This window comes from Pedobacter sp. CAN_A7 (assembly GCF_015752175.1).
In the GTDB taxonomy this organism is placed as follows: domain Bacteria; phylum Bacteroidota; class Bacteroidia; order Sphingobacteriales; family Sphingobacteriaceae; genus Pedobacter.
This window is the reverse complement of the sequence record NZ_JADOUW010000003.1, coordinates 403701-461371: the sequence shown is the minus strand read 5'-3', so window position 1 is coordinate 461371 and position 57671 is coordinate 403701. Positions and strand designations below refer to the sequence as shown.

Annotated in this window: 47 protein-coding genes (2 of these 47 cut by a window edge); 29 read left to right on the top strand and 18 right to left on the bottom strand. The window is 42.1% G+C overall.

The features are described 5' to 3' along the window. From IWX76_RS13440 to IWX76_RS13390, 11 genes are all read left to right on the top strand, one after another. On the top strand, positions 1-1361 hold the 3' portion of the coding sequence (locus IWX76_RS13440) for a carboxylesterase/lipase family protein (RefSeq protein WP_196860477.1). It extends 244 nt beyond the left edge of the window; the window shows 1361 of its 1605 coding nt (coding positions 245-1605); its start codon lies off the left edge, out of view; its stop codon occupies positions 1359-1361. A gap of 66 nt (positions 1362-1427) precedes the next feature. After that, positions 1428-3548 carry a glycogen debranching protein GlgX gene (glgX, locus tag IWX76_RS13435; protein WP_196860475.1) on the top strand — a complete coding sequence of 707 codons (2121 nt, stop codon included), beginning with the start codon at positions 1428-1430 and terminating at the stop codon, positions 3546-3548. Continuing rightward, positions 3549-5390: a malto-oligosyltrehalose trehalohydrolase gene (gene treZ, locus IWX76_RS13430; RefSeq protein ID WP_196860473.1), complete on the top strand. Its 1842-nt coding sequence runs from the start codon at positions 3549-3551 to the stop codon at positions 5388-5390. It abuts the gene before it with no gap. Then, positions 5383-9366, top strand: a complete 3984-nt coding sequence (treY, locus tag IWX76_RS13425) for a malto-oligosyltrehalose synthase (RefSeq protein ID WP_196860471.1) — start codon at positions 5383-5385, stop codon at positions 9364-9366. Before treZ ends, treY begins: the two co-directional genes overlap by 8 nt. An 86-nt stretch (positions 9367-9452) precedes the next feature. After that, the gene (locus IWX76_RS13420) at positions 9453-9617 is read left to right on the top strand and encodes a hypothetical protein (protein WP_196860469.1); all 165 of its coding nucleotides are present in this window, start codon (positions 9453-9455) and stop codon (positions 9615-9617) included. A gap of 92 nt (positions 9618-9709) precedes the next feature. Then, complete coding sequence (locus IWX76_RS13415; protein WP_196860467.1) at positions 9710-11191, top strand: gluconokinase; 1482 nt, start codon at positions 9710-9712, stop codon at positions 11189-11191. A 2-nt stretch (positions 11192-11193) separates the two neighbouring features. Beyond that, positions 11194-12483: a GntT/GntP/DsdX family permease gene (locus IWX76_RS13410; protein WP_196860465.1), complete on the top strand. Its 1290-nt coding sequence runs from the start codon at positions 11194-11196 to the stop codon at positions 12481-12483. Between the two features lie 78 nt (positions 12484-12561). Next, the gene (locus IWX76_RS13405; RefSeq protein ID WP_196860462.1) at positions 12562-13683 is read left to right on the top strand and encodes a Gfo/Idh/MocA family protein; all 1122 of its coding nucleotides are present in this window, start codon (positions 12562-12564) and stop codon (positions 13681-13683) included. 3 nt (positions 13684-13686) lie between these two features. Then, a complete protein-coding gene (locus IWX76_RS13400) occupies positions 13687-14151 on the top strand; it encodes a VOC family protein (protein WP_196860461.1) in 465 nt (154 codons plus the stop codon). 168 nt (positions 14152-14319) lie between these two features. Continuing rightward, positions 14320-16782, top strand: coding sequence for a TonB-dependent receptor domain-containing protein (locus IWX76_RS13395; protein WP_196860460.1), 2463 nt, complete (start codon positions 14320-14322; stop codon positions 16780-16782). Between the two features lie 41 nt (positions 16783-16823). Beyond that, positions 16824-17015 carry a hypothetical protein gene (locus IWX76_RS13390; RefSeq protein ID WP_196860459.1) on the top strand — a complete coding sequence of 64 codons (192 nt, stop codon included), beginning with the start codon at positions 16824-16826 and terminating at the stop codon, positions 17013-17015. Positions 17016-17032: 17 nt separating this feature from the next. Here IWX76_RS13390 and IWX76_RS13385 read toward each other — a convergent pair whose 3' ends face one another. Beyond that, positions 17033-18568 carry an alpha-L-fucosidase gene (locus IWX76_RS13385; protein WP_334641923.1) on the bottom strand — a complete coding sequence of 512 codons (1536 nt, stop codon included), beginning with the start codon at positions 18566-18568 and terminating at the stop codon, positions 17033-17035. A gap of 199 nt (positions 18569-18767) precedes the next feature. Between IWX76_RS13385 and IWX76_RS13380 the strand changes: the two genes are divergently transcribed. From IWX76_RS13380 to IWX76_RS13360, 5 genes are read left to right on the top strand one after another with little or no spacing between them, the layout of a single operon-like run. Next, positions 18768-21212 carry a glycoside hydrolase family 95 protein gene (locus tag IWX76_RS13380; RefSeq protein WP_196860458.1) on the top strand — a complete coding sequence of 815 codons (2445 nt, stop codon included), beginning with the start codon at positions 18768-18770 and terminating at the stop codon, positions 21210-21212. A 36-nt stretch (positions 21213-21248) separates the two neighbouring features. Next, complete coding sequence (locus IWX76_RS13375) at positions 21249-22580, top strand: voltage-gated chloride channel family protein (protein ID WP_334641921.1); 1332 nt, start codon at positions 21249-21251, stop codon at positions 22578-22580. Between the two features lie 38 nt (positions 22581-22618). Further along, the gene (locus IWX76_RS13370; RefSeq protein WP_196860457.1) at positions 22619-24355 is read left to right on the top strand and encodes an ABC transporter ATP-binding protein; all 1737 of its coding nucleotides are present in this window, start codon (positions 22619-22621) and stop codon (positions 24353-24355) included. Beyond that, positions 24339-26099 carry an ABC transporter ATP-binding protein gene (locus IWX76_RS13365; protein ID WP_196860456.1) on the top strand — a complete coding sequence of 587 codons (1761 nt, stop codon included), beginning with the start codon at positions 24339-24341 and terminating at the stop codon, positions 26097-26099. Before IWX76_RS13370 ends, IWX76_RS13365 begins: the two co-directional genes overlap by 17 nt. Further along, positions 26099-27013 (top strand): EamA family transporter, encoded by a 915-nt coding sequence (locus tag IWX76_RS13360; RefSeq protein ID WP_334641919.1) that lies wholly within the window; start codon positions 26099-26101, stop codon positions 27011-27013. The genes IWX76_RS13365 and IWX76_RS13360 overlap by 1 nt, the downstream gene beginning before the upstream one ends. Before the next feature lie 182 nt (positions 27014-27195). Here IWX76_RS13360 and IWX76_RS13355 read toward each other — a convergent pair whose 3' ends face one another. Together IWX76_RS13355 and IWX76_RS13350 are read right to left on the bottom strand one after the other, a co-directional pair. Then, complete coding sequence (locus IWX76_RS13355; RefSeq protein ID WP_196860454.1) at positions 27196-27483, bottom strand: hypothetical protein; 288 nt, start codon at positions 27481-27483, stop codon at positions 27196-27198. 1 nt (position 27484) lies between these two features. Next, a complete protein-coding gene (locus tag IWX76_RS13350; RefSeq protein ID WP_196860453.1) occupies positions 27485-27721 on the bottom strand; it encodes a hypothetical protein in 237 nt (78 codons plus the stop codon). 158 nt (positions 27722-27879) lie between these two features. On the opposite strand from IWX76_RS13350, the gene IWX76_RS13345 reads away from it, so the two are divergent. After that, a complete protein-coding gene (locus tag IWX76_RS13345) occupies positions 27880-28089 on the top strand; it encodes a zinc ribbon domain-containing protein YjdM (protein ID WP_196860451.1) in 210 nt (69 codons plus the stop codon). Between the two features lie 23 nt (positions 28090-28112). Here IWX76_RS13345 and IWX76_RS13340 read toward each other — a convergent pair whose 3' ends face one another. Genes IWX76_RS13340 through IWX76_RS13310 form a run of 7 tightly spaced genes read right to left on the bottom strand, consistent with a single transcriptional unit; the run spans position 28113 to position 33484 of the window. Beyond that, the gene (locus IWX76_RS13340; protein WP_196860449.1) at positions 28113-28790 is read right to left on the bottom strand and encodes a lycopene cyclase domain-containing protein; all 678 of its coding nucleotides are present in this window, start codon (positions 28788-28790) and stop codon (positions 28113-28115) included. Continuing rightward, positions 28787-29239 (bottom strand): sterol desaturase family protein, encoded by a 453-nt coding sequence (locus tag IWX76_RS13335; protein WP_196860447.1) that lies wholly within the window; start codon positions 29237-29239, stop codon positions 28787-28789. The genes IWX76_RS13340 and IWX76_RS13335 overlap by 4 nt, the downstream gene beginning before the upstream one ends. Beyond that, positions 29221-29757 carry an isopentenyl-diphosphate Delta-isomerase gene (gene idi, locus IWX76_RS13330; protein WP_196860445.1) on the bottom strand — a complete coding sequence of 179 codons (537 nt, stop codon included), beginning with the start codon at positions 29755-29757 and terminating at the stop codon, positions 29221-29223. Before idi ends, IWX76_RS13335 begins: the two co-directional genes overlap by 19 nt. Beyond that, positions 29742-30257: a hypothetical protein gene (locus tag IWX76_RS13325; RefSeq protein WP_196860443.1), complete on the bottom strand. Its 516-nt coding sequence runs from the start codon at positions 30255-30257 to the stop codon at positions 29742-29744. The genes idi and IWX76_RS13325 overlap by 16 nt, the downstream gene beginning before the upstream one ends. Then, entirely contained in the window at positions 30254-31090 is an 837-nt protein-coding gene (locus IWX76_RS13320; protein WP_196860441.1) for a phytoene/squalene synthase family protein, read from the bottom strand. The genes IWX76_RS13325 and IWX76_RS13320 overlap by 4 nt, the downstream gene beginning before the upstream one ends. After that, positions 31087-32586 carry a phytoene desaturase family protein gene (locus IWX76_RS13315; protein ID WP_196860439.1) on the bottom strand — a complete coding sequence of 500 codons (1500 nt, stop codon included), beginning with the start codon at positions 32584-32586 and terminating at the stop codon, positions 31087-31089. Before IWX76_RS13315 ends, IWX76_RS13320 begins: the two co-directional genes overlap by 4 nt. A 7-nt stretch (positions 32587-32593) precedes the next feature. Continuing rightward, positions 32594-33484 carry a MerR family transcriptional regulator gene (locus tag IWX76_RS13310; protein ID WP_196860437.1) on the bottom strand — a complete coding sequence of 297 codons (891 nt, stop codon included), beginning with the start codon at positions 33482-33484 and terminating at the stop codon, positions 32594-32596. Between the two features lie 158 nt (positions 33485-33642). On the opposite strand from IWX76_RS13310, the gene IWX76_RS13305 reads away from it, so the two are divergent. Further along, the gene (locus tag IWX76_RS13305) at positions 33643-35499 is read left to right on the top strand and encodes a PAS domain-containing sensor histidine kinase (protein ID WP_196860435.1); all 1857 of its coding nucleotides are present in this window, start codon (positions 33643-33645) and stop codon (positions 35497-35499) included. Between the two features lie 37 nt (positions 35500-35536). Then, positions 35537-37708 (top strand): S46 family peptidase, encoded by a 2172-nt coding sequence (locus IWX76_RS13300; protein WP_196860433.1) that lies wholly within the window; start codon positions 35537-35539, stop codon positions 37706-37708. A gap of 468 nt (positions 37709-38176) precedes the next feature. Here the strand turns inward: IWX76_RS13300 and IWX76_RS13295 are convergent, their stop codons facing one another. The 5 genes from IWX76_RS13295 to IWX76_RS13275 form a co-directional block, all read right to left on the bottom strand. Further along, the gene (locus IWX76_RS13295) at positions 38177-39178 is read right to left on the bottom strand and encodes an MlaD family protein (protein WP_196860431.1); all 1002 of its coding nucleotides are present in this window, start codon (positions 39176-39178) and stop codon (positions 38177-38179) included. 5 nt (positions 39179-39183) lie between these two features. After that, positions 39184-39957 carry an ABC transporter ATP-binding protein gene (locus IWX76_RS13290; protein WP_196860429.1) on the bottom strand — a complete coding sequence of 258 codons (774 nt, stop codon included), beginning with the start codon at positions 39955-39957 and terminating at the stop codon, positions 39184-39186. A gap of 5 nt (positions 39958-39962) precedes the next feature. After that, the gene (locus IWX76_RS13285; RefSeq protein ID WP_196860425.1) at positions 39963-40769 is read right to left on the bottom strand and encodes an MlaE family ABC transporter permease; all 807 of its coding nucleotides are present in this window, start codon (positions 40767-40769) and stop codon (positions 39963-39965) included. Between the two features lie 69 nt (positions 40770-40838). After that, the gene (gene glgP / locus IWX76_RS13280) at positions 40839-42485 is read right to left on the bottom strand and encodes an alpha-glucan family phosphorylase (RefSeq protein ID WP_196860423.1); all 1647 of its coding nucleotides are present in this window, start codon (positions 42483-42485) and stop codon (positions 40839-40841) included. 29 nt (positions 42486-42514) lie between these two features. After that, entirely contained in the window at positions 42515-43279 is a 765-nt protein-coding gene (locus tag IWX76_RS13275; protein WP_196860421.1) for a DUF1269 domain-containing protein, read from the bottom strand. A gap of 140 nt (positions 43280-43419) precedes the next feature. On the opposite strand from IWX76_RS13275, the gene IWX76_RS13270 reads away from it, so the two are divergent. Genes IWX76_RS13270 through IWX76_RS13260 form a run of 3 tightly spaced genes read left to right on the top strand, consistent with a single transcriptional unit; the run spans position 43420 to position 45662 of the window. Then, the gene (locus IWX76_RS13270) at positions 43420-43935 is read left to right on the top strand and encodes an RNA polymerase sigma factor (protein WP_196860420.1); all 516 of its coding nucleotides are present in this window, start codon (positions 43420-43422) and stop codon (positions 43933-43935) included. Then, positions 43919-44539: a hypothetical protein gene (locus tag IWX76_RS13265; RefSeq protein ID WP_196860418.1), complete on the top strand. Its 621-nt coding sequence runs from the start codon at positions 43919-43921 to the stop codon at positions 44537-44539. The genes IWX76_RS13270 and IWX76_RS13265 overlap by 17 nt, the downstream gene beginning before the upstream one ends. Before the next feature lie 40 nt (positions 44540-44579). Beyond that, positions 44580-45662: a glycoside hydrolase family 43 protein gene (locus IWX76_RS13260; RefSeq protein ID WP_334641916.1), complete on the top strand. Its 1083-nt coding sequence runs from the start codon at positions 44580-44582 to the stop codon at positions 45660-45662. Here the strand turns inward: IWX76_RS13260 and IWX76_RS13255 are convergent. Further along, a complete protein-coding gene (locus IWX76_RS13255; RefSeq protein WP_196860417.1) occupies positions 45659-45892 on the bottom strand; it encodes a hypothetical protein in 234 nt (77 codons plus the stop codon). The genes IWX76_RS13260 and IWX76_RS13255 overlap by 4 nt on opposite strands. A 167-nt stretch (positions 45893-46059) precedes the next feature. On the opposite strand from IWX76_RS13255, the gene lspA reads away from it, so the two are divergent. The 6 genes from lspA to IWX76_RS13225 all read left to right on the top strand — a co-directional run bounded on the left by lspA (position 46060) and on the right by IWX76_RS13225 (position 54852). Beyond that, entirely contained in the window at positions 46060-46596 is a 537-nt protein-coding gene (lspA, locus tag IWX76_RS13250; protein WP_334641915.1) for a signal peptidase II, read from the top strand. A gap of 29 nt (positions 46597-46625) precedes the next feature. Then, positions 46626-47939 carry a serine/threonine protein kinase gene (locus IWX76_RS13245; protein WP_196860413.1) on the top strand — a complete coding sequence of 438 codons (1314 nt, stop codon included), beginning with the start codon at positions 46626-46628 and terminating at the stop codon, positions 47937-47939. Positions 47940-47950: 11 nt separating this feature from the next. Next, positions 47951-48904, top strand: a complete 954-nt coding sequence (locus IWX76_RS13240) for a hypothetical protein (protein ID WP_196860411.1) — start codon at positions 47951-47953, stop codon at positions 48902-48904. Between the two features lie 90 nt (positions 48905-48994). Then, a complete protein-coding gene (locus tag IWX76_RS13235) occupies positions 48995-50107 on the top strand; it encodes a PP2C family protein-serine/threonine phosphatase (RefSeq protein WP_196860409.1) in 1113 nt (370 codons plus the stop codon). Beyond that, complete coding sequence (locus IWX76_RS13230; protein WP_196860407.1) at positions 50085-54080, top strand: FtsW/RodA/SpoVE family cell cycle protein; 3996 nt, start codon at positions 50085-50087, stop codon at positions 54078-54080. The genes IWX76_RS13235 and IWX76_RS13230 overlap by 23 nt, the downstream gene beginning before the upstream one ends. Continuing rightward, positions 54061-54852, top strand: a complete 792-nt coding sequence (locus tag IWX76_RS13225; RefSeq protein ID WP_196860405.1) for an FHA domain-containing protein — start codon at positions 54061-54063, stop codon at positions 54850-54852. Before IWX76_RS13230 ends, IWX76_RS13225 begins: the two co-directional genes overlap by 20 nt. Here IWX76_RS13225 and IWX76_RS13220 read toward each other — a convergent pair. Continuing rightward, positions 54840-56213 carry an NAD-dependent succinate-semialdehyde dehydrogenase gene (locus tag IWX76_RS13220; RefSeq protein WP_196860403.1) on the bottom strand — a complete coding sequence of 458 codons (1374 nt, stop codon included), beginning with the start codon at positions 56211-56213 and terminating at the stop codon, positions 54840-54842. The genes IWX76_RS13225 and IWX76_RS13220 overlap by 13 nt on opposite strands. A gap of 47 nt (positions 56214-56260) precedes the next feature. On the opposite strand from IWX76_RS13220, the gene IWX76_RS13215 reads away from it, so the two are divergent. After that, the gene (locus tag IWX76_RS13215; protein ID WP_196860401.1) at positions 56261-57127 is read left to right on the top strand and encodes an aldose 1-epimerase family protein; all 867 of its coding nucleotides are present in this window, start codon (positions 56261-56263) and stop codon (positions 57125-57127) included. Between the two features lie 57 nt (positions 57128-57184). Here the strand turns inward: IWX76_RS13215 and IWX76_RS13210 are convergent, their stop codons facing one another. Continuing rightward, positions 57185-57671, bottom strand: partial view of a malate:quinone oxidoreductase gene (locus tag IWX76_RS13210; RefSeq protein WP_334641914.1) — the 3' portion only. It continues 1058 nt past the right edge of the window; 487 of the gene's 1545 nt are visible here — the last part of the coding sequence; its start codon lies beyond the right edge, outside the window; the stop codon is at positions 57185-57187.

Here is a 57671-nt window from a genome sequence, read left to right as displayed (position 1 = left end):
GTCACAACCCTATGCAAGGGAAACCATTTGGGGATATGCGTTTTCGTTCCAGTGACATGAGTGAAGATTGTCTTTATTTGAATGTCTGGAGTCCAGCTAATTCTTCAGAAAAGCTGTTGCCAGTTTTAGTTTATTTCTATGGTGGAGGTTACGTTGCTGGCGATGGCTCTGAGGGCAGGTATGATGGCGAAAATATGGCCAGGAAAGGCATAGTTACTTTAACGGTAAATTATAGATTGGGTGTGTTCGGCTTTTTCGCGCACCCCGATCTAACTAAGGCTAGTAAACATGGTGGATCAGGGAATTATGGCTTATTAGATCAGCATGCGGCGCTAAAATGGGTACAGGAAAATATTGCGGCATTTGGTGGTGATCCTTCCAGAGTAACCATCGCGGGAGAGTCCGCCGGGTCCATCTCTGTGTCGGCACAAATGGCATCGCCATTGTCTAAAAACTTAATTGCTGCAGCTATAGGTGAAAGCGGAGCAATGATACATCCAACGCTTGCACCCCTAAGTCAACAGCAAGCAGAACAAAACGGAGAAAGATTTGCCGCCAAAGTAAAGGCAAACTCCTTGTCGGCTTTAAGAGAAATCCCTGCGAATGATTTACTTCGTTTGTCTTCAGAAGCTGGTGCTTTTAAAACTTCCGCTAATGTAGATGGTTATTTTTTTCCTAAAACTCCTGCTGCAATTTTTGCGGCAGGCGAGCAAGCACAGGTTCCTTTACTGGCAGGATGGAATTCTGCAGAAGTCCCGTACGGAGCTTTCCTGTGGGCGGAAAATCCTAACCCCGAAAACTATAAGAAGAGGGTGACACAGGAGTATCCAGAACAGTGGCAACAGGTTTTAAAACTTTACCCCGGAAACAATGTAGCGGAGGTTGTTGAATCGGCTACAGCATTAGCTAGTGACAGATTCATTAATTACAGTACCTGGAAATGGCTCGACCTTCACCGCAAAACAAGTAAACAACCTGTTTATCGTTATCTTTTCTCTAAAGAACAACCTCCATTCAAGCCTGGCTTTGAGAAAAAACAACCCGTTGGAACCGAACAGCCTGCACCCTTTAAAGGTGCGCCACATGCTTTTGAAATTGAATATGCCATGGGTAATCTCCATAGCAATCCAGAATATGCATGGACTCCAGAAGATAAAAAGGTATCGTCGGTGATGTTGAATTATTTTGCGAATTTCATTAAAACAGGTAATCCCAATGGTAAGGATTTACCCACCTGGGATGCTGTTGGTATTGCTGGTCAAATGATGCTGATGAACCTTGGTGTACCGACAAAACAAGAGAAGGAAACAAATTTAACACATCAACGCTATCTTTTTTTAGATAAGCAGTATTTGAATTAAGTACATACCTAGATTTTTTAAACATTTCCGGCCGTCTGGGGTTATTTTCTCAAATACTTTAGATTAATGGACAAAATAGAGGTACACCCGGGGAGCCCTTATCCTCTTGGTGCTCACTGGGATGGAAAAGGTGTCAATTTTGCGTTATTTGCGGGGCAGGCTATAGCTGTAGAGTTGTGTCTGTTTAATCAGGACTGTATTACAGAGGAAGTTAGAATAAACCTTATTGAACGTACCAGTTACGTTTGGCACGCTTATTTGCCAGACCTAAAACCTGGTCAATGTTATGGCTATCGTGTGTATGGACCATTTAATCCAGAGCATGGCTTACGTTACAACCCAAATAAGCTGCTTATTGATCCTTATGCGAAAGCCATATCTGGCGCAGTAGAATGGCATGATTCACTTTTTGGTTACCGTATGGGTGAGGATGACCTTACTTACGATGAAACTGATAGTGCGCCATTTGTACCTAAGAGTGTGGTTATAGATCAAAGCTATGATTGGGAGGGTGTGCAGGCTCCGGAAACCAGCTATCTATCCAGTATTATATACGAAGCTCATGTACGTGGAATAAGTATGACGCATCCAGACATCCCCGAATCTATAAGGGGAAGTTATGCAGCGCTGGGTCATCCAGTAATGATTGATTACCTTAAAAATCTAGGTATTACTGCTGTGGAATTAATGCCCGTTCATCAATTTATTAATGACCGCTCCCTGATCGAAAAGGGATTGAGCAATTACTGGGGTTACAATACTATTGGTTTTTTTGCGCCCGATACTAAATACTCTTCCAATGGGGTATTGGGGGGGCAGGTGAAAGAATTTAAAGACATGGTAAAGGCCATGCACAAAGCAGGCATCGAGGTGATTTTAGATGTGGTCTATAACCATACGGCTGAAGGCAATCACCTTGGTCCAACCTTGTCATTTAAAGGAATTGATAACGTAGAATATTATCGCTTAACAAAAGATAAGCGCTATTACATGGATTATACGGGCACTGGGAACACCTTAAATGCATATTTCCCTAGCGTGTTGCGTTTGATGATGGATAGCCTGCGCTATTGGGTGCAGGAAATGCATGTTGATGGATTCCGTTTTGACCTGGCATCAGCCCTGGCCCGCGGATTAAATGAAGTGAATAGGCTGAGTTCTTTTTTTAGTATCATTCATCAGGATCCTGTATTATCGCAGGTTAAATTAATCGCAGAGCCCTGGGACGTTGGTGAAGGTGGTTATCAGGTAGGAAATTTTCCTCCAGGATGGACTGAATGGAACGGTAAATACCGGGATTGCATTCGCGATTTCTGGCGCGGTGAAGACAGTATGCTTGCGGAGTTTGCTTTAAGGATTACGGGCAGCCCTGATTTGTATCGTGATGATAATCGACGCCCTACCGCTAGTATCAATTTTATCACCGCCCATGATGGCTTTACCCTCCAGGATCTGGTCAGTTACAATGAAAAACATAATTATGCCAATGGCGAAGACAACCGCGATGGAGAGGATCATAACCGCTCCTGGAATTATGGCGTGGAAGGTGATACTGATGATTTGGAAATACTAGCGTTACGGGCCAGGCAAAAGCGTAATTTTCTGACCACTTTATTCCTCTCCCAAGGGGTGCCGATGTTATTGGCGGGCGATGAATTAGGCCGCACACAACGCGGCAATAACAATGCATACTGTCAGGATAATGACCTTTCCTGGATTAACTGGGCAGCTGTGGATAATGAGATGCTCGACTTTACGCGCAGGTTGATTAAACTCAGGAAAGATCACCCCGTTTTTCGCCGTAGAACCTGGTTTCAGGGAGAGCCCGTAAAGGAGTCTGGAGCTCAGGATATTGCCTGGATGCTTCCCGATGGGACAGAAATGCAGGATCATAATTGGCAGGAAGATTTCGCTAAATCCCTTGGTATATTTTTAAATGGCCATGGTATAAAAGGTCGTGATAACCTGGGAAGAAAGATCATTGACAACAGTTTTTATTTGATGCTTAATGCGCATCATGGTGTCATTCAATTTAAACTTCCGGAAATTCGATTTGGAAGAACCTGGACTAAAGTGTTGGATACTGCAGATCCATGTTTAAAAGCAGAAGTGCTGAATTTTAAATATGAGCAAACCGTAGCCGTTGAGGGCCGGTCTTTAATGGTTTTAATGACGAAAACAATATAAATGCAAGTAAATGAAAGAAACATAGGCTTAAACTTTAACTTAAATCAAGACGCTGTTGTTAAAGTTTGGGCCCCATTAGCAGAAAAGGTTGCCCTGCAAGTAGAAGGTCGGGAACCAATTCTCCTTCAAAAGGACTGCTATGGCTATTTTTCCCTGATTACTAATGGAATCAGCGCTGGTGAACGGTATTGGTTTTTGCTTGACGACGATAAACAACTCCCTGATCCGACATCTTTGGCGCAGCCAGACGGTGTTCATGGTGCCTCCATGGCCATAAATTTACACTATGATTGGACTGATTCTTCCTGGTTGAATCCGCCATTAAATGATTACCTGATTTATGAATTACATGTCGGTACCTTTTCCACGGAAAGTGATTTTTCTGGAATAGAAAGACATTTGGATCATTTAGTAGATTTGGGGATAACCGCTATAGAACTGATGCCATTAGGCTCGTTTCCTGGAAACAGAAACTGGGGATATGATGGCGTATTTCCTTATGCTGTTCAGCATAGCTATGGTGGCCCCAAAGGTCTGCAACAATTAGTGGATGCTTGCCATAAAAGGGGCTTAGCTGTTATTTTGGATGTGGTTTATAATCACCTCGGACCAGAAGGTAATTACCTATCGGAATACGGACCTTATTTCACCGATAAATACCACACGCCATGGGGAAAGGCTGTAAATTTTGATGATCAGGATTGCGACGGGGTAAGGGAATTTGTAATCGAAAATGTACTCATGTGGTTTAGGGATTTCCATATCGATGCCTTACGACTTGATGCAGTACATGCGATTAAAGATTTTAGTGCCGTACATGTGCTTCAGGAAATTAGGCAGCAAACAGATCGCCTGATGGAACTCACCGGGCGCAGGCATTACCTCATTGCAGAATCAGATTTAAACGACCCAAGGTATATTACCTCGGTAGCTCAACAGGGAATGGGGATGGATGCCCAATGGGTAGACGAGTTTCATCACGCCCTGAGGGTAAGTGCCGGCGAAGCGAGGAAGGGCTATTACCTGGATTTTAACGGACTGCCTGATCTTGCAAAATCTTACCGGGATGCCTACGTTTACACGGGTAATTATTCACTGGAACGTCGGCGAAAATTTGGGAAAGATGCTTCAACACATCCAGCACAACAATTTATTGTATTTTCTCAAAACCATGATCAGATAGGGAACCGCCTATTAGGGGAACGCTCGTCTACATTGTATAGCTATGAAATGCAAAAGCTCTTGGCTGCAGCAGTTCTGTTTTCGCCATACATCCCTATGTTGTTTATGGGAGAGGAATGGGGAGAGACTAATCCCTTTTATTATTTCGTTAGCCACACGGATAAAGGGCTCATTGAAATGGTGCGGGAAGGACGAAAACAAGAGTTTGCCGCCATGCATGCCGCAGGTGAGGCTATAGATCCTCAGGCTGAAGATACCTTCAATGCTTCAAGGCTGAACTGGGATTTACTCACTGATCCTAATCATCAGGTTTTATATCAGTTTTACAAGAAACTGATCTCGCTCCGTAAAAGCAATTCTGTATTGGCAGCAAATGACCGAAGTGCTGTAAAGGCACAGGTATTAGGCTCCCAGCAGGTACTTGTTTTAACCCGCGGACTGCAAAATGATACAGGCCAGGTTATTTGTTTGATGAATTTTTCTGAACAACCACAGCAGGTTTCTTATCCCACCGGCAAGACGACTGATCTCTATTTAATGGTGGATTCTGCTTCCCCACAATGGCATGGGCCGCAAGCATCACCCGAAATTTGGAAACAAACTCAGGGAATTACTTTACAATCAGCTTCATTTGTCGCTTATTCAACTTCACATGATTAATCCAATCTCTACCTACCGCATACAATTTAACAAAGACTTTAACTTTAAAGACTTTGAAGACATCATACCCTATCTACATACTTTAGGTGTAAAAACCATTTATGCATCTCCAATATTTGCAGCAGTACCAGGAAGCAATCATGGATACGACGGCATCGACCCCAATCGCATTAATCCTGAGATCGGAACAATAGAGGAATTGCGTCGTATTTCTGCACGCTTAAAAACTTTAAAAATGTATTGGATACAAGATATCGTTCCCAACCATATGGGTTATCACCAGGAAAACCCCTGGCTGATGGATCTTTTGAAATTTGGGGAACAGTCTGTATACCGCAATTTTTTTGATATCAATTCAGAGGATTTAGCTGTCGAGCCCGTCATGGCGCCTTTCATTGGAGCTACACTGGAGGAAGTAATTGAAAATGGAGAACTCACACTGTCCGAATTCAAGGGAGAGCAGGTACTGAAATATTTCGATACGATATGGCCTTTAAATCCAGAAACAGATTTGCAAAAGCCTTTGTTAGACATTGCGAATTCACAGTATTATCGGCTCTGCTCTTTTCAGGAGAGCAATGAGCGCATTAATTTTCGCCGGTTTTTTACGGTAAACAGCCTGATCTGTTTGAATATGCAGCACCAGGAAACCTTTGATGCTTATCATCGTTTAACCAAAGACCTGTTGGAAGAGGGGGTTTTTCAAGGTTTAAGAATTGACCATGTGGATGGTTTATATGACCCTGCGGGGTACCTGACTAACCTTAGAGAACTGTGTGGGCCCGAAGCCTTTCTGGTGGTAGAAAAAATCCTAGAACCTGGTGAATCTCTTCCCACGTCATGGCCTATACAAGGTACCACCGGATATGATTTCCTGGGCTTAGTTAATCAGGTATTTATTAATGAAAAAGCAGAAAAGCGATTTGATCAGTTTTATAAGCAAGTAGAAGAATATCCAAGCCCTGTGCAGACCCAAATTAGGCGGAAAAAAACGGATTTTCTCTTTAAATTTATGAACGGGGAATTAGAAAATCTCTTTCAGCTTTTTTTAAGCTTGAACCTGGTTAAATCCCATCAGACTGCTCTATGTGAATCTGAAGTTTTCAAAAAATCAATTGCTGAAATTCTTGTGCGTTGTCCGGTTTACCGCTTTTATGGTAATCAATACCCGTTACCTGTTGAAGAACAAGAAGCACTGAAGGCTATTTTTTTAACCTTGAAAAATAAACCTGAATATGAAGGATCCGTAGCTTTGTTGACGGCGGTGTTATTTGAAAATAGCCATGCTGATAAGGCCTATGGGGAACGTGTGTTAAAGTTTTATCAGCGATTAATGCAGTTTACAGGTCCTTTAATGGCAAAAGGTGTGGAGGACACCTTGATGTATACCTACAACAGATTTATTGGGAGTAATGAAGTTGGTGATTCTCCGGATGTATTTGGTATTTCGGTGGCCGATTTCCATGATGCCATGATCGAACGACAGGCAAAGTGGCCATTAACCATGAACACCTCTAGCACACACGATACCAAAAGAGGGGAGGATGCTCGGGCGAGGTTACAGGTGTTAACTGATTTAAGAAAAGAATGGCTGGAAGAAGTTAAGATCTGGCAGGAACTAAATCTAGATTTAAAACAGGCTGATCATCCGGATACTAATGATGAATACTTTATTTATCAGACGCTGCTGGCCACATATCCGGAAACAGCGTCTCAAAGACAGGAATACCCCGATCGCATACAACAGTATATGGAGAAAGCACTAAGGGAATCTAAGCGAAACTCCAGCTGGGACAATCCTGATATGAATTATGAAACCATAACTAAAGAATTTATTATTGGTCTATTGGATCAAAATAGAGCTTTTTGGCTAAGGTTTCAGAACTTCCTACAGCAGGTTTCCCATTTCGGGAAATTAAATTCTTTATCTGCGCTGCTTTTGAAATTTGGTTGTCCTGGACTACCTGATACTTATCAGGGTGATGGTTTCTGGAACTTAAATTTAGTAGACCCAGATAATCGGCGCGCAGTAGATTATAAACTACGGGAAAAATATTTAGCACGTTTAAAAAAGGAAAATCCTGATTTAAAGGAGCTGTGGGAGCAAAGTACCAATGGACTTATTAAATTGGCCTTTATTCAACGTTTAATGCACTTGCGTAAACAGCTGCCACAATTGTTCTCAGAGGGATCGTATCTTCCGCTTGCTGTGGCTGGAAAATATAGTAAACACCTAATTGCATTTGCCAGGCGATATCAACGTGATACGGTGGTTTTCATCTCACCAGTAAATCATACGGGTATTAAAGAATGGGGCGATACCCATGTGATTTTACCAGAGGAAACCCCAGATGATTTTAGAGATATACTGCGCAATGAAAAATCATCAACTGGTAATCAACTGTTTATTAGTAAAGTTTTTACGGATGTGCCACTTGCGGTGTTGCATTTTAAAGCGGTAGCCAGTAATCGGTCTGCAGGAATTCTGATGCCTGTTTTTTCCTTGCCATCCGCTTTTGGGATAGGTGATTTCGGCCCCGAGGCACGCGCTTTTATGGATTTTCTACATGCTAGTGGTCAAAAATTCTGGCAATTACTTCCGTTAAATCCGGTGTCGGCCTCTCAATCGTACTCTCCTTATAGTGCAACCTCCGTTATGGCTGGAAACATTAATTTGATTAGTCCTGAATCATTAGCAACAGCAGGTTTGCTACAACCTGAGGATTTGGAAAAATACACAATGCCATTAAAAAAAAATATAAAGTATAAAAAGGCCCAAAAGAACAAATTAAATGTAATTCGTCATGCCTATCAGAATTTTATGGCATTAGGCGAAAATGCTCCCTATTATGTCGCTTTTCAGGAATTTTGCAAAAATGAAAAATACTGGCTGGATGATTTTGCTTTATTCACTGCCATTAAAGAATTACAACATGATAAACCCTGGTTTCAATGGCCAGAAGGTTTACGTAATCGAAACGAACAGGCACTGAGTGAATTGAGACATAGCCAGCATGCCATATTACAGGAAATCAAGTGGCAACAATTCATATTTCAGCAGCAATGGGATGAACTTAGGCGTTATGCAGGCAGCTGTAATATTAAATTTATTGGAGATTTACCTTTTTACGCCGCATGGGATTCAGCGGATGTATGGGCCAATCGCAGTTTATTTAGCCTTAAAGAAACAGGGGAGTGCAATGGTGTTGCTGGTGTGCCCCCAGATTATTTTAACGATGAAGGCCAATTATGGGGAATGCCTGTCTATCGTTGGGAGGTGATGAAAGAAAATAACTTCGACTGGTGGATGACCCGGCTGCAAAAAAATATGCAATGGTATGACTTACTCCGGCTTGATCATTTTCGTGCATTTTCGGCTTATTGGGAAGTGCAGGCAGATAGCGATACAGCTAAAAATGGAGAATGGAAGCCCGGCCCAGGTAAAGCCTTTTTCGAGGTACTGCAAAGTAAATTTAGACAGATGCCATTTATAGCTGAAGACCTTGGTGAAATTGATGCAGCTGTTTATCAGTTACGTGACCAGTTCAAATTACCGGGCATGAAAGTCTTACAATTCGCTTTTGCTGAGGAGAGCGCTACATCGGTTCATTTGCCGTCTCAATATTTAAATCCGCATGCAGTTGTATATACGGGTACGCATGATAATGACACATGTGTAGGTTGGTATGATAAGGAAATGCAAAAAAAAGATCGGAAACGTTTGCAAGATTACTTAGGCTACAAGGTTGACAAAAAGAACATTCATTTAGCCCTAATCAGGCTTGCTTACGCTTCGGTAGCAAATATTGCTATAATTCCTATGCAAGATGTATTAGGTAAAGGTTCATCGGCAAGGATGAATACACCTGCAGCAACTAAAAATAATTGGAAATGGCGCTTAAAAACAGTTTCACAACTTCAAGCGATGGGTATACAGAAATTGCTAAAAAACTGTGTAGTAGTGTATGGACGATGATGCCTATTTTTGCTGGCACAATTTAAATTATTGCAAAACATAAAATTAAATAAACTGTTTATGCAATTACATAAACGCCTTAACTTATGATCACAGAAGAAAAAAAATCTAAATCAGTAAAGCAACCAGTTCGTTTTTTAGCCGATTCATCTGAGAAAGATGAAATTCGTGTATCGACCATAGAATTAAGAAGGAAGTCTGCCGTCATGAGAAAAGCGGAAAGACCAAATTATCGGTTAAGGTTATTGTAACTGATATTGGCTGTATGAGTCACCACCTGGACCAAGTGTTCGGGTGGTGCTGTTTACAGCAAAAATGTTATCTTGTTCCATAAATGAATAATATGGAATACATTGTTGGTGTCGATATTGGTACAGGAAGTGTTAAAGCAGTAGCCGTAGATTTATCCGGTAATTCGTTTGAAGTTGATCAACAACATTATTCCTATCAATCACAACAACCCGATTACCACGAGCAGGATGCTGAAGAAATATGGCTGTCTTTTCAAAAAAGTCTCCAGGCCATCGTTCAAAAAATCGGCTACCAACCTAAAGCCATAAGTTTAAGTGCAGCTATGCATAGTGTGATTGCTGTTGATGAGTCAGGTAATGCATTGTCGCCAATGATCACCTGGGCCGACAGCCGGAGTGCTGCGGTCGCTAAGAAACTAAAAAACTCCTCTACAGGTTTAGCCATTTACCAAGCTACCGGAACACCCATCCATGCCATGTCGCCCTTATGCAAACTGATCTGGCTTAAAGAAAATGATCAGGAACTTTTCAAGACAACCCACAAATTCATCTCTATTAAGGAATATATTTGGTTCAAGCTTTTTAAAGAGTTTGTCATCGATTATTCCATCGCTTCCTGTACCGGCATGTTCGATATTGAAGCGCTCACCTGGCATTTGCCAGCACTCACTTTGGCTGGAATAGCATCCTCCAAATTGTCCCTTCCCGTACCCACCAATTATTGCAGCAAAACGCCAGCCCTTAACATGTCTTTTTTAAACGAAGATATTCCCTTTATCATTGGAGCAAGTGATGGTTGCTTGGCAAACTTAGGCTGCATGGCCTACCATCCTGGACAGGCAGTAATGACCATTGGAACCAGTGGGGCCATTAGAATCGCTAGCAATAAACCCCTGCCAAATACAGAAGCTATGACTTTCAGTTATATCCTGGATAAGGATACTTATATCTGTGGAGGACCGATAAACAATGGCGGTATTACCTTACAATGGTGGTTAAAGAACCATGAAGATCAAGAGCTGGATGATGATGATTTTGATTCTTATTTTAAACAAATTCAAGAAATACCTGCCGGAAGCAACGGTTTGTTGTTTTTGCCCTATCTCACCGGCGAAAGAGCACCTATTTGGGATAGTGAAAGCTGTGGAACGTTCTTCGGTGTCAAACTCGCACATCAAAAAACACATTTCTCGAGGGCTGTTTTAGAAGGGGTATGTTATGCCATGAAAGATGTATTGGAAGCGGTGCAAGTCAATGCAGCACCCATTAAGCAGATTTACATCAGCGGTGGATTTGTGAAATCAGAAGTATGGGTACAATTGTTGGCCAATATAACCGGTAAAGAGCTGGTCATTGTTCAAACAGAAGACGCTTCCGCCATTGGTGCAGCTTTCCTTGCCATGAAAACGCTTAACCTGATCCAGGTTTATCCTGAAGTGATGGCAAGCGATTTTGAAATCATTAAACCAGACCTTTCACTTACTGCTTTTTATTTAAAGAATTTTACCATCTTTAAGAAAGTTTATTTCGATTTGAAAGAAACGATGCACGAATTTCATCTCCTGAACCACTAACCATGTCCTTACTGATTGTCTTATTTGGCGTTATCCTGCTCTTTGTTTTAATCCTTAAAAAGCTGAGCCCGATGATTGCCTTGCTCATTGTGGCTATCATAACCGGATTATTATTAGGAATGCCAGTCGCTAAAGTAATGACATCTGTTGCCGGTGGCATCGGAAGTACCTTAGGCAGTATGGTTATGGTACTGGCACTCGGAGCCATGATGGGTAAACTGATTGAAGACAGTGGTGCTGCTAAAAAGATTGTGGCCATTTTGATGCGCGCTTTCGGACAAAAAAATATCCAATGGGCCGTATTACTCACAGGCCTTCTGGTAGGTATTCCATTATTTTATAATGCGGGTTTTGTGGTCTTAATTCCCTTGGTTTTCGCCATTTCATCGGCCACAGGCTTGCCTAAACTTTATATCGGTATTCCGATGGCGGCGGCATTGTCCATCACTCATGGTTTCTTACCTCCACATCCCGGACCAGTAGCCTTATCCGCTTTATTTCAGGCAGATATCGGTAAAACCTTATTATATGGACTACTCTTGTCATTTCCTATAGCCGTACTAGCAGGAATTTACTTTCCCAGATTGATCATCAAAAAAACAACCTTATCGTCAATTAATACTTTGGCCTTCTCGGCTGACGACCACATGCCAACAGGTTTCCAAAGCTTTTTCGTGGCTTTATTACCGGTATTCATCATCGCTGCGGGCACCCTGGGTGTCGCATTCCTGCCTGAATCTGCGCTGAAAACCTTTTTTATCTTTATTGCAGATCCTACCGTAGCTTTATTGGTGTCAGTTTTATTAACCGTTTTACTCCAGGATATTCCTATTGCCAAAGCCATGGATTCCTGCACGGAGGGTGTGAAAAGCATTGCCATGATTATATTAATCATTGCAGCAGGTGGTGCGTTTAAACAAATATTGGTCGACAGTGGGGTAGGTGCTACTGTAGCTGCATTAGCAGCACCCTTACAACTTTCCCCCTTACTGTTAGCCTGGTTAATTACTGCTTTATTAAGGGTTACACTAGGTTCAGCAACTGTTGCGGCATTAACTGCTTCAGGTATGGTTATTCCGCTTATTGGCCCCGGTGTATCTCCCGAATTAATGGTGTTATCGGTTGGTGCCGGTAGTTTGTTTTTTTCGCACGTCAATGATACCGGCTTTTGGATGTTCAAGGAGTACTTCAGTCTCACCTTAAAACAAACTTTTCTAACCTGGACAGTGATGGAAACCATTGTTTCTGTGCTGGGCTTAGTGGGGGTATTACTTTTAAGTGTGCTACGCTAGTAAGCTGTTGTCACAGGTTTGTGTAAAACTTATTTTTTTATAAATTGTTCCTGTCTTAAGCCAAATAATAATCAATATATGGATTCACGTCGCAAATTTCTTCAAAAGCTGGCCTTACCGGCTTTAGCACTTCCTTTTCTGCCATTACCAAGTTGGGCAAATCTCCAAAAGCCAACGCTTATTCCATACCAGGGGCCAGTACTCAGGGTGGCTATCATGGGTTTAGGTGGTTATGGAACCCGCGTAGCCGAAGCCATGAAAGATTGTAAGAAAGCTAAGCTGGTCGGTGTAATTAGTGGTACTCCAGCCAAGATAAAAACCTGGCAATCCAAATATGGCATACCTGCTAAAAATTGTTATAACTACGAAAATTTTGATGAGGTAAAAAACAACCCGGATATTGATGCCATTTATGTAATCACACCTAATGCACTCCATCACAACCAAGTGATCCGTTCAGCAAAAGCCGGAAAACATGTTATTTGTGAGAAACCGATGGCCGTGAATGCTAAGGAAGGACAGGAGATGGTTGACGCCTGTAAAAAGGCTAACGTGAAATTGCTGGTAGGTTACCGAATGCATTTTGAACCAAAAACATTAGAAATTATCCGCATGCGCAAAGCTGGGGAATTGGGTAAAATAACCTTTTTTCAGGGGCTAGTGGGTTTCAAAGTAGGAGATCCTAACCAGTGGCGTTTAAGTAAAGAACTAGCTGGAGGCGGATCACTCATGGATATTGGCATATATGCCATCAATGGTGCCCGTTATATGGTAGGTGAGGAGCCAATGTGGGTTACCGCGCAGGAAACCAAGACTGATCCCGCAATGTTTAAAAAAGATGTTGATGAGACCATTCAATTTCAGTTCGGCTTTCCTGGTGGCGCTGTGGCATCATGTCTGTCTACTTACAACATGAATAACCTTGATAAATTCTTCTTAAATGGAAATGATGGATTCGCTGAAATGCAGCCTTCCACCAATTACGGGCCTATTAAAGCGCGTACCCATCAAGGAGAACTCAGCCACCCCCACGTAACCCACCAAACGGTACAAATGGATGAAATGGCAGAAATCATTCTTAACGGCAAACAACCAATAGTCCCTGTTGATGGGGAAGAAGGTTTAAAAGACCTTAAGATCATCGATGCCATATATGAAGCGGTGCAAACCGGTAATAAAGTTTCCCTTAAATTATCATAACCTATGAAAGTTACTTTAGCAGCATTCCTTTTATTTACGTTTTCCTTCCTATCCATGAACAAAGCCCATGCACAGGCAGATGCGCCTGTAAGTGCCAAACTTAATCACATTGCTGTTTATGTATCTGATCTGGCCAAAAGCAAATCTTTTTACCACTCCTTATTAAATCTGCCAATAATAGATGAACCTTTTAAAGATGGTAAACATGTTTGGTTCACCCTTGGTGCTGCTGGTCAGCTACACCTGATCCAGGGTGAGTTCGAAAAGCAGAAATTTAATAAAAATGAGCATTTGTGTTTTAGTGTCAATTCCATTGACCAGTTTATTGCCAAATTAGACAAACAAAAAATTGAGTACAGCAATTGGCCTGGCACGGCTAAAGAACCAACTTTAAGGGTAGATGGTGTAAAACAAATCTACTTTCAGGATCCTGACGGCCATTGGCTGGAAATCAACGACGACTACTAGTTTTTAGGTATAAGTTTAATGGGTGTAAATTTTTTTAAATTTCTGTGTAACGAAATGCCGTTTAAAGGCATCTTATAAACAGAAAATAGCTCGTAAAAAATCACCCATTAATTCACGTATTCTCAGAATACGCTACCAGGCGTGTGTGGAATACCTATGCTTAAAAAAATGAAAAAGTATACGATTTTACTATTCGCCCTATACAGTTTCTGTAGCTTGAGATTAGTCCACGCTCAAACCAGCGTGAAATCAGGGGCCATATCCGGTAAAGTACTGGATGAAAAGAAACAAGCCTTTCCTTACGCCACCATCGGCTTATTAAATGCTAAAGACTCAACTGCGGTTCAGGGTACCTTAACCAAAGAAAATGGACAATATGAGTTCAAGGACATTGCTCTTGGAAATTACCTGGTTTCCATCTATGTAGTGGGCTATAAAAAAGTGTTTAAAGGTCCTTTCGCATTAAATTCAGCAAAATCTGCTTATCTGGTGGAGGCTGTGCAGCTGATTCCTGATGCCAAACAGTTGCAAGGTGTGGAAATTGTTAAACAAAAGCCTTTGGTGGAAAGGCAACTGGATAAAACCGTGCTTAATGTAGAAAACAGTACACTGGCGGTAGGAAATACAGCACTGGATATTCTGGAAAAATCGCCAGGTGTAAGTGTCGATAAAGATGGCAACATTAGCCTGAGAGGTAAACAAGGGGTAACGGTCATGCTTGATGGAAAACCGACATATCTATCGTCAGAGCAATTAGCCAATTTACTGCGCTCCATGGAGGGCAGTGCCATAAAATCCATTGAGTTGATTACCAACCCCTCCGCCAAATACGATGCGGCCGGAAATTCAGGAATTATTAACATTAAGCTGAAAAAAAACAGTAATTACGGCACCAACGGTACAATTTTCGCCGGTAGTGGTTATGGCACTTATTACAAAGCCAACGGTGGTTTTACCTTAAATCATCGCAAAGAAAAGTTTAATGTTTTTGGCAATGTTGATTATGGACGCAATAAGCGATTTAATGACCTTGACATCTATCGGGTGAATAATACCTTACAAGATCAAACGATCTTTGACCAAACCAGTAATAACATCAGAAACCGTAACAACAGTAATTATAAAGCTGGTGTCGATTACTTTCTCAACGATAAAAATACCATCGGGTTTGTGTTTACGGGCTACAACAGCAATGGGGATAGCAATGCCGATGTGTTAACTTTAATTGGCAGCACTCCCGCTGTGGGCGACTCCTCAGTGGTGGCTAAAAATCTGTCTAATTCAAAGTATACTGGCATGACGTTTAACGTGAATTATAAAAGCGTTATAGATACCCTCGGACAAGAACTTACCATTGATGCAGACTTTGCGCAGTATGATGGTATCGAAGAAAATGCATTTGATAACCTTTATCTTAATTCGGGAGGGCAACAAAGCAGGGCGCCTTATTTATTCCAGAACGGAACGCCTTCCATAGTTAAAATCTGGTCTGGAAAAGTAGATTACACCTATCCTTTAAACAAGGATATGAAACTAGAAACAGGTGTAAAAACAAGCTTTGTTTCTACTGACAATAACTATAAGTTTTTAAATTTCAATCACAACAATAACCTCTGGGAAAATGATCCCACCAGAAGCAATCAGTTTATTTACGATGAAAATATTAATGCAGCTTACATTAATATAAACCGGAAGTTTAAAAGCACCAGTGTTCAAGTAGGACTAAGGGCAGAGCAAACTAATTCAAAAGGAAATTCGGTCACTGAAAGCCGCATTGTGAAACGCGATTACCTGAATTTTTTCCCAAGTATATTCCTAAACCAGGACATTTCTAAAAACCATTCCATGGGCTTGTCCTATAGCCGAAGAATTGATCGTCCCGATTATGGTTCCCTAAATCCATTTGTTTATTATGTTGATTTATATTCTTACCAATTTGGAAACCCTTTTTTAAAGCCTCAATACACCAATTCATTTGAGCTGTCTTATTCCTTTAAAAAGACTTTAAATGCCACTTTAGGTTACAGTCATACCAGCGATGTCATTACAGAAGTATTGTTATCTGATACTGCTAAAAAGACAATTTTTATTTCTAATGAAAATCTGGCTACCCAGGATTCATATAATTTAAACATCAGTTCTCCCTTACCTATTACCAAGTGGTGGAGTACCAATAATAACTTAACTGTGTTTTACAACCGGTTTGAATCACCCAACTTAGCAAATGCACCTTATAAAAGCGGACGGCTGGCTTTTAATTTTAACACGAACCAAACCATCACCATTAACCCAACTACAAACTTCGAGTTATCAGGTTTTTTTGTTTCCAAACAAGTTTATGGAACCTTATTAATAGACCCCATGTATGCCATAGATATGGGGCTGAGCAAAAACTTTATGGATAAAAAATTGAACATTAAGTTAGCCGCCAACGATGTTTTTAATATCCGCAAAAATAAAATCACCAGTGCTTTACCATCCCAAAATTATTTGGTCAGGATAAAATGGGAAAGCCAGGTTTTTCGTGCCACCGTTACTTACCGTTTTGGGAGCACCAATATCAAGGGTGCCCGAGAAAGGTCTAGCAGCGCAGATGCAGAAGCAAGACGTGTAAAATCAGGAGCGCAGTAAAATAATCAACTGCGTTCCTGTTAAATGCTTACTTTTGTAACATGGAAGTGAGACTAGATAAAAGCAGCCTGCCTGAAGACAGACAAGAGGTTAAATTTCAAACCACGATCGATGAAGATTATGGCACCTGGCAGGAAGGTACCTACCTGGCTAAAGAAGAATACATCGTGGTATCGAGAACGGAAATCTATGACATGTGGGGTGATGTAGTGCGCTGGGAGCCCAGAAACTAAAATTAGGCTCCCAAGCTTTATTCTACCAATTTATAAATTCCCATCTCTGCGATTGTGGGATTTAATCGCGAGGAGGTGATCCGCAAACGAAGTTTTTCCGCCTGTACTACTGGAAAACGTAATAGTCTTTTAAAACCAACGGTGGTTCCTTCTGTAATTTTCTTCCATTCCTGTCCATCCTGATACTCCAATACAAAAGCCTCGATTCGTTGACCTACCGTAATGTTTTCCTGGATGGAGAACACATCAAATGTCTGTGGTCCCTGCAAATGGATCTCTATGCTGGCGGTCGTATCTGTACCTTTGGTTATCCAGTGGCTGTCAAATTTAGCATCATTTAAAGCCCTGGTGTTTTTACCATTCACACTTTTAAAGGTTGCGCCTTTCATTAGGTTTGTTTTGAACGTGCTTTCAATTAACCTATTCCATTCCTGCAGATTTTTCTCGTCATTTTCATGAATCAAGCCTCTTTGATCCGGTGGAATATTCAAAAGTAAAACCCCATTGCGGCCAACAGAATTAAAATAAATGTCCAGCAACTTCTCGGGCGTTTTTACCTGTTTATCCTCTTCCGGATGGTAAAACCAGCCCGGTCTAATGGATACATCTGTTTCTGCAGGGTACCATACCAGTCCCGTGGCGCCTTTAATCTTCTCGCGGCTGCCAATATCGGCTGCCATCTGATCAATTTCCGGCTTGATGATCTCATTAGTCTGCGATCCTGCGGCAATCTGCTCCTGCGAAGTGTTAGTTGTAGGCACCACACTCCATTCCGTGGCACGACCATAACCACTTTCCGTACCTACCCAACGCACATCAGGCCCCATCACGGCAATTACTGCCTCAGGTTGCAAATCTCTGATGACCTTGTACCAGCGTGGAAAATCATATACTTGTTTCTTTCCGTTCGGGCCTTCACCATTTGCCCCGTCAAACCATACCTCATCAATTTTTCCGTATTGTGTTAATAACTCTGTGAGTTGCTTAACAAACAAATCGTTATAAGCAGCGGTGCCATAGCTAGGCGAGTTTCTGTCCCATGGCGAAACATATACGCCGAAACCTAAACCATATGCTGCACAGGCAGCAGCCAGTTCTTTAACCACATCGCCCTGGCCATTTTTCCAGGGACTACTTTTTACAGAGTGATCGGTTGTTTTTGTTGGCCAAAGGCAAAAGCCATCATGATGTTTTGCTGTTAAAATGATTTGTTTAATGCCTGCTTCTTTACAAACCCTTGCCCATTGCCTGGCGTCTAAGGCCGTAGGATTAAATGATTTAGGGTCTTCCTTTCCATCGCCCCATTCCCGGTTGGTAAAGGTGTTGATCCCGAAATGAATAAAGGCTGTAAGTTCCAGTTTCTGCCACCGCAACTGGGCATTAGTAGGAGTAACCTGCGCTGCTTTACGAATAATATCAGCTTCAGTATCATTTGGCGAAATGGTGATGGATGGGTTGTTTTTCTTTAAACGTTGTGCATCTGCGCAAAGCGGACTGCCCACTATAATCAGGCTGGCCATGGCCATCATGCATCGGTATCTGGTTTTAATCATCTTGGTTGTTTATATCTGCAAAATGCAGCAAGGTTCATGTTGGTTGAATGCTTAGGCTAACATAATCAATTAGGAACAATTTTCTAAAATAAGCCTGTAATTCTTTAACATAGTTATTGGAATACAGCATTAAAATATTTATCATTACCTGAAGGGGAGACTGCAGCCAGACTTATCCTTCTATTTATAGACGACAACCATGGAATTTAAGCGTTATACCGTATTTGCCCTTCTTACATTATTTTCTTTAACTCCCCTTTTTGCACAGCAAGGCGCTCAGGAGATCACCTTTAAAAAACCTGCTGCTCATTATTTGGAAGCCTTGCCATTAGGTAATGGCCACATTGGGGCGATGGACTTTGGTGGTACCAACCGCAATAGAATATTGCTTAACGAAAAAACACTTTGGTCAGGTGGTATTCAGGATGCAGATAGCGATAGCGCCCATCGTTACCTGCCTGCCATTCAAAACTTCCTTTTAAAAGGCGATAATAAAGCTGCACAAGAGTTATTACAGCAGAAATTTGTGAGTAAAGGCAATGGTAGTGGTTACGGTCAGGGTGCCAATGATAATTATGGAAGTTACCAGACCCTGGGTGATCTGTTTATAGAATGGAAAGATACCACTACAAACGTAAGCGATTATCACCGGAAATTGCAATTAGACAAGGCCCTGGCAACTACTACCTGGAAACGTAATGGCACCACTTTTACCCAGGAAACTTTTGTCAGCCTGTCTGGCAATTACATGGCCATCAAAATCACTGCATCCAAAAAAAACAAGATTAACTTGTCTTTACAGTTAAATAGAAAGGAACATGCGAAGTTAAGTCAGGCCCAGGGTTTACTATTTATGCAAGGACAACTGCCGCATAAGGATAAACCAGGGATGCGCTTTGCTGCGGCCATGCGCCCGGTGGTTAAGGGTGGACGGATACAATTGTCTCCAGATAAAGCAGACATCATCAATGCAAACGAATTGGTGATTTATTTCTCGGCAGCTACTGATTATAACCTGCAGGATCCGGCTAAACCATTGGCCAATCCGCTGGAGAAAGTGATCCGTAACCTGCCAAAACAAATTGATCAGGACTATGCAAAAGCCAAAACCCAACATGTAAAAGCTTTTCAAAGTTTTTATAACCGCAATAGCTTTTCCTTAAATCAGGTGGAGCCACAAATAGCTAAACTGAGTACGCCAGAACGCCTCATTGCCTTTTCAAAAGGGGATGCCGATGCGCAGTTGCCCGTATTATACTATAACTTCGGAAAATACCTATTGATTTCCAGCTCACAGCCGGGCACCTTGCCCTCCAATTTACAAGGCATTTGGGCTCCTGAATACCAGGCCCCCTGGAATGGTGATTACCATTTGAACATTAACCTGCAAATGAACTACTGGTTGGCTGAACCTATGGGTTTGGGAGATCTCGCCGAACCTTTGTTTGAATTTACCGCTGGATTAGTAGAGCCAGGAATGAAAACTGCAAAAGCTTATTACAATGCTCCGGGATGGGTTGCGCATGTATTAGCCAATCCCTGGAAATTTACGTCACCTGGTGAAGGTGCTGATTGGGGATCAACCTTAACTGGTGGCGCCTGGTTATGCGAACACATCTGGGAACATTACCGCTATACTAAAGATGAAAACTTTTTAAGAAAATACTACCCTGTATTAAAGGGGTCTGCACAGTTTTTATCGTCTATTTTAATAAAAGAGCCTAAAAACGGCTGGCTGGTTACCGCACCTTCCAATTCACCAGAACATGCTTACATCATGCCTAATGGCTTTAAAGGAAACACCGCCATGGGACCGACGATGGACATGCAGATATGTCGTGAAACGTTTGACTACGTGATCGCTGCGGCCGACATCTTAAATGTTGATCAGGCCTGGTCAGACTCCTTGAAAGTGACCCGGTCTAAATTGGCGCCCTTACAGATCGGCGCCGCCGGTGATATCAATGAATGGTTAGAAGATTGGAAAGATGGCGAGCCTACCCACCGCCATGTTTCGCATTTATATGGATTACATCCCTATGATGAAATTACGCCTTGGGACAACCCAGAAATGGCCGCTGCAGCCAGGGTAACGCTTGCTCAACGTGGTGATGGGGGTACAGGTTGGTCTAAAGCCTGGAAAATTAACTTCTGGAGCCGCTTAGGCGATGGCGACCATGCTTTACTGTTGCTTAAACAGTTGTTAACTCCGGTTGGTAAAATTGATGGTGTTGATTACGGTAATGGAGGTGGTACATACCCCAACCTTTTCTGTGGCCATCCGCCTTTTCAAATTGATGGAAACTTTGGCGGTGCCGCAGGCATTGCCGAAATGCTGGTGCAAAGTCACGGCAAAGACGAGGTAATCCGTTTATTGCCAGCCTTACCATCGGCAGCAGCCTGGCAACAGGGAAGTTTAAAAGGGTTTAAAACCCGTGGAGCTTTTCATGTCGACATCGACTGGAAAGACGGAAAAGTAGAAAAAGCGATGTTAAGGGCTACCCATGCCGGAACAGCCAAATTATACCTGCCGGCAGGAAAAGCAGTAGCAGATGCGGCAGGAAAAGTATTAATCGGCAAAAAAGATAATGCGGCAGTGGTTAGTTTTGAAGTGGCTAAAGGTGCAACTTATCATATCAGCTAAAATGTATATGTTGTTAACAATCGAATACATCGGAAGGTGAAAAAAACAGTACTGCTTATTATTCCGCTTGCTATAGCTATTGGCAGTGTGGTCGCGCTGTTTTTGGTCTTACTTCACCTGGCTATACGATGGCGCTTTGATCACCCCTGGTTGTTATACCTGCTGCCCATTGCCGGATTGGCCATTCACTACCTTTACCAAGGTGTAGGGCGCTCGTCTGAAAGAGGGAATAACCTTATTCTTGAAGAAATATACCGGCCTGCTGCTGGGGTACCCGGTTATATGGCCCCAATTATCCTACTGGCTACAGTCATTACCCACCTTTTCGGAGGGTCTGCTGGCCGCGAGGGCACAGCTGTTCAAATTGGAGTAAGCATTGCGGCAAAGTTTGGTCAGCGGTTTAACTTAAACAGGCAACAAAAACGAACGCTATTAACCTGTGGTATGGCGGCAGGCTTTGGCGCCGTTTTCGGCACACCATTTACCGGAGCTATTTTTGCCATCGAAGTCTTAACCCTTGGTCGAATAAATTATAAAGACCTGGTTACCTGTTTGCTGGCAAGTCTTATTGCCGATTTTACCGTCACCACCTGGGGCGTTCAGCACACCCCATATCATATTGACCAGGCGGTTAAAGCCATTTATCTATGGCAGGGTTTTCTACCAGCAAATACCTTGATCGTATTACAGATTTTTGCGGTGGCCATCGTATTCGGTGCAGCCAGTCTATTATTTGCTACCCTTACCCGCCGATTAAAAAGTTTGTTTACAAAGTTGATTAAAGTGAAATGGCTCATCCCGGTTCTGGGTGGCTTGCTACTCATTTTATTTGCCTGGATCAATGGAAAGCCAGATTACCTTAGTTTAGGTGTGGAAGCTGAATATCCAGGCGCCATCACCATTACCAGTGCTTTCCAAGCCGGTGGTGCCGATACCTGGAGCTGGTTATGGAAAACGGTTTACACCTCAACTACCCTGGCCACAGGTTTCAAGGGGGGAGAGGTTACGCCATTATTTTATATAGGGGCAACACTTGGAAATACTTTAGCAACCCTAATCAATGCGCCCATCAGCCTCTTCGCAGCATTGGGTTTCCTGGCCGTATTTGCTGGTGCCACCAAAACGCCATTAGCCTGCACCGTCATGGGCATGGAAATTTTTGGGCCAGCATATACCATTTTCTTTGCTATAGCCTGTTTTACGGCTTACTTTTTTAGTGGGCATACCGGAATATATTCTTCGCAGCGCCGCAGTCGCCATAGCCTCAAGGGAGTTTCCAATCAACCAATGGATAAATTTTTACGATATATTCACATTAAACTGGATAAATACAGGTTTAAATTCTCTGGTCATAAAAAATCAAAGTAATTTAGCAAGCTAAACTTTGCTTTGCCCAGGCAGTCATTATGGAAACAACTAAAAAGGAAAAAAAAGCAAGTATATTTAGCTTACTTAAGCCTTACCGGCGGCTAATTTTTCTTCTCATCTTTCTCGCTCTCCTCAGTAATGGCATCAATTTGCTATTACCTACCATCATTGCCGGGGGTATAGATGCTTTTACCAATGGCGTATTTGAAATAGAGCCCATATTAATAACCTTTTCCGTAGCCATAGTGCTGGTGTTTATCTTCACCTACCTGCAAAGTATCGTGCAAACCTATGCTTCAGAACGGGTGGCCAAAGACCTGCGGACCAAACTGTCTGACCAGATTTCGCGCCAAAGTCACAGTTATATCGAACAGGCTAATCCCTCCAAATTACTTACCAATTTAACAGGCGATGTGGATGCGATCAAGATGTTCGTATCACAGGCCATTGTATCCATCGCTTCTTCTGCTTTTTTAATTATAGGATCCAGCATCTTGTTGCTGATGATTAACTGGAAACTGGCCCTGATCATCATCGCCATAATCCCTATCATCGGTATTACCTTTTACATGGTGCTCCGTAAAGTGAAGGTGTTGTTCAAAAGAAGTAAAGAAGTGATTGATTGGTTAAATAAAGTGATCAACGAAAGCGTCTTAGGTTCTTCCATCATCCGTGTCATCAATTCACAGCAATTAGAATACAACAAATTTTTAGCAGCAAATACCGAAGCACGGGATCTAGGCCTCGCCATATTGCGGTTATTCGCCGGATTAATACCTGCCATCGTTTTTGTGTCTAACATGGCCGCTTTGTCCATCCTCGCCCTTGGGGGACACTTTGTTATTCAGGGCAGCATGACCCTGGGTGAGTTTGCTGCTTTCAATAGTTACCTGGCTTTGCTTATTTTCCCCATCCTGGTGATTGGTTTCATGAGTAATGTCATCGCACAGGCTACAGCATCTTACCAGCGCATTGAAAATGTGCTTCATACGGCAGAGATTCTGGAAACGGGTTCCATTACGGAAGTCATCAGGGGAGACCTGGAGCTTAAGGACGTTTCGCTTTATTACGGACAAAAACCAGCTTTAAAAAATATCTCTTTCTCTTTAAAAGCAGGATCAAAAACGGCAATTATTGGTCCTACAGCGGCTGGAAAAACGCAGTTATTGTATCTTCTGACAAACCTCATTAAGCCGGCATCTGGTGAAGTGCTGTTTGACGGACAGCCCTTGGCAGATTATAACCAGGACGCTTTCCACCGCCAGGTGGGTTTTGTGTTTCAGGACAGCATCATGTTCAACTTGAGTATTCGCGAAAATATTGCTTTTAGTGATACGGTAACCGATGCATCACTAGCTAAAGCGATTGAAACCGCCGAGCTTTCCGATTTTATCGATGCCTTGCCCGAAAAGCTAAATACCATCGTCTCTGAACGCGGCTCAAGCCTTTCTGGCGGACAAAAACAAAGAATCATGCTGGCCAGGGCACTTGCGCTTAATCCAAAAATATTACTGCTCGACGATTTTACTGCCCGCGTAGATGCACCAACCGAAAAACGCATTTTAGCCAATGTGCAGCGCAATTACCCGGGTTTAACTTTACTGTCTGTTACCCAGAAAATTGCTGCCGTAACGCATTACGACAAAGTGATTTTATTGATGCAAGGCGAAATAATTGCCGAAGGCACACATGCAGAACTGATTAAAAGTAGCCCTGAATATGTTCAGATCTACACTTCACAACAGAGTACAAGCAATTATGAACTACAATCTTAACCAGGCTACTGCACAACAGGAAAAGAAGTCGACCTTAACGGCTTTGAAGAAACTGCTGCAGCTGATCAGCACAGAGCGCAATAACCTGCTCAAAGCCATGGTTGCCATACTCCTAAATTCAGGTTTGCTGTTGTTAGGTCCTTTCCTTATCGGTTATACCATAGATCATTACATTCGTACTGGTCAATATGACGGTGTCCTTATGTTTACAGGTATACTATTCATCATGTATTTGATTACCCTGGCTACAGGTTACTTACAAACCAAATTGATGGGGGGGGTAGGACAGCGCATGTTGTATACACTTAGAAACGCCATTTTTACTAAGATTCAGGAATTGCCAGTTGGCTTTTTTAATCAGAATAAATCAGGCGACCTGATTTCCAGGGTCAATAACGATACGGATAAGTTAAACCAGTTTTTTAGTCAGGCGTTAATGCAGTTTATCGGCAGTATTGTCACCATGGTGGGAGCTGGCATATTTTTATTGGCCATTAATTGGAAATTGGGTTTAGCCACACTGGCACCTGCTGTACTTATCCTGATTTTTACCGCTATTTTATCGCCTTGGGTAAAACGTAAAAATGCCGTTAACCTTAAAAGTACCGGTAACCTGAGTGGCGAGATTCAGGAAAGTTTACAAAACTTTAAGGTGATCATCGCCTTCAACCGCCGCGATTACTTCAGGAAGAAGTTTGATGAGGTCAACCAGGAAAACTATAAAACTGCCATCGGTGCTGGTTTAGCCAATAATATCTTTGCGCCAGTTTATGGACTGTTGGCCAGTTTTGCTCAATTAATTGTCTTGCTTTACGGGATCTACCTGATTTCCATAGGCCAGTTTACCATTGGTTTGCTGGTCAGTTACCTGTCTTACGCCACTAACTTTTATAATCCTTTACGTCAGTTAGCTGCATTGTGGGCTAATTTCCAAGTGGCCATGGCCGGGTGGGACAGGATCTCCAACATCCTGTCGATGGAGAACGACCTCGTGGATGTTAAACCAGGCATCGCAAATCCTGACGCACCGCTATTGGCCTTCAAAGACGTGCACTTCGGTTACGAAGGAGGTAAGGAAATTCTGCACAACATTAATTTCGAATTAGAAAAAGGAAAAACTTACGCGCTTATTGGCCCAACAGGTGGCGGTAAAACGACTACTGCATCCTTAATTGCTCGTTTATACGATCCTACAGCGGGTACAGTTTTTCTAGAAGGGCAAGATATCCGATCTTTCTCCACCGAAGAGCGCACCAATAAAATTGGCTTCATCCTTCAGGAACCCTTCCTGTTTACTGGCAGCGTTAAAGACAACATCATTTACGGCAACCCATTATATAGGAACTATTCTCCTCAACAGTTAGCCGAAGTCATTGCCGCTGCTCAACTCAGCGAACTGCTGGCAATTTTTGATGAAGGACTGGATACCATGATTAGTTCCGGATCTGATAACATCAGTTTGGGGCAGAAACAAATCATTGCCTTCATGCGGGCGGTATTGCGCAAGCCGGCATTGCTCATTCTCGATGAGGCCACCGCAAATATCGATACCATCACGGAGCAATTATTAAGTGATATATTGAAAAAGCTTCCCAAAGAAACGACGCTGGTCATCATCGCTCACCGGTTAAACACTATTCAAAACGCAGATGAGATCTTTTTTGTGAATTCGGGTGAAGTGAAAAAAGCAGGAACCCTGCGCCATGCTATGGACATGTTGTTAGACGGAAAAAGAATAAGTTAATGATGCAGAAAAGTACTTTTAAATATTACGCGGCAGGTATTGTTGCCTTTGTGGTTTGGGGCGGTTTTGCGATCCCGTTGAAAGCCCTGAGCGCTTACCCCTCCATGCAGATTCTGGAGTACCGGGTATTTACAGCCTTACTCTTACTGGCGGTTATTATCCTTACTTTTGGTCGTGCCAACCTAAAAAAAGACATCAAGGTGTTTAAAACACTTTCGCGAACCGGCAGGACTAAATTAGGAGGACTTATCTTTCTTTCCTCCATTTTATTGATGGTCAACTGGTTTACCTTTATCTATGCTGTTAATAATGTCAGCCTGACTTCGGCTGCCTTTGCTTATATGGTTTGCCCGTTGTTAACCGCCCTGGGTGGCTTTTTCATTCTTAAAGAAAAACTGACCAGGGTAAAGCTAATAGGAATGGCCATCGCTATATTTAGTATATTGCTTTTAGCTACAGGCTCCCTTCGCGAAGTATTGTGGTCCATAGGAATAGCTTCTGTATACGCCATTTACCTCATCATCCAACGGTTTATTACCCAGGTAAATAGTTTAAATATGTTGGGGATTAACCTGGCCATTTCAGCACTGTTTATGCTGCCTTATTTTTTTGTCAATGCTGCTCCAATACCAGATGCTGTTGATTTCTGGTTACTTATTCTTGTTGTGGCGCTGGTGTTTACCATCGTTCCACTCTTTTTAAACCTGTATGCACTGATTGAGCTTCCTTCGTCTACACTTGGGATTATTATGTATATCAACCCCATCATCGCTTTTTTAATTGCTTTTATCCATTTTAAAGAGCCCTATCACACCAATCAGTTGTTAGCCTATAGTTTACTCTTTGTGGCGGTGATTGTGTTCAATTTGGGTGTTTTTAAAGGGCGTAACGGGCAAGCTAAAATTACTTCTTAACAGGCGCAGGTCAGTTCCCTTGTGGTTATTGTTAAAGCCAAACATGCGAGATACATGGCTTGAGCCTGGCTCGAACTTCGCTCAGGATTTTCCGAATGTGTATGCTGCTAGACCGGAGCCAGCTAGCTGGTAAGTGTGACGTTACCTGCAAGGACACTATAATGAAATATAGGTGAGTTTATTTAAGGGGAAATAGCATAACATTTAATTTCACCACCATAACCATAGATTACTGCTCGTTGGAACACGACTTGTTTGGCGTTATCCTTTAAGTTGAGTACAGGCCATAAATTTACAATTCCACTCAGGAATTCATTTGGATTGTCGATTTTATAATCTTCAAATCTTTTAACGACAATCGGATATATGACCAGTTTATTTGCAAAATCTTTTTTAAAATCTATGGCATTAGCAGTCGCCGTTAAATCTTCACCTGTTTTGATAAAGCGTTTTAAATTATCAGACATCATATCACTGAAATACACCCCGATCTACTTTACCTGCTGCATTAAAGGAAAGGCTCATTGAAAAAATATACACATGTTCGCTTGGCGTTGCGAACAAACTGTCAGTGTTTATATGTTTACCAAGAATTTTGACGATGGCAGTCCTATAATCTCTCGGTTGAGGCACAGAGGGAATAGCCTGGCTTTTAGCGAAATTGGTGTTTAAAGCAAAGAAGAGTGTTAAATAAACAAGTGATTTCATAAGCCATTACAGTAATATAACGATGAGCAAGACAGTTGATAATATAGAGGTCATATGCTTCTATAAACAAAATAGATAATTTTAATCAATTTAAATGATTTCTTTATATTTGCTGAAGTTAAATTATTATTAATTTGTTATATACTTAGTAAATTAGAATGGAAGTTAAAGATGCAAATGGTAACCTGCTTTCCGATGGGGATTCAGTAGTGGTGATGAAAACTTTAAAAGTAAAAGGCTCTTCAATGACCGTTAAAAAAGGTGCAGTAGTAAAAAGAATCAGGTTAACCGACGATCCGGATGAAGTAGATTGTAAGGTAGATGGGACAAGCATCGTTTTAAGAACAGAATTCCTTAAAAAACAATAGATAGGTGATAAAAGAAAAGAGGCTTAAGCCTCTTTTCTTTTATAAATCAATAAGTTCATCAGCACCATGGCCATGCCATAAAAAACATCCTCAACAGGGATGGTTAATATCCTTAAGCCGAAGATCTCTTCTTCGTTGTACCACACTACCGGGTTCTCCAGGCCAGTGCCGGTTAACACACCATTCACAATTAAAAAAGGAAACAGCAGGATGCCGTAAATGAGGTAAAACTTGAGCAACCAATTTACCTTTAATACATATTTAGCCAGAATCAATAATAGCGCTGGGCATATAAATGCAAAGAGTGTATAGGTTTGTTTATAAAACAGCACCGAAACGAATAGGGAACTGGTGATAAAAAAGGTAGTTAGCCATTTTTCAAGGACCTGAGATAAAGGTTTCTTGATAAATAGATCTATGCAATGGTAAGTATATACACAGGCATAGGGGATACAAAAAAAGAAAAGAATCTCTTCCAGGGGAAGGTGGCCAAAAAAGATGCCCAGGGTATATTGTTCATTAAACCCCCAGATGCCTAATCCCGTGAAATAGTTGTCCCATAAAACGAAAAACAACCCTGTAATAACCACTGCCGGAAAAAAGGAGCGCCAGGTTTTATAAAAGTTTAGTTTGGGGTGAAAGGAAAAAATAAAGGGTACAATAATGGTGAAAAAGTTAACCAGGAGGTAGGTATACTTCATGACTTGAAATACTTAAGCGGTACCCACAACATTCCGAAACATTCGCCATGTTCCTTATTTACATGTTTATGATGCATTTTATGTGCCCTTCGCAGCGCCTTAAAATAACGGTTATCCGTCTTTCTCAAAAACTTAAAACGTTGGTGAATAAAGATATCGTGTATAAAAAAATATGCTGCACCATAGGCCGTTATGCCTATACCTATATATAAAGCCAGCTGCACATTATATAAGCTACCCAAAGCCAGGCATATAATACCCGGAATAGCAAAAATAAGGAAGAAAAAATCGTTACGCTCGAAAAAACCAGGGTGGTCTTTCTGGTGATGATCGCTGTGTAAAAACCAGCATAAGCCATGCATAACATATTTGTGTGTAAACCAGGCAACACCTTCCATTAACATAAAAGTAACGAGTACTACAAGCACTTTTACAACCCAGCTGTCCATAATTTCAATTCTTTATATTCAACCATTTTATTAAAACATATTTTTAACCAGGCGCTATACTGCTCCGGGTTATCGTTCAATTCCTGATATAATGTAGATAAACTTACATATTTATAGGCCGCCACTTCTTCTGGATTCGGCTGTGGTAATTCATCAGACTGTCCGAAAAATACATGGTCATATTCATGCTCGATCAAATCATTGGAAAAGGCCGCTTCATAAGTGAAGGGAAATCCATAAACCAACGCAGTTTCCATCCCCATTTCTTCCTGTAAACGGCGGTTCGCCGCATCGATTAGGGATTCGCCAGGTTTGGGGTGACTGCAACACGTATTTGTCCACAACCCTGCAGAATGGTACTTCTCTAATGCACGCTGCTGCAAGAGCAACTCCTGGCGATGATTAAAGATAAACACAGAAAATGCCCGGTGAAGCGCGCCGATAAGGTGTGCTTCCTGTTTTTCCATCGTTCCAATCTGGTTATCACCTTCGTCAACAAGTATTACGTGGTCTTCCATTTTTTTAACTTATTCAGTTCTTCCGGGGTACAAAGTTTTGTGCTCCTTAAATGTTTTACGGTCCTGTTTCTCAGGTCTGTATCCTTTATGTTCTCTAGTTGTGCAATCAACAGCTTTTTATCTTCCTCAATGTGTTTAGAATAGCCTAACACCGCTGGTACACTGGTTTGTATGGCAAAACGGAGATAACGCAGTTCGAAATTGTTCACATCCGATTGTATTGCTTCTTCCATCATTGCCCTACCTTGTTTAAATTTATTCCATCGTGACATGGGATTAAACATGTGTTTGGCTTCAATCATGGTCGATACGCCGCGGTATCCTTTAATCACAGTATTGTTATCGCCATATTGTGCTAACGCTGCCTTTAACTGCGTATTAGCCTTTTTGCTCTCTGCTGCCTGCACCAATAGGTTCCTGATATCAACAAGCGATGGCTTGTTCATGTTGCTTACTGCTGGGTTAACTAAAAACGTAAAAAGGAGGAGTAATATTTTCATAGAAAATTCATTTTGTATCTGATCATGGAATCAAACATCAATCCAATTTTATGGGGATTGGAGATTCGAATGCGTCTGTCCATAATTTCATTCGCTGATATACTTTTGATCTTGTTAAAAAGCTCTTTATAATAAATATAGGATAAATAAACTCCGCTTCTGGACGATAGTGGCAATTGTTTGATCCCAATCAGCGCCAGTCGGAATTCTTCTTCTATTTCTTCTTCAATACATTTCTTTTGATAATCTGAGAAATTGCCCAGATCTACACCAGGGAAATAATTACGGTTCAAAAGTAGGTAATCTGCTTTTACGTCGCGTAAAAAGTTTACCTTTTGAAAAGTAGAACCTAATTTCATAGCAAAAGGCTTTAAACGCTCGTAAAAAGCCTTGTCGCCATCTGTAAAGACATGTAAACACATCAGGCCTACCACTTCGGCCGAACCCAATATATAACTTTCATACTTATCACGACTGTATACCGCAGGTTCCAGGTCCATTTCCATGCTATTGAGGAAGTCGTGGATCAAGGAATGTTCAATCTGGTATTCATTGACCACCTTCTGAAAAGAATTCAACACCGGGTTTAAACTGATGCCCTGTGCAATGGCTTCAAAACAATCGCGCTTAAATTTATCCAAAAGGTATTTCTTGTCGTACTCATGAAAGCTGTCAACAATTTCATCAGCAAACCTAACGAAACCATAAATAGCATAAATAGGTCCTCTGATTTTTTTACTCAAAAAGTAGATCCCCAGGGAGAAACTAGTGCTGTACCTTCTGGTTGTAATCTTGCTGCACTCTGCCGACAGCTGGTCAAATAGTTCTTTCATCGTGCATTTTGATTAAGCTCTTTTATTAATTCTTTAGCGGCTACTTTACCCGAAATCAGAGAAGGCGGAACGCCCGGTCCGGGGACCGTCAACTGTCCTGCATAAAATAAGTTGCTTACCTTTTTGTTTCTAATCGATGGTTTTAGGTTAGCCGTTTGCATGAGGGTATTGGCCAGGCCATAAGCATTACCCTTGTACGAATGGTAGTCATCCACAAAGTCGCGCACACAATAACTTTTTTTATAGACAATATCCTGACGGATGTCTTGATTGCAATACGTTTCCAATCTATCGAGGATCATGTCAAAATAGGTTTCCCGTTGCACATGATCATCTGTTAAACCCGGAGCAATGGGTACCAACAGAAATATATTTTCATGTCCTTCTGGAGCTACCGTATGGTCTGTTTTAGAAGGGCAGCAGACATAAAAGAGTGGTTTAGATGGCCATTTTGGGTCCTTGTAAATCTCCTGGGCATGAACTTTAAGGTCTTCATCAAAAAACAAATTATGGTGTTCCAACCGGTTTACCTGCGTTTTAATCCCCAGATAAAAGATCAGGCAAGACGGTGCTAATACACGGCTTTCCCAATAGCTGCTGCTATAGTTTCTATATTGCGGCAATAATAAGTGCTGTTCGATGTGGTGGTAATCACCAGAGGCCAGCACTGCATCGAAAGTGGTAGTTCTTTTGGTAGTCGTCAGCGTATCTACTTTGTTATTCTGTACATGGATGTGGCTTACCGCCTCATTCAGGTGGAAAGTAACGCCAAGACGTTCGCAAATGGATTTCATGGCATTAATCACTTCACCAAAACCACCGGTAGGATACCAGGTGCCTAATTTTAATCCGGCATAATTCATCAGGCTATATAAAGCAGGGGTATCTTCGGGTGTAGCACCTAAAAAAAGCACCGGAAACTCCATCAAAGCAATCAGGTGGGGGTGCTTAAAGTGTTTACGCACATGTTTGCTGAAAGAAGTAAACACCTGTAGCTTAAATACCCCTTTAATCAGGTCGGCATCCATAAACTCTAATAAGGATAAGCCTGGTTTTTGCACCAGTTTTTCCATGCCCACTTTATACTTAAAGGCAGCTTCCTCCATAAACACGTCAAGTTTTGCTGCACTTCCCGGTTCAAGGCTTTCAAAAAGCGCTCGCAAACTGGTATAATCGGCAGGGATGTTCAACACATCTGCTTTGTCGAATACCACAGCAAAAGAAGGGTCCAATAGGCTTAGTGAGTAAAAATCACTGGCCCGGTAACCAAAGTCTTTGAAAAATTGCTCAAACACATCAGGCATCCAATACCAGCTTGGTCCCATATCAAAAACATAACCATCAGTTTTTAGTTGCCTGGCACGGCCGCCCACCTGTTCGTTTTTTTCAAATACCTCTACCTGATGACCAGCCTTTGCCAGATAGGCAGCTGCACTCAGTCCGGCGAAGCCTGACCCGATAACGGCAATATGTTTATTTTTAACGGTGCTGTGCATATATTAATTAAGAGATGGGATGGATGTATTTTTCAAGGTCGCCAATGCTTTTAAACCAGCTTACATGATCAGGCAATTTTATTTCAGAAAGTAGTCTGCTGTTGCCCGCCAGGTGTATCCGACCTGAAGTAAACTGAAGGGCTAATTCATTAATATAATGCTGAGCATCGGTTACTAAACGTGCATGTGTCATAAAAAACAGTAAATGGTCAACCTGATTATCGTTTATGGCTAGCTTTAAGGAGCTTATGGGTACATGGCTTCCTAAATATATCACTTTTTGTTGGGCATTTCGCAAAACATATTTCGCAAATAATAAACCAATGTCGTGTCCTTCGTCTTCTGGTAAGAATAATAACCAGGTGGAACCCGATGGGTTACCAGACGGCAGGCTATCGATTACACTGAAAAGTTTTTGGCGGATGAGGTTAGACAGAAAATGTTCTTGCGCCGGACATATTTTATCCTGCTGCCACATCATGCCCAGGCGGTTGAGCAAGGGGTAAATGACCTGCTCATAAGCCTTGTTTAAATGATGCTGTTTTATAGCTTGCGATAATACCTTGTTAAATGCTAGTTCATTATAAGCCAGTCCGTCTATTAAAAGCTGATTGATGTAATGTTCAAATTCGCCCGTTGTGGCACGACTTTGATCTATAGTTTGTTGAATGATGTTGTTGATTTCTTCATTACTTAGCGCACAGGCCTGTGATATTTTAATACCTGAATGGTTTAAGGTGACCAGGTTCAGCAACCTTCGTAACTGTTCATCATCGTAATAACGCGTATTTCCCGCAGATCGATGGGGTGTTAAAGCCTTATACCGCTGTTCCCATATCCTGATCGTGTGGGATTGAACCCCCGAAAGTTTCTCCAGATCAGCTATAGAATACTTCATTAGTATTTAATTTGTGTAGATTTATACTTATAAATTTAAACAAACATACGATAAATTAGTTTTACTCTTTTGATGATTGTACCGAAATATGCTTATTTTTAAAACATATCGCGATATCCTGAAGTATCTAAAACTAAATGCTTTAAACAAACGACTTAATGACTGAGGCCACCATTTCCGAATTCGATCAAGAAAACATATACAAAACTATTGTACATACCGCAGAAATAGGTGTTTGTACACTGGACCTTAACCATAAAATTAATTTTGTCAATAACAAAATGATGGAGCTTCTAGGTTACCAAAGAGAGGAACTGATCGGGCTTGACTTTTCAGCAGTGCTGCCGGCTACTGAACAGGAAGAATTGATGTCGCTGATCAAGAATGGTAAACAGGGTCTGAAAGCCAGAGAGGAGGTGCAATACATCACTAAAAATGGAGGCTCCATTTGGACGAACACCACAGCTAGTCCGATGTACGACCAGCAGGGGAAATACAAGGGGGCGCTGGCCATGGTTACGGATATTACGACGCGTAAAGCAGAAATAGAGGTCATAAAAAATAGTGAAGCACAATTCAGGTCTTTTTTTGAGAACAGCATGGACGGCTTTTTACTCACCATACCCAACGAAAGAATATTCGCTGCTAATCCCGCTGCCTGTGCATTATTTCAAATGTCTGAAGAAGAGATTTGTAAATTAACTCCTGAATACATTTTCACCTTTGCAGAGCCTAAATTGCTGGAGATTTTAAAAACTCGAAACCGCTTGGGCCGTGCCAAAGCAGAAGTGCTTTTTGTGCAAAAGGATGGTAAGGAAATTCCTGGCGAAGTGACTACTGTGCTATTTAAAGATGCCAGGGGCAAGGAACAGTCGAGTATCATCATCAGGGATATCTCCGACCGCAGTCATCGTGAAATTGCGGAACAGACCCTGGAACGCAGTGAAGCAAATTTGCGCACTATTTTTAATAATACGGATGTGGGGTATGTGTTGGTTGATGCCGATTTAAAAGTGCTCTCCTATAACAGTTTGGCTATTGATATTTCCATGCTCCAGGGTTATAAATATCCACAGGAAGGGGAGAGCATATTGGAATATTTCGATCCGGAACGGCATGAATTGATTCAAAATGTAGCCGATCGCGTGTTACTGGGTGAAAAAATTGAATATGAGGTGAGCCGTGTAGAACCTGATGGCAGCGATAAGTGGTATAACCTGTGCTGGATACCCATCACCGGTGAGGACAAGCAAAATATGGGCTTGCTTTTGTCTATTGCAGATATTACTAAAGTTAAAGTTGCGGCTATTCAAAGTGAAAAAATTACCGCCGAGTTGTTGCAGCGGAATAAAGACCTTGAAGAGTTTACTTATGTGGTTTCTCATAACCTAAGGGCTCCGGTTGCCAATATTATTGGCCTTGCTGCGCTTCTTGAAGATGTGATTGGGGATAGCGAGGGGGCTGGAGAACTGGTTAAAAGTTTATCAGTAAGTATAAAAAAACTAGATGGCGTAATTAGTGACCTCAACCATGTTTTACAACTGCGCGAACAGCTGAATGAAGGTAGGGAAAGTGTAGACCTTCAGCAATTAATAAACGACCTCCAGTTAAGCATCAACCACCTGATTGTAAAACATCGGGTAAGTCTGTCCAGTGATTTTACCAAAGTTCAGATGTTGACTACTGTAAAAAGTTATATCCACAGTATTTTCTATAACCTGGTCTCCAATAGCATCCGTTACCGGAGGTCAGGTGTACCACCAGTTATCACCATCAAAAGTGAAGCACTACCTGGCGCTGTAAAATTCACCTTTGAAGATAATGGGAAAGGTATCGATATGGAAAAAGATGGCGATAGTTTGTTCGGATTATATAAACGTATAGATACTTCTGTAGAGGGGAAGGGCTTAGGGCTTTACCTGGTTAAAACTCAAATTAAAGCTTTAAATGGTTCCATTGCAGTAGAAAGCGAAGTGAACAGAGGAACTAGATTTATACTGACCTTACCTTTGTAACCATATCTTATTACCTTTGCGGTAAATTATGATATTTATGAAAAAACTAGTCTATCTGCTATTGTTGGCGATTACATGCTCGTTCGCTAACACCGCAAAGGCAGATGAGGGAATGTGGATCCCCATGCTGATCGGTAAAAATCAAGAGCAAATGAAAAAGCAGGGCTTTAAACTATCGGCCGAAGATTTATACCGTGCCAATGGTTCCAGCCTTAAAGATGCCATCGTTCATTTCGGTGGTTTCTGTACAGGAGAGATTGTTTCCGACAAAGGTTTGATCTTTACCAACCACCACTGTGGTTATGATGCCATCGCGTCAAACTCCACAGCACAAAACAACATTCTTGACAATGGTTTCTATGCTAAAAACTATGGCGAAGAAAAACCAATTGATGGTTTGTTCGTTCGTTTCCTGTTGAAAATGGAAGATGTTACGCCACAGGTTTTAAATGCAACCAAAGGTTTAACAGGTGAAGCAAAAGATGCTAAAATGAAAGAAATTTTTGCTTCCTTAAGCAAAGCTGCCGCAACCAATCCTAACCTGGAAGCGAATGTTAAAGATTTTTATAAATCAAACCAATTTATTCTATTTGTGTATGAACGCTTTGACGACATTCGTCTGGTAGGCGCTCCGCCACAAAATATTGGTAAATATGGTGGTGATACCGATAATTGGGAATGGCCACGCCAAACTGGCGACTTCTCTGTTTTCCGTGTGTATGCTGGAAAAGGTAATGCACCTGCGAAATATGATGTGAGCAATACACCTTATACCCCAAAGAAATTTTTACCTGTATCGATTAAAGGAGTGAAAAATGGTGATTTTGCAATGGTTTATGGTTACCCTGGTCGCACAGACCGTTATTTAACATCGTATGGCGTAGATTTAGCGACAGAAAAAGTTAACCCAACGATCGTGAAATTGCGTAACATCCGCCTTACTTCCTGGAAAGAGGATATGGATAAATCCGTGGATACACGTTTAAAACTTTCTTCACAATACGCCAGTATTGCCAACTATTGGAAATACTATATTGGCCAGACTGAACAGCTGAAAAGACTTAAAGTTTCTGATAGTAAAAGAGTCGAAGAAAAAGCATTTACCGACTGGGCTGCAGAAAAAACAGAATTTGCTGGATTAATGGAGCAGTATGATGCCATTTATAAAACCTTAACACCGATAGCGGTGCAAAGGACCTATATTAACGAAGGTTTCCTAGCTTCTGCATGGGTGCCACAGGCCATCACTACAGGTAACACTTTATTAAAATTAAGCATTAGCAGAGGCGATGAAGCCTTTAATAAACAGGTGCAGGAAAAAATGGCTTCTACTTTAGCCAAATACACTTCTACCTATACAGAGAAAGCTGATAAAAAGATTTTTGCTAAAATTCTGGCTTCTTTTTACCAGGATGTACCCGTTAAATCTCAGCCTAAGTTTTTTGCAGAAATTGCAGAAAAATACTGGACTGGTAACCCGGAAACTACTTTTCAAAAATATGCTGATTACCTATGGGAAAACAGTCATTTCATCAGACCTGAAAAGTTGAAGGCTTTTATTGCCACCAATCCATCACAAGAGGATGTTAAAAAAGACCCGGGATACCAATGGGCTATTAACCTGGTTCCTGCTGATTATATTGCCAATAACTTTGGTTCAGTCGTATCAGATTTTGAAACGAAAAAGGCAGAATTGGATCATTTATATTTAAAAGCGATTCTGGAGAAAAACAAAGGAAAACTGATGTATCCTGATGCCAACTCCACCATGCGTATTTCTTATGGTCAGGTACAGGATTACTCTCCGAAAAATGGGATTACTTACCAGCCTACCACGACCATGGAAGGCGTGATGCAGAAATATATTCCAGGAGACAGCGAATTTGATTTGCCAGCTAACCTGATTGAAAACGCTAAGAAAAAGAATTACGGTCGCTACGGAAATGACGGTACCTTAACGGTAAACTTCATCTCCAACAATGACATTACCGGCGGTAATTCAGGTTCGCCTGTGTTGAACGCAAATGGCGAGCTGATCGGTTTAGCTTTTGATGGTAATTGGGAAGCCATGAGCGGTGATATCGCTTTTGACAAACAATTTAAAAGAACCATCAGTGTCGACATCCGGTATGTGCTTTGGTGCATTGAGGTGTTAGGCGGTGCTAAAAACATTATTGATGAATTAGATATCAGGGGAGCGAAAAAATAACCACCTGATCATTATGACCATAAAAAAGAGGCTGTATCATTTTTGCAAAATGATCAGCCTCTTTTTAGTTTAAAGAAACTCGAGAATAATTCTGCCTGAATATAGGTTGGAAACTACTTGGATGTATAATGTATCCGTGTTTTTCTAGAAAAACATATATTCAACACGGATTCATGTCGTATTCATCTCGCTTTTATTAGAAGCTTGACTTGGGTCAAAATCAGGGGGATCCTAACTGAAAATTATTTCTGATCTTTATTATATAATAATATATATTTCGTTATTATAAATATATTAACCCTAATCATGAAAATAACTGTTTAGGGCATCGCAAGGAGCGTCCCGTGTCTTTAAAAAAGCAGTGCCTGTCATCCTCGTTTAGGAGACAGGCACTGCTTTTTTATGGTATTTGTTATTAGGTATAAAGAAGTTTGGCTGCGTTTGCCGACAGCTGATTAGCTTACTAAATTAATTTGTGTTTTCTTGTAATTCTTCCTTTGCTTTAGCTTCTTCTTTTGCTTTCTTTTTGAAGTAACCCCTAAATAGAAAATTGCTTTGTAAGGCTTTCAAATCTTCATCCAGTTTCTGACTGCTGGTTTCCAGGTTAGTCATAATAGATTTAACCTGTTGCGCAGTTGCAGGGTCATTAATCAACAGACCAACCGCATTGTCAGTTTGATTGAACTTAGCAGAAGCTTTGTTTAAGTTTTCCGTCATCACTGCAGCAGACTTCGTCGTGTTTTGCAATTCGGCAACGGAGCGTTGTAATTGTGCAAAAACAGCGGTATCCGTCATTAATTTATCGGCAAGACCACCTTTAGTGTTCAATTTTCTTGAAAACTGATCTAGTTCCGCCGCTATTTTGTTAGAAGCCAGGGTAGTGGTTTGCAGGTTAGCCACAATGGCTTTAAAATTTTGTGCAATCTGTTCGTCGGCTAATAAAGCACCGGCAGCACCTTTACCTTCCACCAGGTTTTTCGACAGGGTTTTGAAATCGTTGGTAATGTCAACCAGGTTTTTGTTGTTCACCTGAAAGGTTTTCATGATCTCATCGGTAGATAAGGTAGTACTCACCCTCAGCTGGTCGCCATCTTCAATAAAGGGAAGTTTCTCGCTTCCGCCGGTCAGCACAATGATCTTTGCACCAATTAACCCATCCGATCCAATACTGGCGGTTGCATCCTTGTGGATATATTTATGCGCTTCTTCGTCAATGCTGATAACAACCTGTACTTGTGAAGTTCCGTAGAATTGGATTTTCTTAATGGTACCGATTTTTACTCCGGAGAACCAAACATTGTTGCCGGCTTTTAAACCCTGGATATCATCGAACAGGATGCTCAAGCTAATGCTTTTGGTAAACGCTTTCTTTTGGCCACCCAGGGTAAATACCCCAAGAATAAAGATGGCCAGACCTATAAATACAAAAATGCCAACCGTTATTTGACGCCGTTTATCTGTTACTTGCATAAAAATTATTTTATAAAATTGTAATCGTAAAAAGGTTGCACCCTTTCATCGTTTGTGTTAAAAACCTCTTCAAAACTTCCCTGACGCTCAAAATTACCATCCAGTAGCATGGCAACACGGTTGCCTACCATTTTTGCACAAGTCAAATCATGTGTAATAACAATGGAACTGGTGTGATAACGTTCCTGAACTTCGTTAATCAGGCTATTAATTTCCATGCAGGTAATGGGATCCAGCCCAGCTGTTGGCTCATCGTAAAGCATGATTTCAGGTTGCAGGATCAGGGTTCTGGCAATGCCGATTCTTTTCCTTTGTCCACCTGATAATTCTGATGGCATTTGATTGATGGCTTGCGCCAAACCCACGGCATCCAGCGTACTTTCCACAGCATGGTCTACTTCGCCCTGTGTTAAATCACGGCGGTTTCTCACTAAGGGGAATTCCAGGTTCTGCCTTACGGTCATACTGTCGTATAACGCGCTATTTTGAAAGGAAAATCCTACTTTTAGTCGTAATTCAAGCAGTTGCTGGTAAGTAATCTCATCAACAATATTGTTCAATACCTTTACCATGCCTTGATCGGGCGTAAGGAGACCGATGATAATTTTAATAAGCACGGATTTTCCGGTACCCGATTTACCAAGTACCACCAGATTTTCGCCTTTATACACGTCAAGGTCTACATCTTTAAGCACATGATAATTGCCGAAAGATTTGTATAAGCCTTTAATTTCAATGACTTTTTCCTGATTAGGATCTGTTAGTTTTTTCTCTGTCATGACGATTAGGTTCTAAATAAGCCGAAAAACTGAACAGAAATCACCTCTTCTATAAAGATGAGGAACATGGCGGTTACCACCGCAGAATTGGCGGCTTTACCTACACCTTCGGTACCTTTATCAGAATTATAACCTTTATAACACCCTACAATACCAATAGTAAAGCCAAAAACAATGGCTTTTATGGTTGATGCCGTAATGTCAAGAAAGGTAATGGACTCCAGAGAGGCTTCAAAATACGCTTTAGCACTGGTGTCTTCGAACATGGCAATGTTCACCAGTCCGCCCAGCATCCCGATCATGGCTGTATAAAAAGTTAAGATAGGAATGGTAATGGTGGCTGCTAAAACCCTGGTGGTCACTAAAAATTTAAAGGGGTTGGTGGCTGATACTTCCATGGCATCAATCTGTTCGGTAACCCGCATGGAGGCCAATTCGGCACCAATGCTGGAGCCAACCTTACCTGCGGCAATTAAACCAGTTAATAAGGGGGCCAGTGTACGCAACAAGGCAATACCAACCAGAGAAGGCAGCCAGGAAGTGGCACCAAATTCGGCCAGGGAAGGCCGGCTTTGTTTAGCGAATACAATACCGGTTATAAAACCGGTTGTTGATATGAGTAAGGCTGAACGATAGCCAATATCATAACATTGCCGCCATAATTCTTTGAGCTCATACGGGGGTAAGAAGCCTTCTTTAAAGAAGCGGGCAATAAATTGATAGACATCGTTGAGGGTTAAAAACAACCGGGTAAAACGCCCAGGAGTTTTAGCTTCTTCATTTAATGTGGGTGAAGTTTCTTTGCTCTCCATCTAGAGAATGAGTGTGTGTATTATTGACGAATTAGTTTTTATGTTCAAAACCTGAGCCAAAGTTAAACATTAATATAATATCTGTTCATATTCTTTGACCATTCTACCCGAATCGAATGTTGGTACAATTTCCAGGGCGGCTGTTTTAACCATAGCCAACCACTTTTGCTGGTCATTATAGTACAGTGGAACGATCACTTTTTCCAATTTATCCAACAGTCCTTCTGCTTCGAACCTGTCTTTCTCTTCGCCGGTTAAATGATCTTCAGCAGGAGCAACAACAAAAGCATTGTGTTGGTCAACTGCAAACTCAGGTACCCAGCCATCAGGTAAGGAGAGGTTCAGGCTGCCATTCATGGCTGCCGTCATGCCACTGGTACCCGAGGCTTCGCGATACATGCGCGGGTTGTTTAGCCATACATCAGAACCCTTTTTCAGCAGTGCAGATAACTGCAATTCATAGCCGGTTAATACGGTGCAGTTTTTAAGTTTTTTAGTGCTGTTGATTAAGTGGTTAAAGGTTTCAATGGCGCCTTCATCTTCAGGGTATGGTTTTCCAGCCCAGATAACTTGTATTGGAAACTCCGTATGATTGACTAATGACAGGAAGCGATTCCAGTCGTTCATCAGCAAGTCGGCGCGTTTATAACCTGCAAAGCGGCGGGCCCAAACTACCGTAAGTACATCAGGGTTAAATATCTTACCAGACTGGTCGGCTACTAATTTAAAGAGCGCTGTTTTCATTTCTTTTTTACGCAAAACAATCGCGGCGTCGTCATTAGCAGTAATAGCCTGATCTAATTGCTTATCTGCCCAATAGGTTTTATTTTGGGCATTGGTAATCGACGTAATCTCGCAGATATTAGGGTTGGCATTCCACATGTCGCGTGCAACCTGTCCGTGTAAGGCAGAAACCCCATTGGCTTTACGTGCAAAGAGCAGCGAGGCCAGGGTATAATTAAGTACATCACCCTCTAATTGCAAGATATGTTTTACCTCGTGGTCCTGAAGGTGGTAGAAGAATGACATTTTTTTAAGCAGGCTGTAGCTGTGTTCCTCATTACCTGCAGCTTCAGGCGTATGGGTGGTAAAAACTACTCTCTTTTTCACTTCTTCCAGGCTTTTGTGTTTGGCATAGAGGTAAAAGTTAAGGGGTAGCGAGTGGCCCTCATTCATGTGGTACACATCAATATTCAGGTTAAGCTCATCAAGCAGTTTAGCACCGCCGATACCTAATACCATGGATTGTGCAATGCGTGTGGATTCGTTTGAATCGTATAAACGGTGGGTGATGGACTGGCTCTGCCAATCGTTGCCTTCCACATCGGTACTTAGTAAAAATAGTGGCGCAGAACCAAAGGTATCTGGCGCTAATAAATAGGCTTTTACTTTTACCGGAGCATCATGGATGTTAATGGTGAATTCGATACCAGGATCTTGAAGAAAAGAATAGTTTTTCTCTACATAGAAAGGTTTCATGGTGGCATCTTTTCCACGAAGCTGGTCGTAATACCCATATTTCCATAACATCCCAATACCGATGGTGGGGTGTTTTAACTCATAAACACTGCGCATATGCGAACCGGCAAGAAATCCGAGTCCGCCACTGTATGTTTTTAGCGATTGGTCGATTGCAAATTCCATGGAAAAATAAGCAACAGTTTTTTTGTATTGTTCGGCTGGTGTATAGCCGAAGATCTGATCTTTCGTCATCATAGGGATAATACGGGATTATTTGGGGTAAGTTACCTGTTGCGTTTAATTTGTGCTAATCTTTTTTGTTGTTCTTCCAAACGGTTTTGCAGGCGTTCCCTGGTATCAGCGCTGGGCTCCGTGGTAGGCGGTTGGGTGTTGTCTATCCAGGCTTGGTATTGTTTTTCCTGCTGGTCGGTATTGACATCCAGCTGGCGTTGCAGCTGCTCTCTTTTGGTTCTTAAATTAGCAAGGGTAGCATTCCAGTCTGCTTTTTCTGCACCCTGAGCTTCCAGGTACTTTGTTTCGGCGGCCTTAATGGCTTCGTTGGTCTTGCTCAACTCTGATTGAGCTGGCAAAAACAATTCTTCATGCACATCAAACCTTTTTAAATCAATACTGATGGGCAGCAGCACGGTGTCCACTGGTGTTTCCCAATCTTCCCAAACGTGGGCAATTAACACCGATTTTCCAGTAGGGATATTGGCGGATACCTTATCCAGGTAATCTGAAACGTCTTCTGCACGCAAGGTATCACTGGCCGATCCGGCAATCATGCCACCGGCAACGCCAACAATAAAACCAAGTGGTCCTGCAAGCAGGCCTAATAAACCACCAACCAGGCCACCACTTACTACGCCAGTACCTTCAGCCTTGTCTTTTGCTGAGCGGATGGCTGTTTTACCATCATCATCTTTGGTTAATACATAGGTTTCTCCGAGAGAAATATCTTTTGTCTGATCTAGCTGTTGTAATCCCTGTAATCCCGTAAAGGCCTCCACTTCATTATTGAAGAGGGCTTGAATCATTTTTTCCATGTTGCAAATAAATATTTTCTGTGTTTACTACAATTTAAGGCTGCTTTTAGTTTTAAATTCGGGCTTGATGACCTGAAGATGATGTGGGGGATGTAGTTTTTAAAGAGGTTTAGCTACTAACGCTTTAAAAGATGTTTAACATGGAACATACAGAAGAACAATTTTTATCGGAGCTTCATAGCCATGCAGGAATTATTCATCGCATCTGTAAGAGTTATTTTACGGAGGTAGAGTTGCAAAAAGATGTTTACCAGGATATTGTGTACCAGCTGTGGAAAGCTTATCCTTCGTTTAAGGGGCTTTCGAAGTTTTCGACCTGGATGTATCGCATTGCCTTAAATACGGCAATTACCTATCACCGCAAAGCAAAGCGGCAACCAGAGGAACTGCGGCTGACGGACCAGGCTGAACGGATGGCGGCAAGTGATACGGACGATCTGGAAGAGCAGGTAGGTCATTTATATGCCGCCATTAATACGCTGAACGATATAGAAAAAGCCATTGTGCTGTTGTACCTCGACGAACATCCTTATGAGGAAATTGCCACCATTTGTGGCATGAGTGCAAAAAATGTGGGTGTAAGGCTGGTGCGTATTAAAAAAAAGCTGGAGAAATATTTTAAATTAAAACAGAACGATTATGGACACATTAGATGATTTGAGAGGAGACTGGAAAAGAGGTAGGGATCTTGGTGCACCTTTATTACCATTAAAAAATAGTGAGCTAAAAGATTGGATTAAGGGAAGTATGAAGAAAGAACAGCAATTGGTTTTTCGATATGCGGTAAAAACATTTATTTGGTCGCTCCTGGTCTTTTCGTTTTTAACCTACCTGATGCTTCGTTTTTGGGGAGACTGGAATTTATTTGTGGTATGTATGGCAGCCATGGCCATCTATATTCCTTTCACTGCTGTTTTTATGAAACATTATAAGCGGTTTTTTGCTGTGGAGTGTGGAGTACAACAAGAGGTTGATTTAAAACAGGGCTTGCACATAAAATTTATGGCACTGAAGCAATTTTACAGCGTTAAAAAGATTTTTGACTGGTTGATGGTGCCTTTAAGTTGTGCAGTGATTGCGCTTACGGTAAACAAGTATGCTTTCGATGCGCCATTTATTGAGCACCTTGGTTTTAACATAATCACCTTTATCCTGTATAGTACGGCATTTATATATGTAACCCGGAAGGACAACACTACTTATTTTAAGGTGCCGATGAAAAAAATGGAAACAGTAATGCGAGAGATGGAGGACGATTAATTTAGTTTTTTCTATATTCATGGTTTCTAAACCTGACCCAATGATGAAACGTAATCCATTTCCCTTATTTCTTTTTTTATTGCTCCTGATCGATATGCCTGTGAATTCGCAGGACAAGAAACCTATAATGTCGGGAAACCCCTTGTTTCCCGGCTGGTATGCAGATCCGGAAGCTATCATCTTTGATGATACTTTTTGGATTTATCCAACCTTTTCTGAAGATTATGGAAAGACCGCACGTTTAAGTAAACTGACACCTGAACAAAAGGCTTTGCAGAAAAACACGATTAATCCACAATACCTCAGACAAACCTTTCTGGATGCTTTTTCTTCGAAAGACCTGATTAAATGGAAAAAACACTCCAGAGTATTAGATGTTGAAAATATTAAATGGGCCGCTTATTCCATCTGGGCGCCATCTATCACCCGTAAAGACAACAAGTATTACCTGTTTTTTGGCGCAAACGACATCCAGAATGATAGTGAGCTTGGTGGCATTGGCGTGGCGGTATCAGATAAACCGCAAGGCCCCTTTAAAGACCACCTGGGCAAACCGCTGATCAGTAAATTCCATCATAAAGCACAACCCATTGACCAGTTTGTTTTTAAAGATAAAGACGGTCAATATTACCTGATCTATGGGGGATGGAAAAACTGTAATATCGCCAAGTTAAATGATGACTTTAGCGGATTTATTCCTTTTCCTGATGGCGAGACCTTCAAATCCATTACACCTGAAAACTATGTGGAAGGTCCGTTTATGTTTATTCGTAATGATAAATATTACCTGATGTGGTCTGAAGGTGGATGGATGGGCCCGCACTATAGTGTAGCTTACTCCATTGGCGACTCACCACTTGGGCCATTTAAAAGAATCGGAAAAGTATTGGAGCAGGATCCTCAGATCGCAAGAGGCGCTGGGCACCACTCGGTGTTCAATTTACCGGGTACAGATGAATGGTATATCGTTTATCACCGCAGGCCTTTAAATACCACTGTTGGCTATCATCGGGAGACAAGTATCGAACGTATGTATTTTGATGAGGAGGGTAAAATTCTTCCGGTAAAAATAACTAAGGAGGGTGTGGAGCGTAGGGTGATCGGCAAGACAAACAAGCCTTAATTCAAGGCGTTATAAATCATCATGCGGCTGGTGCTTTTCACACTGTCCACTGTAGATTTAATGGTCACTATCGTTTCTGCAGCATCAGGTGTTTGTAACACCTGGATTCTCTTTGCTGGCTGAACAATAGGTTCAGGAAGCGCCGTGTCACGGGAGGCGGAAAAGATGAAGGGGAACGTCACGATGATCGTGCCATAGGTAAGCTGTTTTAAGTAAGGCAATGTTTTCATAAGGTTTACGTTTCTAACCGTATTCCAAATAGAATGCCAACTTAATAGTGCCTTTTTTTTTGCAGCAGACTTATAGGAGTACCAGTATGTGATTTATTATAGTACAATGTTGTTTAATAAGGCATACATTAATGTATGTAAAAAAGTATCCAGTAGCAATTCTTAGAATGAAAAATAATGTGCTTTTTAGAAACTTTATCCTATTAGTTATATTATGCAGCAACCTGGCCTGCGACCAGTTAAGTAAAAATATAGCCAGAGATGAGCTTCGCTATGATGAGCAGATTAAATTGTTCGGAAATTGGTTAACCCTGGTGAAAGTAGAAAATACTGGCGCTTTTTTAAGCTTTGGCGACAGCATGCCTGAAGGGCTAAGGTTCTTGTTTCTGACATTGCTTCCTATAGTGGTTCTTGCTGCCGGAGTATATTATCTTTTCAGTAATAAATACCTGCCAAAGACTTATGCTGTAGGGCTTTGCTTTGTAATAGGTGGTGGTACCGGAAATGTGTACGACCGCCTGTTACATGGTTCAGTAACGGATTTTCTGCACCTTGACTTAGGACTGTTTCAAACAGGCGTTTTTAACTTTGCCGACGTTTCTATTATGCTGGGAATGGGATTGCTGTTTTACCAGGTAATATTTAAAAAAACCGCTGGCGTTACAGGTCAGGATACGGTTAAAACACACGCAGACGTTTTATAAATGGAACTAAAATTGTAGTAACAATAACAATGAGTAAAGTATTTACGATTACTGAAGGCCTGGAAAACATGGGTGCCCTGCGCACCGGAGGACAGGGTTCAGTTTATAAAGGAAGACGTATTGGTCCCATTATTACTGCGGTAAAACTTTTGCCTACACCAATCCATACGGAAAGTGTAGCAGATAAGAATTTCCGTAACTTTCAAAATGAAGTAGAGAAACTCAAGAAAGTAAACGAAGAACCTAACCCGAATGTGGTTAAGATTTTAAACTCCGGCATTACCGAGAGCGGTTCTTTCCCATTTATTGAAATGGAATTTATTGATGGTCCCGATCTGGAAGATTTACTTAAACCACCACATGATCCGGTATTTTCAATTAAGGAAGTGATTAAGGTGGCCGACCAGCTGGCCAATGCTTTGGCCCATTGCCATAAGCTTTCGGTCAAACATGGCGACATTAAAAGTAATAATGTAAAGTTCAATATCCACTCAGGCAATTACGTATTGCTTGATTTCGGTTTGTCGGCCATGTCTGACGACCAGCGACGGACCAGCATCCAGCACGCTGGTGCGGTAGAATTTATGGCACCGGAGCAGAATGAAGGACAACTGTTATTTCAGACCGACATTTATAGTTACGGTATTATTCTCTATGAGTTACTTGCCGGTCAGGTGCCTTTCCCGCTTCGGGAGCAAGGACAGAAGGCCAGAAATGAATTGATGCTGGCACACCTGGAGCAACCTGTTCCTGGCGTGCTTACGCTACGGCAAGGAAATATGCCAGAGCAATGGTCTGAAGAGAAGAAGTTTCATGAGATGCAGGTTCCGCAATGGCTGCGTGATGTGATTGAAAAGTGTTTGCTGAAAGACCCCGCTCTTCGATTTGAAAACGGGGTAGTATTACAGGAATACATTATCCACAATAGCGTATCGTCATTAACTGACCCCCGGGTATTAGAAGCCGCAGTGGTTAGGCCGCAGCCTGTTCCAGAAATGATCACGACGATGGAAGCCGTTGACCCCGACCGCATCAACGTGGCCAGACCTGTGTTTTATTCCATGATTATATTAATGGTGGTGATGGCAGGCACACTAGCGGTATTATTATTTGGTATTGGCGAGCCGGAAGAAGTTCCTGTACGCGACCAAACGGTTCAGCGGCCGGTAGACACCCTGGTGCAACCTAAACCTGAGGAGAGGAAGGTGGCTACCCCCTCGGAAGATCCGGAACTGGACACGCTGCTCGATACCTCCTATATTTCTCCAGTGGAGATTAAACCTGTAAAACGACCAGTAAGAGATAGTACAAAATTAGATTTAGATACGACCGTTTATTTTTAAGCAACACACAGATGGAATCAAAAAATACTTTCTGGCAACGGATTGGCCTGCAGGACCTGTTTTTACCTGGTGAAAAGTCAAAAGCATTTAAAGCTGCACGGGCATTAACGCCAGACAGCATTTATAAATATATTTTAGAAAAATTTAAAGAGTCGGTACGTGAGCTTTCTTTTGCAGAGCGGGTAGTGTTTTATCATGAATACATGATCTGTTTCAATGCGGAGGACTACAAGGAGTTTCTTACCCAGAAGCAAGGTCTGTTTGGCATCATTGTAGATGAATCGGTAAAACAATTTTATCAGGTACTGCGGGCGCATACCAAGGAAGGTAAAAAAGTACAGCCATCGAGCTCTAAATGGGTGTTTCGTTTGGTGTCGCATCCGGATTATGAAAGAGGTGATATTGGTTTTATAGGTAAACTGCTGCCCGGAAGCTCACAGAAAGACGATAACCTAAGGGTAACCTTCATTCCAAGGCAAACCGGGGTAGTGCAGACCTTTGATGTCAATGAGGATATTTTAAAAGGGTTCACTTATTATAGTGAAGGTTATTATGAATTGCCTTATGCACCTGAACTGGATGAATCGGATCAACCGGCAGTGAAGAAAAAGTCGGCAAAATTATATGCCCGTCTGGATACCATTATGCCCGACCAGAAGTACGCCGGTAAAAAGTTTGAATACCTGATGAAGGATGATGACATTGTAGTGTCGGGTGCAGAAGAAACACGCGAAGAGCCTCAGGTTTTTAAAATCCCGTCAGACTGGGTGGATTCACCACACCTGCGCATCCGTTTTAATGCAGCCGATGGTAAATTATACCTGGCCTCTTTCGGGGAGAAAACCATTATTAATGAGAATGAAGTGAAGCGCAGTAATATAAATGCGCCGGATTGGATGGAATTACCGATCAACTCGAAAATTATGCTGAACGGAATAGTGGGTATAAACGTATTTAAAGGATAAAAAGAATGTCACAACTTTTAACATGGGCATTATTGGTCCTTTGCATAGCCTTAGTGGCCATGCATTTCAACGATATTAAAAAACACGGTAATGGACAATAATATTTTTGGCCAAACAGATGTTGGTAAAGTAAGAGATAATAACGAGGATGCTTTTATTGCAGAGGAATTATTGCACAGTGGTTTTATTTTAGGCTGTGTTATTGATGGGGTAGGTGGTTATGAAGGTGGCGAAGTAGCAGCTGAAATTGCTAAAAACTGCATCAAAAAAAACCTCTTTAATGTGACCTCCGAGGATTTAATTCCGCGGATGATCGGCACCCTGAAGTTGGCGAATGAAGAGATTTTTAACCGCAAACGCCTGGATCCAACATTGGAACAGATGGCCTGTGTACTTACACTGGTTTTAGCTGATGTGGAGAACAATAAGTTATATTATGCCCATGTGGGTGATACCCGCTTGTATTTATTACGGGATCAGGCTTTAGTTAAAATTACTACCGATCATTCTTTTGTTGGTTTTCTGGAAGATTCTGGTCGCCTGAGTGAATCAGCGGCAATGAGCCATCCGAAAAGGAACGAAATTAACCAGGCATTGGGCTTTGACAGTACGGCAGCAATGAAGGAAGATTTCATTGAAACCGGCGAGAGCCCGTTTTTACCTGGTGATATGTTGCTGCTTTGCAGCGATGGCCTGACCGACAGGATTGATAAAGACCAGATTACCTCGATCATCACCCAACACCCGGGTTTGCCCTTTGCGGCAGGCTTGTTAATTGATGCGGCCAATGAGGCTGGCGGGCATGATAACATAACCGTGGTATTGGTGAAAAATAATAATAAACCAGCCAGCCATGAGGCTTCTAAGCCTATTCCAAGGAAGGAAACTGCTGAACAACAGGAAATTCCGTTGTCTGCCATTCCAGCTGCTGCGGCAGTAAAACCTTTAAGGCGTAATAGAGGGTGGATTTATTTCCTGATTGGCCTTGTGGTGGTCCTCTTAGGGGTGATTGGCTTGCTGATTCAGCAGGTGCTTTACCTGCAGAAAACCGAGCGTCAACTGGCGCCGATTCTGGAAAATCCTTGGGAACCTTTGCCCGCAACGCCTCAGGATACCATTAAAACACCTTTAAAAGATAGTTTATCACGTACAGACACCCTTTCAACGAAAACACAAACCAATGGAAAAAGAACAGTTGAGTAGTTATTCCGGAAATGGAAGACGGCGTAACGAGCGCCTGTTTTTAGGTGTTCTGTCGGTAATTATGATCTTGTTTTTTTTTAAATTATTTGGCGTCCTGGAATTCCGCATGGCGGACACAGACACTAAAATTGCTACAGGAAACATTGTTAACCTGAATGCTTCTGAACCTGTAAAAGAGGTGATGGGTGTATTGGAAAGGGGTAATTATGACCTGGATAAACGGGATATTGGTTTTATTGGCACCGTATTGGGAAGTCGCCTGGATGTGGGGGAGACCTTTTCCAACATTGGTGAATTGAACAAGCGTAAATATTATGTGCCTGCTGAAGAAGCCTATCAGCAAGGCGGCGCCTCTTTTAAGAAAAGGGTATTGCTTTCCAGAGCTTTATTGGGTTTCGATGAAATAAGCGGCATTTCTTACGATAAAGAATTAAAACAGCCCCGGGCATATCCTGCAGCTGTAGACCTCAAAAAAGGGACTTATAGTATAGCAGGTGAGGTGTTGGACGAAGGTACCGGTGTTGCGGGGGTGCTGGTGAAATTGCAACAAGTAATTCCACAGGATAGCCTGGATATTTTACCGCTAACGGCATTTGCCAGAACGGCTGCAGATGGTTCGTTTAGCTTTAACCACCTGGTAACCGGGAGGTCGTATATGGTTTTGCCCTTACGACCGGGTTATGAATTTGGAATCACACAGGGTGTCGTAGCGCTTGATGACGACCGGGAGTTTACGTTTAACCAGCAGCCTCACCAAATACGGTTGGTATCGTCGCGTGATTTTAGTACAATTAAATCTGACGGTGCTTTTATTGTGAGAAGTCCAACTGAATTTACGAATGGTTTCTGGATGATTGCAGGTGCTTACATTCTGATATTTTTAGTACTGCACCTACTGATGACCTGGAAAATGCCACATGCAGATCAATTTATCCTGCCAGTGGTCATGGTATTAACAGGTTTATCACTGCTCACCCTTTTGAGTTTGCAGGATCCTTTAAGAGACCGTTTTCTGGCTATTGATACGGTCAAATACCTGGGTATAGGCGCTTTGTTAATCAGTATTTTGCTGTTTATTAACTTCAGGCGTTTTAATCCAGATTCAGCGCTTTACCGCATGTTCGTGTTTAAGCAGAAGCGATCGGCCGCCAATGGCTGGCCCTGGATAGTGTTAGCGATGTTGTTGCTGATGGCTACAATTGTTTTAGGTTCCGGACCGGAAGGAAGCGGTGTAAAAGTTAACCTGTTGGGTGTTCAGCCTAGTGAGTTGGTGAAATACCTGATTATTCTTTTTCTTGCAGGTTTTTTCGCGCTCAATGAACGATTTATTTCTGAATATTCAAGCTGGCAAAAGCGATGGTCATTTTTCTCTTTTGCCCTGATCTCCATTATCGTCACTTTATTTCTGTTTTTAGCGCTGGGCGATTTAGGACCGGCAATTGTGATCTGTTTTACCTTTATTATCCTGTTCTCTTTCTCCAGAGGCGACTTTATGTTTATGGCAGCCTTTGTGGGTTTGTATGTGTTGGCTACTTATTTGTTGAGTAACATCTGGCTGGCAGCGGGCATTACTTTTGGTATTTTGTTATTGGTTCAGTTTTTTAAACGGAAGCAAGCCAGTGAATCTGCTTTAATGGCATTACTGGTGATTACTGCATTTTTAACCATCGACAAATTGCCCTTGTTACCGCAACTGGTACCTGGGCCCGTGGAACGTTTAACGGATCGGAAAGCCATTTGGCAGGACGCCTGGAATAATGAGGTATATGGTGGTGACCAGGTAGCCAATGGGCTTTGGGCAATATCCAGTGGTGGATTTGCCGGTCAGGGTACTGGTCAGGGTTTTGCTAAAACAATTCCTGAAGCGCATACCGATATGATTTTACCTGCCATGGGCGAAGAATTTGGCTGGGCAGGGATGGTCTGTATTTTTGTATTGTTTTTACTTTACCTGCACCGGTCCATATTAATAGGGCGCCAAACGGGAAATCCTTTTCTATTTTATATCTGTGCCGGTATCGGTATCAGTACTTTTATACAATTTGTTTTGATTGCAGGGGGCTCTACGGGTGCTTTGCCGCTATCTGGAGTCTCACTTCCTTTCGAAAGTTATGGGGGATCCTCGTTAGTAATCAATTTAGTGGCAGCAGGATTTTTATTGACTACTTCGAAATTAAAGGGAACTCCGTTGCAACTGGAATACCTACAGAAACAACAGGATTCGAACCTGGTGCCTGCCCTTGCAGTAGCAAGTATAGGGATCCTGGTATTGGTGGGAAACATTGGTAGTTATGCCATTAACAAAGCATCCTGGATTGCCAAACCATCATTGGTGGCAGATCGAAGCGGTTTAAGGATGTTTAGTTATAACCCGCGTATTGGGATTCTGATGCGTAAGCTGGAATCTGGTAATGTTTACGACCGGAATGGAAGGATCCTGGCCACCAGTGATCCAGAGATGGTGATTAAACAAAGGAAGTTATTAATGCAGGCTGGCGTAGGTAATTACGACCTGGATTCGGCCATGCACAAAAGGCCTAAACGTTTCTACCCTTTTGAAGACGAGATGTTTTTCTGGACAGGTGATGCCAACACAGGCATCTTTACCGGGGGTTTAAATGGATATTTTGCCGAATATGTGCATGCAGCAGAATTAAGGGGTTTTAAAATGCCGGTAACTAATTATAGTGTAACCGCCTCCCGTTTCAGGGAAGATCGTTTCCTGCCACGTGGCGTAAAAGAAATGACCGTTCATCAAAATGATTTCAGTGAACTGACCCCATTATTATTATCGGGATTGGATACTGCTGATATTGCGGCGCTGAAGCGAAAAAACAGAGATGTTCGCCTGGCTTTAGATGCTTCCTTACAAACGCGCATTCAACGTTCTATTGCAGCAGATACAGCACTTCATGATAACCGGGTATCGGTAGTGGTGATGGAATCTTCAACCGGCGATGTGCTTGCATCAGCCGCTTATCCTTTACCTGCGGTAAATAACTGGGAACAATTAAACTTAACCAATGCCGAGCAAAATAAATTACCGGGCTGGGTAAATAATTCAGATCCAGGTTTTACCCTGGCTACACAACCCGGCTCTACGGCCAAGGTATTAACAGCTTTAGCTTCCTTTAATAAATTAGGTCAGGATGCAGTTAAAAAAACATACCAGGTAAGCCGGAATGAGCGGATCAGGACAAAAGGAATAGAACCAGATGAAACTGGTTTAATTACCCTTCAACGTGCCATCGTGAAATCAAACAACGTTTATTTTATTAAGCTGGCGAATGAGGAAAAGCTGCAGGAGGAAATGGCTACATTATACCTAAAAACGGGTATGTTTTTAAACGGTGTTGGTGGTTATTTTTATGATCGGAAGACCAACAACCAGGCGCAGGAAGAGAAGTGGTTTGATTTGTGGCGGAAAACCACTTTCAAAAGCAGGTACAACCCCAATAACATCTATAAACATCGCGCAACAGGTATCTCCGGAATGGCCTGGGGACAAGGTGAATTGATTGCCACACCGGCTTCCGTAGCCCGTTTGGCAAGTGGTATTGCTAACCAGGGAGTATTGTTACCCAACCGTTATGCATTAAAAATAAGTGATTCGCTGGTGATGAAAAAACCAGGCGTAAAACTGGCTAAGGAGGCCCAGTATGCCAATACACTGCGTACCTTTATGATTGAACAAAGTGCAAACCGATCGGCACTTTATGGGGTGAACCTGGCCGGAAAAACCGGAACACCGGAACGGGTATGGAAGCAGGAAAAAATAAATGATGGTTGGTACGTGTTTTTCTCACCAAATGCCACAGGAACGGGCAATACGGTAGTTTGTATACGAGTAGAATCAACAAGGGGATCATCTGACGCTGTGAAACTTGCAGGTCAACATGTGATTCCAATTTTGTTAGAAAAAGGATATATTAAAAGCAATAAAAAAGTAACTTATGTTCAACCTGTTCAATAGAAGTTCCGATCAGCATCCTTTGGATGTAAAGCTGGTCAGAGAACATATCCTCCAGTTTATTAAAGAAGAATTGCAGAAGTCTGAAGGTGGCGAAGGCGCACATATTCATACCCTGAAGCTTTTTGCTGCCCCTGCAGCGACCGAAAAACACCTCTATGAGGCTGCGGTATATATAGCGGAGCCCGACAGGTTGAAGAAGGAAATTCAGCGAATTGCAGATAATTTTGCGGTTAACTTACCGATTAACTGGGTGCTTGAAACGCATATTCAGGAGCAGCTTCCTGCCGATGGGATCAGGTATAAAGAATTGCCCCTGGTACTGGCCATCGAAAGTGAGGTGGTTGAAGCACCACAAGCTCCCGTTGTACACAATAGTGCGCGTATAGTGGTGATTGCTGGGCGTGCTGAAGCTCATGAATACATGATTACCAGTGCAGATGGGCGTGTTAACCTGGGCAGGGAGAAAACGGCAACCACCAGTGGTGGGGGTATGCGTACCAATCATATTGTTTTTCCCGATGATCCCGAATTCCCTGGTAACCGTTTCGTGAGCCGCATTCATGGGCATTTAGAATGGAACCAAAAAAGGGGAGGTTTTATGTTGTTTGCTGATGAGGGCGGTGTGCCTCCGGGAAATAAAACCAAAGTACAATCCCTGGGCGAAGATGGACAGTTTAAGCTGAACTCCGCACAAGTGGGGCACTTTCTGCAGGAGGATGATCAGATCATTCTTGGCGAATCGGTGGTACTTCAGTTTAATTACCTGACGTAAACGGTCTTGATGTTCACGAATTCGCGAATACCAAAAACACCGAGTTCTCTGCCATAACCACTTTGTTTGATGCCCCCGAAAGGTAAACGGGGGTCGGATTTAACCAGGGCGTTGACAAAACACGAACCTGCATGTAATTGGTGACTGGCGATTTGTTCGCCTTTCACTTCATCTTTGGTAAATACTGCAGCGCCTAAGCCAAATAAGGAATCATTGGCTACCCGAATGGCCTCTTCGGTATTTTTCACTTTGATGACCAGGGCAACAGGACCAAAAAGCTCCTCCGTATATGCAGGCATTCCTTTTTTTATTCCGGTTAAAATGGTGGGGGTGTAAAAAGCATGATCGCCCGGAAATTCAGGGATTTCTCCGCCTAAGATACATTCCGCACCTGCGGCAATAGTATCCAATACTTGTTGATGCAGTTCATCACGCAAGTCCTTTCTGGACATAGGACCTAGCTGTGTGTTTTTTGCAAAAGGGTCTCCTGTTCTTTTCGCCGACATTTTCGCTTTGAACAGTTTAATAAATTCTTCGGCAATGCTTTCTACCAGGATAAAACGTTTAGCGGCAATGCAGCTTTGGCCATTGTTGATCAACCGGCTTTCTGCGCATATCCCGGCGGCATAATCCAGGTTAGCATCTTCCAGCACCAGGTAGGGGTCGCTACCACCTAATTCCAATACTGATTTTTTCAAAAGTGCTGCGGCCTGTTGGGCAACCTTCATGCCTGCCTGCGTACTGCCGGTTAAAGTTACTGCTTTGACAATGGGGTTTTCGATGACCTTTTGCACCGCTTTGCTTCCAATCACCAGGGTCTGGAACACGTGCTCCGGGAAGCCTGCAGCTAATAATACCTCTTCTATGGCGAGTGCACAGCCCGTCACATTGGAGGAATGTTTCAACAGGCCACAGTTTCCAGCCATCAATCCAGGGGCTATAAACCGGAAAGCTTGCCAAAAGGGGAAGTTCCAGGGCATAACGGCCAATACAACCCCCAAAGGTTTATAGGTGACAAAACTACGCGTGGCCTCCGTGGCGATCATTTCATCCTTGAGGTACTTTTCCCCATTTTCTGCATAATATTCACAAACGGCAGCACACTTTTCAATTTCATCTAGCCCAGCTTGAAGGGGTTTTCCCATTTCCAGGGCCATGAGTTCTGCAAGTTTCTGTTGCCTTTTTCTAAGCACAGCAGCCGTATTATTAAGGAGGACCGCTCTTTCCTTAAAAATAGAATTCCGCCAAGGGCCCCAGGCCGCCTGTGCCTGTTCGATCTTTTTGGCAACTACTTCTTCTGCATCTTCTTTATAGGTCTTGATGACTTCTCCGTTAACGGGATTAATTGATTGCATGCTCATCTCATAAATTTAGGCATTATTGAAGGAATTATTTACTTTTAGCAGGTATGATTTTATTGGAGAACGAATATATAAAGGCCTCTTTTCTTAAAACGGGTGCCGAATTGAAACAACTGGTCCACAAAAAAACGGGTATGGATTACCTGTGGAACAGCGATCGTGAATATTGGGCAAAATCAAGTCCGGTTTTATTTCCCATTGTTGGCGCCCTAAAAAATAACACCTATACCTATGAAGGTAAGGCGTATTCTTTACCCAGGCATGGTTTTGCGCGTGACATGGAATTTGAAGTGACCCAGGTTAATGACCACACCTTGTTGTTTACACTTAAACAGACCGCCGAAACCTTAAAACAATATCCTTTTGAATTTAAGTTAGGCCTTCGTTACGTGCTGGATGACACCACACTTTCCTGCACCTACGAAGTTGATAACCCCGGTCATAAAGACCTGCTTTTTTCCATTGGTGCACATCCTGCTTTTAAAGCACCCTTAGTCGAAGAGGCAAACTACAGTGATTATCAACTGGTATTTAACAAGGATACTGAATTACTTTACCATAAAATAAGCGACAACCTCATCGATTCAGCTACGGTTGCATTACCCTTAATTGACGGTGCTTTGGCCCTTAGGCATGAACTGTTTTATGAAGATGCTTTGGTTTTCAAAACGATGAAGAGTGACCAGATTACTTTGCAGGACAGCCAGGCAAAACATGGACTTCATTTTAAATATGATGGTTTCCCTTATTTTGGCATTTGGGCGGCAAAGGATGCGAATTTCGTATGCCTGGAACCCTGGTGTGGAATTGCAGACCATGTGGGACACCAGGGCAAGCTGGAAGAAAAAGAGGGCATCAATCGTTTGAGTCCACAAAACTCATGGAACCGAACCTGGCAGGTTACCTGTTTTTAAGGCATAAAAAAAGTCCTGGCCGTTAAACCAGGACTTTTCATAGCTTATGAAATCCAACTAGCTCGCTATAGTACTTAGACCTTCAGGGTGTAAGTTTAAAGCATGTGTAGTTTGCGTTCTTATTTTTTCACTTAAAGTGGCATCTTCACTAAGGGTATAACCATAAGAAGGAACCATTTTCTTCAGTTTCTGCTGCCATTCCGGTGTATTGATTTTTTCTGGGAAACAACGCTCCAATAGGTGGATCATAATGGACACTGCAGTAGAAGCACCGGGTGATGCGCCTAATAAGGCAGCAATAGAGCCATCAGCCGCACTTACTACCTCGGTGCCAAACTCCAGTACTCCGCCGTGCTCCGCATCCTTCTTGATCACTTGTACGCGTTGGCCTGCAGTTTCCAACTCCCAGTCTTCCATTTTTGCATTTGGCAAATATTCACGTAAAGCATCCAGTCGTTCATCGTTTGATTGACGTATTTGATTAATCAGGTATTTAGTTAATGGAATATTAGCTAATCCTGCAGAAATCATGGGCATGATATTA

What these genes read in the sequence shown, in the direction of transcription:
- treZ (WP_196860473.1), top strand. Translation starts at nt 3,549, where the DNA reads ATGCAAGTAAATGAAAGAAACATAGGCTTAAACTTTAACTTAAATCAA.
- IWX76_RS13305 (WP_196860435.1), top strand. Translation starts at nt 33,643, where the DNA reads ATGACTGAGGCCACCATTTCCGAATTCGATCAAGAAAACATATACAAA.
- IWX76_RS13350 (WP_196860453.1), bottom strand. Translation starts at nt 27,721, where the DNA reads ATGAAATCACTTGTTTATTTAACACTCTTCTTTGCTTTAAACACCAAT.
- IWX76_RS13325 (WP_196860443.1), bottom strand. Translation starts at nt 30,257, where the DNA reads ATGAAAATATTACTCCTCCTTTTTACGTTTTTAGTTAACCCAGCAGTA.
- treY (WP_196860471.1), top strand. Translation starts at nt 5,383, where the DNA reads ATGATTAATCCAATCTCTACCTACCGCATACAATTTAACAAAGACTTT.
- IWX76_RS13320 (WP_196860441.1), bottom strand. Translation starts at nt 31,090, where the DNA reads ATGAAAGAACTATTTGACCAGCTGTCGGCAGAGTGCAGCAAGATTACA.
- IWX76_RS13385 (WP_334641923.1), bottom strand. Translation starts at nt 18,568, where the DNA reads ATGATTAAAACCAGATACCGATGCATGATGGCCATGGCCAGCCTGATT.
- IWX76_RS13310 (WP_196860437.1), bottom strand. Translation starts at nt 33,484, where the DNA reads ATGAAGTATTCTATAGCTGATCTGGAGAAACTTTCGGGGGTTCAATCC.
- IWX76_RS13340 (WP_196860449.1), bottom strand. Translation starts at nt 28,790, where the DNA reads ATGAAGTATACCTACCTCCTGGTTAACTTTTTCACCATTATTGTACCC.
- IWX76_RS13390 (WP_196860459.1), top strand. Translation starts at nt 16,824, where the DNA reads ATGGAAGTGAGACTAGATAAAAGCAGCCTGCCTGAAGACAGACAAGAG.
- IWX76_RS13215 (WP_196860401.1), top strand. Translation starts at nt 56,261, where the DNA reads ATGATTTTATTGGAGAACGAATATATAAAGGCCTCTTTTCTTAAAACG.
- IWX76_RS13240 (WP_196860411.1), top strand. Translation starts at nt 47,951, where the DNA reads ATGGAATCAAAAAATACTTTCTGGCAACGGATTGGCCTGCAGGACCTG.
- IWX76_RS13315 (WP_196860439.1), bottom strand. Translation starts at nt 32,586, where the DNA reads ATGCACAGCACCGTTAAAAATAAACATATTGCCGTTATCGGGTCAGGC.
- IWX76_RS13360 (WP_334641919.1), top strand. Translation starts at nt 26,099, where the DNA reads ATGATGCAGAAAAGTACTTTTAAATATTACGCGGCAGGTATTGTTGCC.
- IWX76_RS13290 (WP_196860429.1), bottom strand. Translation starts at nt 39,957, where the DNA reads ATGACAGAGAAAAAACTAACAGATCCTAATCAGGAAAAAGTCATTGAA.
- glgP (WP_196860423.1), bottom strand. Translation starts at nt 42,485, where the DNA reads ATGATGACGAAAGATCAGATCTTCGGCTATACACCAGCCGAACAATAC.
- IWX76_RS13345 (WP_196860451.1), top strand. Translation starts at nt 27,880, where the DNA reads ATGGAAGTTAAAGATGCAAATGGTAACCTGCTTTCCGATGGGGATTCA.
- IWX76_RS13370 (WP_196860457.1), top strand. Translation starts at nt 22,619, where the DNA reads ATGGAAACAACTAAAAAGGAAAAAAAAGCAAGTATATTTAGCTTACTT.
- IWX76_RS13270 (WP_196860420.1), top strand. Translation starts at nt 43,420, where the DNA reads ATGGAACATACAGAAGAACAATTTTTATCGGAGCTTCATAGCCATGCA.
- lspA (WP_334641915.1), top strand. Translation starts at nt 46,060, where the DNA reads ATGAAAAATAATGTGCTTTTTAGAAACTTTATCCTATTAGTTATATTA.
- IWX76_RS13220 (WP_196860403.1), bottom strand. Translation starts at nt 56,213, where the DNA reads ATGAGCATGCAATCAATTAATCCCGTTAACGGAGAAGTCATCAAGACC.
- IWX76_RS13365 (WP_196860456.1), top strand. Translation starts at nt 24,339, where the DNA reads ATGAACTACAATCTTAACCAGGCTACTGCACAACAGGAAAAGAAGTCG.
- IWX76_RS13335 (WP_196860447.1), bottom strand. Translation starts at nt 29,239, where the DNA reads ATGGACAGCTGGGTTGTAAAAGTGCTTGTAGTACTCGTTACTTTTATG.
- idi (WP_196860445.1), bottom strand. Translation starts at nt 29,757, where the DNA reads ATGGAAGACCACGTAATACTTGTTGACGAAGGTGATAACCAGATTGGA.
- IWX76_RS13230 (WP_196860407.1), top strand. Translation starts at nt 50,085, where the DNA reads ATGGAAAAAGAACAGTTGAGTAGTTATTCCGGAAATGGAAGACGGCGT.
- IWX76_RS13265 (WP_196860418.1), top strand. Translation starts at nt 43,919, where the DNA reads ATGGACACATTAGATGATTTGAGAGGAGACTGGAAAAGAGGTAGGGAT.
- IWX76_RS13295 (WP_196860431.1), bottom strand. Translation starts at nt 39,178, where the DNA reads ATGCAAGTAACAGATAAACGGCGTCAAATAACGGTTGGCATTTTTGTA.
- IWX76_RS13405 (WP_196860462.1), top strand. Translation starts at nt 12,562, where the DNA reads ATGGATTCACGTCGCAAATTTCTTCAAAAGCTGGCCTTACCGGCTTTA.
- IWX76_RS13255 (WP_196860417.1), bottom strand. Translation starts at nt 45,892, where the DNA reads ATGAAAACATTGCCTTACTTAAAACAGCTTACCTATGGCACGATCATC.
- IWX76_RS13225 (WP_196860405.1), top strand. Translation starts at nt 54,061, where the DNA reads ATGTTCAACCTGTTCAATAGAAGTTCCGATCAGCATCCTTTGGATGTA.
- IWX76_RS13410 (WP_196860465.1), top strand. Translation starts at nt 11,194, where the DNA reads ATGTCCTTACTGATTGTCTTATTTGGCGTTATCCTGCTCTTTGTTTTA.
- IWX76_RS13395 (WP_196860460.1), top strand. Translation starts at nt 14,320, where the DNA reads ATGAAAAAGTATACGATTTTACTATTCGCCCTATACAGTTTCTGTAGC.
- IWX76_RS13380 (WP_196860458.1), top strand. Translation starts at nt 18,768, where the DNA reads ATGGAATTTAAGCGTTATACCGTATTTGCCCTTCTTACATTATTTTCT.
- IWX76_RS13285 (WP_196860425.1), bottom strand. Translation starts at nt 40,769, where the DNA reads ATGGAGAGCAAAGAAACTTCACCCACATTAAATGAAGAAGCTAAAACT.
- IWX76_RS13420 (WP_196860469.1), top strand. Translation starts at nt 9,453, where the DNA reads ATGATCACAGAAGAAAAAAAATCTAAATCAGTAAAGCAACCAGTTCGT.
- IWX76_RS13400 (WP_196860461.1), top strand. Translation starts at nt 13,687, where the DNA reads ATGAAAGTTACTTTAGCAGCATTCCTTTTATTTACGTTTTCCTTCCTA.
- IWX76_RS13245 (WP_196860413.1), top strand. Translation starts at nt 46,626, where the DNA reads ATGAGTAAAGTATTTACGATTACTGAAGGCCTGGAAAACATGGGTGCC.
- IWX76_RS13355 (WP_196860454.1), bottom strand. Translation starts at nt 27,483, where the DNA reads ATGATGTCTGATAATTTAAAACGCTTTATCAAAACAGGTGAAGATTTA.
- IWX76_RS13300 (WP_196860433.1), top strand. Translation starts at nt 35,537, where the DNA reads ATGAAAAAACTAGTCTATCTGCTATTGTTGGCGATTACATGCTCGTTC.
- IWX76_RS13415 (WP_196860467.1), top strand. Translation starts at nt 9,710, where the DNA reads ATGGAATACATTGTTGGTGTCGATATTGGTACAGGAAGTGTTAAAGCA.
- IWX76_RS13260 (WP_334641916.1), top strand. Translation starts at nt 44,580, where the DNA reads ATGATGAAACGTAATCCATTTCCCTTATTTCTTTTTTTATTGCTCCTG.
- glgX (WP_196860475.1), top strand. Translation starts at nt 1,428, where the DNA reads ATGGACAAAATAGAGGTACACCCGGGGAGCCCTTATCCTCTTGGTGCT.
- IWX76_RS13235 (WP_196860409.1), top strand. Translation starts at nt 48,995, where the DNA reads ATGGACAATAATATTTTTGGCCAAACAGATGTTGGTAAAGTAAGAGAT.
- IWX76_RS13275 (WP_196860421.1), bottom strand. Translation starts at nt 43,279, where the DNA reads ATGGAAAAAATGATTCAAGCCCTCTTCAATAATGAAGTGGAGGCCTTT.